At 44.0% G+C, this 57,671-nt stretch carries 51 protein-coding genes, 2 pseudogenes and 1 other annotated feature (1 of these 54 running past the window's edge); of the genes and pseudogenes, 38 read left to right on the plus strand and 15 right to left on the minus strand.

From position 1 onward, the window contains the following. Window positions 1–169: 169 nt before the first annotated feature. From CBF27_RS09855 to CBF27_RS14390, 4 genes are read right to left on the minus strand one after another with little or no spacing between them, the layout of a single operon-like run. Window positions 170–1,348 carry a hypothetical protein gene (locus CBF27_RS09855; RefSeq protein ID WP_126814135.1) on the minus strand — a complete coding sequence of 393 codons (1,179 nt, stop codon included), beginning with the start codon at window positions 1,346–1,348 and terminating at the stop codon, window positions 170–172. 1 nt (window position 1,349) lies between these two features. Beyond that, a complete protein-coding gene (locus CBF27_RS09860; RefSeq protein WP_126814136.1) occupies window positions 1,350–2,465 on the minus strand; it encodes a hypothetical protein in 1,116 nt (371 codons plus the stop codon). Further along, complete coding sequence (locus CBF27_RS09865; protein WP_245986039.1) at window positions 2,452–3,195, minus strand: ATP-binding cassette domain-containing protein; 744 nt, start codon at window positions 3,193–3,195, stop codon at window positions 2,452–2,454. The genes CBF27_RS09860 and CBF27_RS09865 overlap by 14 nt, the downstream gene beginning before the upstream one ends. 5 nt (window positions 3,196–3,200) lie before the next feature. Next, window positions 3,201–3,344: a hypothetical protein gene (locus CBF27_RS14390; protein ID WP_245986041.1), complete on the minus strand. Its 144-nt coding sequence runs from the start codon at window positions 3,342–3,344 to the stop codon at window positions 3,201–3,203. Window positions 3,345–3,879: 535 nt separating this feature from the next. Here CBF27_RS14390 and CBF27_RS09870 point away from each other — a divergent pair. After that, window positions 3,880–4,233: a hypothetical protein gene (locus tag CBF27_RS09870; protein ID WP_126814138.1), complete on the plus strand. Its 354-nt coding sequence runs from the start codon at window positions 3,880–3,882 to the stop codon at window positions 4,231–4,233. Window positions 4,234–4,422: 189 nt separating this feature from the next. On the opposite strand, the gene plsY is transcribed toward CBF27_RS09870, so the two are convergent. Then, window positions 4,423–5,055: a glycerol-3-phosphate 1-O-acyltransferase PlsY gene (gene plsY, locus CBF27_RS09875; RefSeq protein ID WP_126814224.1), complete on the minus strand. Its 633-nt coding sequence runs from the start codon at window positions 5,053–5,055 to the stop codon at window positions 4,423–4,425. A gap of 147 nt (window positions 5,056–5,202) precedes the next feature. Between plsY and CBF27_RS09880 the strand changes: the two genes are divergently transcribed. From CBF27_RS09880 to CBF27_RS09895, 4 genes are all read left to right on the plus strand, one after another. Beyond that, entirely contained in the window at window positions 5,203–5,646 is a 444-nt protein-coding gene (locus CBF27_RS09880; RefSeq protein WP_126814139.1) for a hypothetical protein, read from the plus strand. Between the two features lie 30 nt (window positions 5,647–5,676). Beyond that, window positions 5,677–5,921 (plus strand) — a binding site (T-box leader). 59 nt (window positions 5,922–5,980) lie between these two features. Then, on the plus strand, window positions 5,981–6,625 hold the full coding sequence (locus CBF27_RS09885; protein ID WP_126814140.1) for an amino acid ABC transporter permease: 645 nt from the start codon (window positions 5,981–5,983) through the stop codon (window positions 6,623–6,625). Between the two features lie 17 nt (window positions 6,626–6,642). Continuing rightward, a complete protein-coding gene (locus CBF27_RS09890; RefSeq protein ID WP_126814141.1) occupies window positions 6,643–7,278 on the plus strand; it encodes an amino acid ABC transporter ATP-binding protein in 636 nt (211 codons plus the stop codon). A 13-nt stretch (window positions 7,279–7,291) separates the two neighbouring features. Beyond that, window positions 7,292–8,119: an amino acid ABC transporter substrate-binding protein gene (locus CBF27_RS09895; RefSeq protein ID WP_126814142.1), complete on the plus strand. Its 828-nt coding sequence runs from the start codon at window positions 7,292–7,294 to the stop codon at window positions 8,117–8,119. A 66-nt stretch (window positions 8,120–8,185) separates the two neighbouring features. Here the strand turns inward: CBF27_RS09895 and CBF27_RS09900 are convergent, their stop codons facing one another. Next, window positions 8,186–10,522, minus strand: coding sequence for a helix-turn-helix domain-containing protein (locus CBF27_RS09900; RefSeq protein WP_126814143.1), 2,337 nt, complete (start codon window positions 10,520–10,522; stop codon window positions 8,186–8,188). Between the two features lie 198 nt (window positions 10,523–10,720). Here CBF27_RS09900 and CBF27_RS09905 point away from each other — a divergent pair, with 198 nt between their 5' ends. Genes CBF27_RS09905 through CBF27_RS09915 form a run of 3 tightly spaced genes read left to right on the plus strand, consistent with a single transcriptional unit; the run spans window position 10,721 to window position 14,424 of the window. After that, complete coding sequence (locus CBF27_RS09905) at window positions 10,721–11,869, plus strand: ArgE/DapE family deacylase (RefSeq protein WP_126814144.1); 1,149 nt, start codon at window positions 10,721–10,723, stop codon at window positions 11,867–11,869. Window positions 11,870–11,907: 38 nt separating this feature from the next. Continuing rightward, window positions 11,908–13,206 carry an MFS transporter gene (locus tag CBF27_RS09910; protein WP_126814145.1) on the plus strand — a complete coding sequence of 433 codons (1,299 nt, stop codon included), beginning with the start codon at window positions 11,908–11,910 and terminating at the stop codon, window positions 13,204–13,206. 18 nt (window positions 13,207–13,224) lie between these two features. Beyond that, window positions 13,225–14,424, plus strand: a complete 1,200-nt coding sequence (locus CBF27_RS09915) for a M20 family metallopeptidase (RefSeq protein WP_126814146.1) — start codon at window positions 13,225–13,227, stop codon at window positions 14,422–14,424. Window positions 14,425–14,649: 225 nt separating this feature from the next. On the opposite strand, the gene CBF27_RS09920 is transcribed toward CBF27_RS09915, so the two are convergent. Both CBF27_RS09920 and CBF27_RS09925 read right to left on the minus strand, forming a co-directional pair. After that, window positions 14,650–16,680, minus strand: a complete 2,031-nt coding sequence (locus CBF27_RS09920) for a CocE/NonD family hydrolase (protein WP_126814147.1) — start codon at window positions 16,678–16,680, stop codon at window positions 14,650–14,652. Window positions 16,681–16,695: 15 nt separating this feature from the next. After that, on the minus strand, window positions 16,696–17,970 hold the full coding sequence (locus CBF27_RS09925) for an MFS transporter (RefSeq protein WP_126814148.1): 1,275 nt from the start codon (window positions 17,968–17,970) through the stop codon (window positions 16,696–16,698). A gap of 952 nt (window positions 17,971–18,922) precedes the next feature. Here CBF27_RS09925 and parE point away from each other — a divergent pair. The 11 genes and pseudogenes from parE to CBF27_RS09975 all read left to right on the plus strand — a co-directional run bounded on the left by parE (window position 18,923) and on the right by CBF27_RS09975 (window position 30,647). Then, entirely contained in the window at window positions 18,923–20,962 is a 2,040-nt protein-coding gene (gene parE / locus CBF27_RS09930; RefSeq protein ID WP_126814149.1) for a DNA topoisomerase IV subunit B, read from the plus strand. A gap of 15 nt (window positions 20,963–20,977) precedes the next feature. Continuing rightward, complete coding sequence (gene parC, locus CBF27_RS09935) at window positions 20,978–23,443, plus strand: DNA topoisomerase IV subunit A (protein ID WP_126814150.1); 2,466 nt, start codon at window positions 20,978–20,980, stop codon at window positions 23,441–23,443. 474 nt (window positions 23,444–23,917) lie between these two features. Beyond that, window positions 23,918–26,164, plus strand: a complete 2,247-nt coding sequence (pflB, locus tag CBF27_RS09940; RefSeq protein ID WP_126814151.1) for a formate C-acetyltransferase — start codon at window positions 23,918–23,920, stop codon at window positions 26,162–26,164. Window positions 26,165–26,228: 64 nt separating this feature from the next. Continuing rightward, window positions 26,229–26,996, plus strand: coding sequence for a pyruvate formate-lyase-activating protein (gene pflA, locus CBF27_RS09945; RefSeq protein WP_126814152.1), 768 nt, complete (start codon window positions 26,229–26,231; stop codon window positions 26,994–26,996). An 8-nt stretch (window positions 26,997–27,004) separates the two neighbouring features. After that, complete coding sequence (locus CBF27_RS09950) at window positions 27,005–27,187, plus strand: hypothetical protein (RefSeq protein ID WP_126814153.1); 183 nt, start codon at window positions 27,005–27,007, stop codon at window positions 27,185–27,187. A 19-nt stretch (window positions 27,188–27,206) separates the two neighbouring features. Further along, window positions 27,207–27,842, plus strand: a pseudogene (locus CBF27_RS09955) (penicillin-binding transpeptidase domain-containing protein); the annotation flags it as partial. A gap of 140 nt (window positions 27,843–27,982) precedes the next feature. Further along, a complete protein-coding gene (locus CBF27_RS09960; RefSeq protein WP_126814155.1) occupies window positions 27,983–28,399 on the plus strand; it encodes a GNAT family N-acetyltransferase in 417 nt (138 codons plus the stop codon). A 36-nt stretch (window positions 28,400–28,435) separates the two neighbouring features. Beyond that, window positions 28,436–28,579: a hypothetical protein gene (locus CBF27_RS14155; RefSeq protein WP_170175078.1), complete on the plus strand. Its 144-nt coding sequence runs from the start codon at window positions 28,436–28,438 to the stop codon at window positions 28,577–28,579. Beyond that, window positions 28,569–29,405 (plus strand): Cof-type HAD-IIB family hydrolase, encoded by an 837-nt coding sequence (locus tag CBF27_RS09965; RefSeq protein ID WP_126814156.1) that lies wholly within the window; start codon window positions 28,569–28,571, stop codon window positions 29,403–29,405. Before CBF27_RS14155 ends, CBF27_RS09965 begins: the two co-directional genes overlap by 11 nt. 185 nt (window positions 29,406–29,590) lie before the next feature. Further along, window positions 29,591–30,232, plus strand: coding sequence for a TetR/AcrR family transcriptional regulator (locus CBF27_RS09970; protein ID WP_126814157.1), 642 nt, complete (start codon window positions 29,591–29,593; stop codon window positions 30,230–30,232). 34 nt (window positions 30,233–30,266) lie between these two features. Further along, window positions 30,267–30,647: a hypothetical protein gene (locus tag CBF27_RS09975; RefSeq protein WP_126814225.1), complete on the plus strand. Its 381-nt coding sequence runs from the start codon at window positions 30,267–30,269 to the stop codon at window positions 30,645–30,647. A gap of 91 nt (window positions 30,648–30,738) precedes the next feature. Here CBF27_RS09975 and CBF27_RS09980 read toward each other — a convergent pair whose 3' ends face one another. Together CBF27_RS09980 and CBF27_RS09985 are read right to left on the minus strand one after the other, a co-directional pair. Next, the gene (locus CBF27_RS09980) at window positions 30,739–31,380 is read right to left on the minus strand and encodes a GyrI-like domain-containing protein (protein ID WP_126814158.1); all 642 of its coding nucleotides are present in this window, start codon (window positions 31,378–31,380) and stop codon (window positions 30,739–30,741) included. Between the two features lies 1 nt (window position 31,381). Continuing rightward, window positions 31,382–32,191, minus strand: coding sequence for a MerR family transcriptional regulator (locus tag CBF27_RS09985; protein WP_126814159.1), 810 nt, complete (start codon window positions 32,189–32,191; stop codon window positions 31,382–31,384). A gap of 292 nt (window positions 32,192–32,483) precedes the next feature. Between CBF27_RS09985 and CBF27_RS09990 the strand changes: the two genes are divergently transcribed. From CBF27_RS09990 to CBF27_RS10070, 17 genes are all read left to right on the plus strand, one after another. Beyond that, the gene (locus CBF27_RS09990) at window positions 32,484–33,407 is read left to right on the plus strand and encodes a manganese-dependent inorganic pyrophosphatase (protein ID WP_126814160.1); all 924 of its coding nucleotides are present in this window, start codon (window positions 32,484–32,486) and stop codon (window positions 33,405–33,407) included. Window positions 33,408–33,462: 55 nt separating this feature from the next. Next, window positions 33,463–34,482, plus strand: a complete 1,020-nt coding sequence (locus CBF27_RS09995) for a DUF1803 domain-containing protein (RefSeq protein WP_126814161.1) — start codon at window positions 33,463–33,465, stop codon at window positions 34,480–34,482. 49 nt (window positions 34,483–34,531) lie between these two features. Then, window positions 34,532–34,894, plus strand: a complete 363-nt coding sequence (locus CBF27_RS10000) for a thioredoxin family protein (protein ID WP_126814162.1) — start codon at window positions 34,532–34,534, stop codon at window positions 34,892–34,894. Next, complete coding sequence (locus CBF27_RS10005) at window positions 34,891–35,250, plus strand: hypothetical protein (protein WP_126814163.1); 360 nt, start codon at window positions 34,891–34,893, stop codon at window positions 35,248–35,250. The genes CBF27_RS10000 and CBF27_RS10005 overlap by 4 nt, the downstream gene beginning before the upstream one ends. 42 nt (window positions 35,251–35,292) lie before the next feature. Continuing rightward, window positions 35,293–36,213 carry an RluA family pseudouridine synthase gene (locus CBF27_RS10010; RefSeq protein ID WP_126814164.1) on the plus strand — a complete coding sequence of 307 codons (921 nt, stop codon included), beginning with the start codon at window positions 35,293–35,295 and terminating at the stop codon, window positions 36,211–36,213. A gap of 239 nt (window positions 36,214–36,452) precedes the next feature. Further along, the gene (gene pyrR / locus CBF27_RS10015; RefSeq protein WP_126814165.1) at window positions 36,453–36,995 is read left to right on the plus strand and encodes a bifunctional pyr operon transcriptional regulator/uracil phosphoribosyltransferase PyrR; all 543 of its coding nucleotides are present in this window, start codon (window positions 36,453–36,455) and stop codon (window positions 36,993–36,995) included. 143 nt (window positions 36,996–37,138) lie between these two features. Then, window positions 37,139–38,416 (plus strand): solute carrier family 23 protein, encoded by a 1,278-nt coding sequence (locus tag CBF27_RS10020; protein ID WP_126814166.1) that lies wholly within the window; start codon window positions 37,139–37,141, stop codon window positions 38,414–38,416. 21 nt (window positions 38,417–38,437) lie between these two features. Then, a complete protein-coding gene (locus CBF27_RS10025; RefSeq protein ID WP_126814167.1) occupies window positions 38,438–39,364 on the plus strand; it encodes an aspartate carbamoyltransferase catalytic subunit in 927 nt (308 codons plus the stop codon). A gap of 10 nt (window positions 39,365–39,374) precedes the next feature. Next, complete coding sequence (locus CBF27_RS10030) at window positions 39,375–40,661, plus strand: dihydroorotase (RefSeq protein WP_126814168.1); 1,287 nt, start codon at window positions 39,375–39,377, stop codon at window positions 40,659–40,661. Continuing rightward, window positions 40,662–41,747 carry a carbamoyl phosphate synthase small subunit gene (locus tag CBF27_RS10035; protein WP_126814169.1) on the plus strand — a complete coding sequence of 362 codons (1,086 nt, stop codon included), beginning with the start codon at window positions 40,662–40,664 and terminating at the stop codon, window positions 41,745–41,747. Continuing rightward, window positions 41,740–44,919, plus strand: a complete 3,180-nt coding sequence (carB, locus tag CBF27_RS10040) for a carbamoyl-phosphate synthase large subunit (RefSeq protein WP_126814170.1) — start codon at window positions 41,740–41,742, stop codon at window positions 44,917–44,919. Before CBF27_RS10035 ends, carB begins: the two co-directional genes overlap by 8 nt. A 15-nt stretch (window positions 44,920–44,934) precedes the next feature. Further along, a complete protein-coding gene (locus tag CBF27_RS10045; protein WP_126814171.1) occupies window positions 44,935–45,720 on the plus strand; it encodes a dihydroorotate dehydrogenase electron transfer subunit in 786 nt (261 codons plus the stop codon). Continuing rightward, the gene (locus CBF27_RS10050; RefSeq protein WP_126814172.1) at window positions 45,717–46,637 is read left to right on the plus strand and encodes a dihydroorotate dehydrogenase; all 921 of its coding nucleotides are present in this window, start codon (window positions 45,717–45,719) and stop codon (window positions 46,635–46,637) included. Before CBF27_RS10045 ends, CBF27_RS10050 begins: the two co-directional genes overlap by 4 nt. After that, window positions 46,634–47,347, plus strand: coding sequence for an orotidine-5'-phosphate decarboxylase (gene pyrF / locus CBF27_RS10055; protein ID WP_126814173.1), 714 nt, complete (start codon window positions 46,634–46,636; stop codon window positions 47,345–47,347). Before CBF27_RS10050 ends, pyrF begins: the two co-directional genes overlap by 4 nt. 3 nt (window positions 47,348–47,350) lie before the next feature. After that, the gene (gene pyrE / locus CBF27_RS10060; RefSeq protein WP_126814174.1) at window positions 47,351–47,971 is read left to right on the plus strand and encodes an orotate phosphoribosyltransferase; all 621 of its coding nucleotides are present in this window, start codon (window positions 47,351–47,353) and stop codon (window positions 47,969–47,971) included. A 27-nt stretch (window positions 47,972–47,998) separates the two neighbouring features. Continuing rightward, a complete protein-coding gene (locus CBF27_RS10065; RefSeq protein WP_126814175.1) occupies window positions 47,999–48,682 on the plus strand; it encodes a carbonic anhydrase family protein in 684 nt (227 codons plus the stop codon). Window positions 48,683–48,714: 32 nt separating this feature from the next. Then, window positions 48,715–49,689: a diaminopimelate dehydrogenase gene (locus CBF27_RS10070; RefSeq protein ID WP_126814226.1), complete on the plus strand. Its 975-nt coding sequence runs from the start codon at window positions 48,715–48,717 to the stop codon at window positions 49,687–49,689. Between the two features lie 50 nt (window positions 49,690–49,739). On the opposite strand, the gene CBF27_RS10075 is transcribed toward CBF27_RS10070, so the two are convergent. The 5 genes from CBF27_RS10075 to CBF27_RS10095 form a co-directional block, all read right to left on the minus strand. Continuing rightward, window positions 49,740–50,819, minus strand: a complete 1,080-nt coding sequence (locus CBF27_RS10075) for a glycoside hydrolase family protein (RefSeq protein WP_170175079.1) — start codon at window positions 50,817–50,819, stop codon at window positions 49,740–49,742. A gap of 176 nt (window positions 50,820–50,995) precedes the next feature. Continuing rightward, window positions 50,996–52,687: an NFACT RNA binding domain-containing protein gene (locus CBF27_RS10080; RefSeq protein WP_126814177.1), complete on the minus strand. Its 1,692-nt coding sequence runs from the start codon at window positions 52,685–52,687 to the stop codon at window positions 50,996–50,998. 70 nt (window positions 52,688–52,757) lie between these two features. Continuing rightward, window positions 52,758–53,306 (minus strand): GNAT family N-acetyltransferase, encoded by a 549-nt coding sequence (locus tag CBF27_RS10085; protein ID WP_126814178.1) that lies wholly within the window; start codon window positions 53,304–53,306, stop codon window positions 52,758–52,760. Between the two features lie 79 nt (window positions 53,307–53,385). Next, complete coding sequence (locus CBF27_RS10090) at window positions 53,386–54,294, minus strand: cation efflux transmembrane domain-containing protein (RefSeq protein WP_126814179.1); 909 nt, start codon at window positions 54,292–54,294, stop codon at window positions 53,386–53,388. 209 nt (window positions 54,295–54,503) lie between these two features. After that, window positions 54,504–55,982: a cell division site-positioning protein MapZ family protein gene (locus CBF27_RS10095; RefSeq protein WP_126814180.1), complete on the minus strand. Its 1,479-nt coding sequence runs from the start codon at window positions 55,980–55,982 to the stop codon at window positions 54,504–54,506. 299 nt (window positions 55,983–56,281) lie between these two features. Here CBF27_RS10095 and CBF27_RS10100 point away from each other — a divergent pair, with 299 nt between their 5' ends. Together CBF27_RS10100 and trpX are read left to right on the plus strand one after the other, a co-directional pair. Continuing rightward, on the plus strand, window positions 56,282–56,938 hold the full coding sequence (locus tag CBF27_RS10100) for a hypothetical protein (protein ID WP_126814181.1): 657 nt from the start codon (window positions 56,282–56,284) through the stop codon (window positions 56,936–56,938). A 356-nt stretch (window positions 56,939–57,294) separates the two neighbouring features. After that, a pseudogene (gene trpX / locus CBF27_RS14395) lies at window positions 57,295–57,671 on the plus strand (tryptophan ABC transporter substrate-binding protein); its annotated part runs 604 nt beyond the window's last position; the annotation flags it as partial.

The following is a 57,671-nucleotide window of genomic DNA, read 5'->3' on the forward strand; positions in this document are numbered from 1 at the left end:
AGCTAGTTTAGGTTTGACAGACGTGGTAGGGGCTTTTGATGGTGAGTTGTCCTTAAGGACGACTGGCACGATACTAGATGATTGATTCAAAAAAACACCTCCGATAAACTTGTTAGATACAGTTTACTCGGAAGTGTTAGAGAAAAATAGACGGTCGATTATTACCCGCTTACTTTATTTTTGCCATTACCTTACCTGTTATGGTTTTCAAGATAAATACAATACTCAGTCCAGCAAAGAGGACCAGCATACTTTTAGTAAAGCTAAAAAAATCATTGTGTTGATTCAAGTTAATTTCACCTGAAATAATTTCATCGACCCGAATATAGGATAATGGATTAAAGCTACTCGGCGGTATCAGAACACCGATAATTAAAAATAAACCACCAGCTAGCCACACATAGATTTCATTTTTTACAAAGAAACTTACAAGCATGAGAAGCTCAATGAAAAAAAATGAAACGAATAGCATTAGGGTAATCGCTTCAAAAATGTATTGGGCAAGTGTAATCCATGTATATTCTTTAATTAAATCCGTTGTAAAATAATATAAAATGGGATAAGAAGCCTGTCCCAATCCGCTAAGAACAATGGATAGAAGCAACATTGGTAAAAACAGTGCAACAATAAAGAGACAGACATAACAAAAGATGATGGCACTTTTCGTAAACAATATCTTAGAGAGTGAAATTCCTTCGAGTTTCAACAAAGATAAATGATTATGTTTGGTGGTCTTTTCGCTGCAAAAAAAACTTCCAAATAAAAGAATACATAAAGCGATAAAATAGGTACTATATCCTTGTTTAAAAAAATTATAGATAAAGAGCAAACCGTTTGCATTTCTGCGTTCGCCATTTAAATAATTATATGAATCTAATTCTTCGTGTGTAAAATTCGTTTGGTAGTCCTTGGGGAGTAACAAAGTTAATGGTTTTTGAGGCTGTATGTTATTTTGTTTCATATAGTCAATCTCAGCTAAGTTCAAATCTAAAACACTTTGAGATATTGGCTGTTGATTTTCACCAATCATTTTGGCAGAATCAAAATAGGTCATATCTTCGATCATCTCTTTTTGAGATTTCAACAAAATTTCTCCTGACTCAGCTGTTAACCTCTCCAGTTTTTGCTTATTTCTTTCTAGAAAAATATTCTGCTCCATTGTCTCTTTCAATTGTCCTGAAAATGCTATATCTTCTTTGACAGACTGTTTCATTTGTTCTAATTCTGTTTTAGCTAGGAAATAATTGCATGTGTATAAGGTGCATACAATTAGAGGACCAATCAGTAGAAATAGTAAAATTTTATTTTTTTTCCATAGCTTTCTTGCTTCCCATTTAAAATAAGTCATTTTAATGCACCCTTTTTATAATCATTTTTCTCATCGCTAAGTGTGTTATGACACACAAGATAACGAGCATACCTACCGAAAAGATCAAGTCAACGATATTCGGTTCATTATATAAAAAATAAGATAAGCGTTGTAATCGAAAAGGATTTCCTACTACTTGGAACTTTGATAATAGCCCGCCTATTCCAGTAGCAATAACAATATAAAGGCATATAGACACGACCATATTTGAAATCAAGCCTTCACAAAGGTAAAAAATTTGTTGATAAAAAATGACTAATAAAGGGAATAGCAGCAGGTATGCAGCTAGTACATCTCTCATAGTTACAATAGTTTGTAGCTGACTATTTGTATCAACGATTCGATTTAACTGAAAAGGACTGCTAGCAAAAAAGGAAACATCAGAAATACGAGCTGTTAATAAACTATAACTTAGAAAAAGAAATAGACTAATTTGGGATAATGCAAAAGTAAGTAACATGTGAATCCGCAAATAACGATTTTTACTAGAACTAGATAAAAACATCAAACCAAGCGAACCGTAACGTTTTTCAAACGAAAACCAGCTGAAAAAAATCAACAGTATAATCGGTAACACGAAAGGAATTGCTATGCTTTTAAGTAGTTTATATAAAAAATTCGTTGAGAGCAACGAGTATTCGATATCCTCATATGATTGCTGAGCATTTTTCAATGTCTGTAAGTAATAATTTTTTTCTTTTTCTTTACCTGTGAAAAGATACTCACGTTTGTTCAACAAAGAATAAAATTCTTTTTTCTGATTGCTGTACCTCAGACTAGCATCCAAAAAAATCATATTTTCGCGCTTGTCTATTGAAGTTACTTGCGTATCTATTGTATCTAAAAGGGCCGTAATATAAAAAGTTAACTGTTCTTCTTCAGTTCTTGGTAAGTTGTAAGCTGATAATGAGTCTTTTAAGGTCGAGTACTGTTTGCCTTCTTGTATAATCATTTCTTTTGTTTCTTGCCGGATTGTTTTTGTCAGATTATAATTTACAAAAAAGTAAAGAATGGACATAAAGCATGGGAAAAGTAATAAGAAAAAAATCCATTTACTTTTAATAAGCTTTTTCCATTCAAACCTAAGTAGATCCATTGGACTTCACCCCAAATAATTCTTTATACCGTTGTTCACTACCGGCAATATATTTTTCAAAAGAAGTAATTTGTAAGTTATTCTGAATCAGTAAGTTAATAATATCAGCGCCATCTTCTTGGTGAGACAATATCTCAAAAGAAGTTCCATTCGCCTGATAGTCATAACGGTTGATTTCCAACATTTCTTTTGTTTTATTTATAATTTTTGTATCAACCCTAATTTTTAAAATATTTTTTTGGTAACCATAAATATTTTCCAACCACACTTTTTGATTTTTAATAAAAAGGATATCATGTGTCACTTTATCAATTTCATTTAAATTATGAGAGGAAATTAGAATCGTTTGGCCATTATTGGCCATTTTTTTTATTGCTTCACGAATTAAAATCATACTAGTAGGGTCTAGACCATTTAAAGGCTCATCTAAAAATAACAACTTTGAGTTTGAAATAAGTCCAATTGCCAAGAGTGTTCGTTGTTTCATACCCAATGAATAAAATTTAACATTTCTTTCCCAATAATCAGTCATATCAAGGTATTCAACCGAGTCAATCACTCTTTTCCTAGGTATTTTATGAATATCAGCAATAAAATATAAATGGTCTTTGGCTGAAAGATAAGGATAGAGTACACTCGAATCTTGTAAAAAACTTACATTATCAAAAATAGTTCGGTCAGAAATCGTTTGATTAAATAATTTTATTTCCCCGCTTTGGGGCAGATACAAATGACTTAAAACATTGAGTAACGTCGTTTTCCCAGCACCATTAGGGCGACTAATCCATATATTCCAGAAGATTTGATGCGAAAGGATGCATCATTAAAGATAATTTTATTTTTAAACTTAAACGTCAGGTTATTTACATCAATAATCATATGAAAACCTCCCTTTTGAGTCAGTATTGAAAAATTATATTTATTCGGTCCGGACTAAAAGTACCCATTTTAGAAAAATAACAATAAATTTTTGCTGAAAACTGTGATTTTCTCATTCAGGTGAGGATGCGAAAAGTTTAATTGTTTTTTAGAAAATGCCGCGTTGTGTCAGATTTAATTTGGTTATTCTGTGTGTCGTAGTTGAGGACGTTTGAGTGCAGATTGTTTTCGAGTAATTTTTCAAACCTTGCATTGGAGACTGTTTTCATTCTGATTATTTTTAAAATATTTGTTGTCAATGACATCAGGATACATGTTCTGAAATTTTGGTTATTTCAGAATATTTTACTATTTCAAAAATTTTATATTCTGTCCTATTATATAATATAACTGGATATGTAACTATTTTTATTATATCATAATTTAAAAGGTAGATTTAAGAAAAATTTGACTTTCTATCTGATGTATCGTATATAGAAAGGTGGGTCGTTAGGGGTGCGGTATATCAAACATTCAAAAAAAAGAGAAATTAAAAATGAAGAAAATTGTGCTTAGTTGCCTTACTTCTATTTTACTTTTGTCCGTAATTGGGTTAAAAACAACTGCATTTGCTGATGAACCAGAGACCAATCCAAGTTCAGTCACTCTTGTTAACGAACCAGAAACTGACTCAAACTCAATCACATTGTATGGCGCTCCGAGCTACGTATATGTAAGCAATTACACTTTAAGAACATCTGCTTATCCACCATCTACAACTTACGTAAACAACTATAATTATATGGGCGCATTGTATTATGGTACTTTAACTAGAACTAAGGTAGTCTATGAACCAGACGCTAAATTATATTTTGCTACCTATGCAGGGACCCTAAATAGGTACAGATAACAAATATTTAAAAAGCAGTCCTCTCAATATTGAGAGGACTGCTTTTTAATACTAAAATGAGATTCTGGATAATTTAGTGTGGTATCGTCATATGGAACGGGTTCGGAGTAATATGACAAAGAGGATTTTCAGATATCTATGAGATACGCAAAAAATAAGAATTCAACTAAACCAGCCTCTTTTTGATTGTTACGTTTTTTTCGACTTGTTTAATCCAAACGGCACGCGGTTTTCCGTACCTTGGCGGATACGCTGAATGTTTTCCCTGTGCCTGACGATGATAAAGAGGGTCACAAGGATAGCCAGTACCGTCAGCACCCAGTCGTGCTCAGGCAGAATCTGCGGCCAGATTACCGGAAGAAAAACAGTGGACAGCGTGATTAATACGGCACTCACCATACTTGCCAAACTGACCGTACTTGTCACAAATAAAATAATAGCAAAGATAGCCGCTGAGTAGACGAAAAACAGCGGATTATAAGCCAGCAGCATGCCCGCACTGGTGGCGACGGCTTTTCCGCCTTTGAAATTGGCGAAAATGGGAAAAGTATGCCCCAAAATAGCAGCGATACCGAAATACAGCGGATTGACAGATAAATGAAACAGCACCGGAAGCAGTGTTGCCAGCGTGCCTTTCAGAATATCCATACATAAAACAGTGACGCCGGCTTTGAATCCAAGCACGCGGAATGTGTTGGTGGTGCCGGAGTTGCCGCTGCCGAACTCCCGGATATCTTTTTGATAAAACACTTTTCCTATCCAAATCCCGGAAGGAACCGAACCAAGAAGATAAGCGAATAGAAATAATATAATGAGTGTCATCATTGATTTTCCTCCTTAGTAACAAAGTTATTTTACCATGAATAAGTAGTGACAACAACAAACATTCAAGAATTATCGCTACCCAGACGAAGAGAATTCAGGTATGATATGAGTATCAATTGTGACGATGAAAATGAGGTGTGCAAGATGTTTGGATTTAAAAAACGCAAAGACAAGAAGCTGGCAGAGGCAGAGCGGCAAAATGTGCTGAGGGAGTTCACTGAAGAACTGCGCCGATACGATATATCTGATGAGGCATTCGCAGTAATCAGCTATGGTTTTTTGATTGAGCTTTTAAAAGACAGTCGGTCGAAAGAAAAACAGCTGGCCGACCTCGACAGGGAATTTGCCAAGGATATTTTAGCCATTCCGGAAACCCAATGGGAAAAACTGAAAAAAACGATTGCCCGAAGTACTAGCAGTTTTCAGCCCGAATATCAAGAATGGCTTGTTTCAGGAATCGAGTTGTACCACAATTATGTTGCGGGCGGCCGGCAAACATCATCCTTTTCAGCGCTTGTCAGCGACTCGTTTTCAGATATTTTCAGTAACAATGATGAAATTGTTGTTGACAGAAATGACATAACATGATAATTTATTAACAATAGTATTAGAAACACATGAAAAACTTGGATAAGGACAAGTAGTTGGAATCAGCTTTTTTCAGAGAGCTCTTGGTTGGTGGAAAAGAGAAAAAGCCTTTTAACGAACACACCTTGGAGTTGTTTTTTCGAACGGCGGAAAGAGTGCCCAGTAGAAAAATCCGGAGCCGCCGTTACCGGTTCAGTCGTCAGACTGGCAGAGTTCTTTACTGTGAGGTAGAGAAAAATTGAGGTGGCACCACGTACACAGACAGCGTCCTCTTGGCACATTCGCCAAGAGGTTTTTTTATTTTACAAAGCAAGTCAGCAGGAGGAGAAGAAGAATGGAACTTGTCATGAAAGTACTACCAGCATTGCTGGAAGGGACCAAAACGACGATGCAGGTATTCTGCCTGACATTTATCATGTCATTGCCGTTAGGGATTATGTTAGGGTTGGGGGCTGTCAGCCGGTTCAAACCGCTGAGTGTACTCGTCAGCACGTTTAACTGGGTCATCCGCGGTACTCCGCTGCTGTTGCAGATGATTTTTGTGTTTTTCGGTCTGCCGTTTTTGGGCATCGTCATTCAAAACCGTTTGGCCGCAGTATTGATTGCCTTTGTGATAAACTACATGGCTTATTTTGCGGAAATTTTCAGAGGCGGGATTCAGGCAATCCCGCAGGGACAATATGAAGCAGCAAAAGTATTAGGATTGTCAAAAATTCAAACAATCCGGAAAATCGTGATACCTCAAGTTGTGAAAATCGTGTTTCCGTCCATCGGCAATGAGATTATCACACTGGTAAAAGATACATCGCTGGTTTATGCTGTCGGTTTAAGCGAAGTCATGAAGGCCGGGAGAATCGCCATGCAGCGCGAAGCAAGCATTGCCCCGCTACTGGTCGTTGCGGTGATTTATCTCGTCTTGACCGGATTAGTAACAATTGTCTTGAAACTGATAGAAAAGAAATTAAGCTATTACAATTAAAGGAAGGATGGACTGAAATGCTTGAAATAAAAAATGTTTCCAAATCTTTCGGTGACAAAAAGGTATTGGACAACTTCACCATTTCCATGAACTTGGGAGAGATACTGGCAGTGGTCGGACCTTCCGGAGGCGGGAAAACGACGTTGTTGAGATGTATCAGCGGACTGGAAGAAATGGACACAGGCGATATCCTGATTGAAGGTGAAAAAGTCGACCCCCAGCGTCCGCAGGAAGAAAAAAATCGTATTGGTGTCGTGTTTCAGGAGTTTAATCTGTTCCCGCATCTTTCCGTCATGGACAATTTAATTTTGGCGCCGGTACTTGTTTCTGAAAAAAGCAAAGCGGCAGCCAAAACAGAGGCTCAAACGATTCTCAATAACTTGGGTTTGGGCGACAAGGCAGGGAACTACCCGTTTCAGCTGTCCGGCGGGCAGAAACAGCGTGTTGCAATTGCCCGTGCGCTGTTAATGAAGCCGCGTGTGCTTTGCTATGATGAACCGACCAGTGCGCTTGATCCGGCACTGCGGGACAGTGTGGCTGAAAACATCCTACTATTAAAAGAGGAGAACGTGACGCAAATCATTGTGACACACGACCACGAGTTTGCCAAAAAAGTGGCAGACCAGATTATCGAAGTATCACCAATAAAATAAGGAGTGGAATTTCATGAAAAAGATTGTATTGGGTATCGTCGGGCTGGCATGTTCAGCACTGATACTGACGGGCTGCGGCAGCAGCGACAAGAAGGAAGCCGGAGATGACTGGCAAAAAATCAAAGATAAAGGCGAAATTTTGATTGGTGTGGACGATACGTTTGTGCCGATGGGATTCAGAGATGAAGATAATAATTTGGTCGGGTTTGATATCGAGCTGGCGCAAGCTGTAGGTGAGGAACTGGGTGTTGAAACCGAGTTTGTACCGATTGACTGGTCGATGAAAGAAGCAGAACTGGAAAACGGCACGATTGATTTGATTTGGAACGGTTATACGGTTACAGAAGAACGCAAGCAAAAAGTGCTGTTTACCAATTATTATCTAGTAAATGATCAAGTGCTGGTGTCATTGAAAGAATCCAACATTAATAGTTTCAAGGACATGAAAGATAAGGAAGTCGGGGCTCAGGAAGGCTCGAGCGGGCAAAATTCGTTTGAAAATTCACCGGAACTGATGAAAGATTTTGTCCAAAACAACGAGCCTGTCCTCTATCCAACCTTTACGGATGCGTTTATGGATTTGGAAAGCAAACGGATAGACGGTCTGATTATTGACAAAGTATTTGCTGAATATTACATTTCTCATCAGGCAGAGAAAGATATTTTTGCGATTGCACCGAGCGAATATGAACAGGAAAATTTTGCAATCGGCTGCCGCAAAGACGCCACAGCGACTGTTGCAAAAATCAATGAAGCACTGAAAGCTGTTTATGACAACGGCAAAGCAAAAGAAATCAGTGAAAAATGGTTTGGCGAAGATCGTCTGCTGCCTCAGGAATAGACAAAATAATGATGAACAGCCCCGCAAGCGGCCTCTCAACACTGCCGTTTGCGGGGCTGTTTTCATTTAATTGACGGCAGTCAGCTCCAGCAGCATCACTGCATTGGTGTCCAGCATACAGTAAAAATCAAAGCCGTCTCTGACTTCCAAATCAAACACCTGCATCTTGGGCCGGCTGATTTCAGACAGATAGATGTGCGATTCATAATCGAGCGGCTCGCTTGATTTAAACTCTTCATAAGCATAAAAAATCGCTCCATGCTGGCGGTTGAAATCCAGTTGTTTGACTTGGTACGTCCGGCTTTCAATTTCCGGTATTTCAATTCTGAATGTCATGGACTGGCTTTCAAGAAAGCTTTCTTCTTTGCTCAGATGCGGGGCAAAATAATTGGCATTCCAGAGCAGCAGCTGGTAGTTGTCATAATGCTTGGTCAGCATGAATTCTTCACCGATGGCAAGCACTTTTCCTTTCAGGCGATTGGCAATGGCAAGGACATGAAAAATCGGGCGCTTGCCGGCATAGTTGACGTAAAGTTCAAGCCCGTCATATTTGATGGGTTTGATTGGGTGATTGTTTTCAAATAAGTCGGTGTTCAGCCAGAAGCCGTAGCCGGCTACCTGCAAATCAAGCTTCAGCACCTCTTGCAGTACCAGCGCTCCTCTGAAAAACATGCCGTTAGTGGTGCGGCTTTTTCCGGTTAAAGTGTTCCATTCAGACAGGTAAAGAGGCAAGTCGATGTGCCAGTCGCTTAAACGGCCTTTCAGTGCTTTGACTTCCTTATAGACAAATTCATAAAATTTTTCCAGATCAGGCACAACCGTGTTGGCTGTTTCATACGTGTAGTTCGGTTCAGAACGGAAAGACAAAAACCGGCATTCAGGAATCACTTGGTTGAGATACAGACTGCACAGTTCGTCATTTTGAAAGGTGTAGTCAGGATAAGACACAGGCAGTTCAGCTCCCAATTGTATTTCCGGGTCAATCCCGTGCAAAGTGTGCTGAATTTCTTTAAACAGAGCGACGCTGCGGGGTAAATCGTTCTGGTTGAAGAGGCAGGCCACTTTCCACGTTTTAAAAAAATCACTGCCTTTTTTCATGGCGATGTGCCTCAGAAATTGCTGCCGTTCCCGTTTATAAAAACTGGAAATCGTTTCGTAATCGGTCAGCGATAATTGGTAAAACACGCCGAGTTGCAGTGATTCAAGAAAATCGAGCACAGCATCAAATTTACCATACGGTGAAAAGACTGTCAGCTTTTCCTGTTCATACACTCTGTACGCATCCGGAGTATCGTGAAACAGATTTTGGATGCCGATATACTTTAGATTGATGGCTTTTTTTGCCTGCCGGATTTCTTCGCGGATTCCTGTGTTCAACAGGTCTTCAAAAGTATCGACATGCACGATGATATCGGCATTGATTTGCTCGCGGACATTTTGGGTTTTGATCGAGAGTTTTTTGTGTGTCTCCACCACTTCAATATTTGCCACATGTCCTTCGGGCTGATGGGCGTAGTAGTAAAGAGCAGCCAGCAAATCTGTTTCTTGTTCTTTTAACAGTTCTTCATGCTGCGGCTTTCGCAATCGGCTGATGTCTTCATTATTATTGAAAAATGTTTGGCGGTATTTGACAGGCGACGTTCCGAATACCCGCTTGAAGTGCACCCGGTATGTTTTGCTGTTGCTGAATCCGTTGTTTTGTGCGATGTCATCAATGCCCAAACGGCTGTGCAGCAAATCCCTTAAACTTTGACGGACGCGCAGGTTATTAAGATAGTGGGAAAAATAATGCCCGGTTTCTGCTTTGAACAGTTTGGATAATGCGGAAGATGACATGAAAAAATGTCCGGCCACTTGTTCCAGTGTCAGCGGCAGATGATAGCTTTGTCCGATATAATCAATCACTTCCACGATTTTTTCATTGTAAAGATGGTATTGATAAAAGTTGGCTTCTTTTTGGAAAAATTGAATCAAAAGCAAAATGATTTGGTGCAAGTTCATGGACAGCCGCAGTTCTTTGGTCATGTCTGCACTGTAGTGGCTTATCAGCAGTTCAGCGACATGTTTTTTCATATTGGTGATGGCTTCACGTTTGCCGGTTTCCATCTGACTGGGAAAACACTCGAATTTTGTTGAAAAAAAACGCGGGTAAAGAGAGGAAAAAAACATGCTGTCGATTTGAATTTCAAAAAGGGCGGTTTCTTTGCGGAATTGTCGTGTGATTTTGATAGATTCATTCGGGTTGAAAACCAGCAGGTCGCCGTCAACCAAGGCGAACTCCTGATTCTCTACTTCTACCATCAAGTCGCCTTTGACAAGAAATAGAATGGTTGTTTCCTGGAAATAAAGTGTTTTATTAGCAGTCACCTGCAGTAGAGCCAGTTTGTATTTGTCGTTACTCATTGCAAATCCCCATTTCAAGAGTCGATATTACCAACATTATACAATACGGCAAGAAAATAAACGACCTGTTCTAGTAACTTTTTTTTCTCAAAAAATGCCGTTTAGAATGAATTGTTTTTTTTCAGAAAAGAAGAAGGAGGAAACATCAGTTGATTACGCTTACAATTTAGGGAGATATTAAAGAAGGGCGGGAAACCGATGAACAAAGAACACGCATTGGCACTCTTGAAAGAAGTCGTGCAAATGGAGACAGTTTTAGGAAAGGAAACAGAAGTCGTCAATCACTTAGCAGCACTTTTTGCGCAACATGAGATTCCGTTTGAGCGGGTGACTTACGCAGAAAACCGCGACCAGCTGGTTGTCACGCTGACAGGAAGCAAAGGAGCAGGGCCGGTACTCGGATTTTCCGGCCACATGGATGTTGTTCCGGTGGGGGAAGTAGCTTGGACACATCCGCCCTTTGCGGCAGTTGAAGAGGGGGAGCTGCTTTTCGGCCGCGGCACATGTGACATGAAAGCCGGGCTGATTGCACAAGTGGTCGCACTGATACAGCTGAAAGAAGCAGGTGCGCCTTTTGCCGGGACAGTTAAGTTGCTGATTACCGTCGGGGAAGAAACGGCAGCTGTTGGTGCTGGTCAGCTGACTGATTTAGGGTATGCGGATGACTTGGATGCACTGGTTATCGGCGAGCCGTCGCAACTGGATGTTGTGATTGCACACAAAGGCGCTCTCTGGCCGCAGTTCACCACATACGGAAAAACAGCACACGGCTCTATGCCGCAACTGGGCGTCAATGCTGTCGACCAGATGCTGGAGGTCATCCGGCAGTTCAAGGACACTTTTGATTTTTCCTGCGCCACAGATACTTTGCTGGGCACTTCGACTGCCAGCCTTAATATTTTGCAAGGCGGCAGCGGCAATAACGTCGTACCGGATAAATGTGTGGCAAATGTCGATATCCGCACAGTTCCGGGGCAGAATCATGAAAAACTGAAAGCAGACATTGAAGAGATGGTACGGGCGCTCGACGGCAGGCTGGAATATTTCAAGGGCGAAGTCGCTTTTGTCAATGACTTGCCGCCGATTCGCACGGAAAAGGATGACCCGTTCACTTTGCTGACCGCTGAAATCATCCGGAAAGTTGCCGGGAAAGAGCCGGTCATCAAAAGCTTGACAGGCTATACCGACGGGTCCCAGTTCAGCAGAGCGGCAAAAGATTTTCCGATAATCATTGTCGGGCCCGGGGACACGTCTTTGGCGCATCAGCCTAATGAATGTGTGCCGATTCCGCAATTTTACCAGATGATTGATGTCAATAAGGAAATTGCGTTGAACTATCTGCGCTAGTCCGGCTGCTGAGTTAGAAAATATGAGGGGATGAGTTAATGAAGAAACATAAAATTTTTTACGGTTGGTGGATTGTTCTTGGCGCGCTCTTGCTGACGAGCACATTGGTACCGAGTGTCGTTGCGATGGCGAATAAATTTTTGATTCCAGTCACTGCTGAAATGGGGATAAGCAGGAGTGCTTTTACGTTGAGTAATACGATATTGCAGTCGGTCGGCATCTTTTTATCGCCTTTCGTTGCAAAAAAAATAACCACAGGCAACTTGCGGACAATTCAAAGCGTCAGCATCATTGTCTTTACACTGGCCTACGCATCGTATGGGCTGGCACAGAGTCCCATCCATTTATATCTGTCATCATTCATCATTGGCATTTGCTATTTGTTTTCGACTATTATTCCAATCAGTATTGTCATCACAAACTGGTTCGTAAAAAAAAGAGGACTGGCCATGAGTATCGCCATGACCGGTATCGGTGTCGGCGGGTTCGTTTTTAGTCCGCTGATTACGATGTGGCTGGAACGCTTCGGCTGGCGCACGACTTATATGATTATGGCAGTCATCCTGTTAGTCGTTTCATTGCCGGTTGCTCTGTTCGTATTTAAAAAGAAGCCTTCGGATATGGGACTGGAACCCTATGGCGCCAGTGAGCCGCTCAGCCAGACTGCCAGTAAAGAAACTAATCAGGCCGAATCAGTCACAGTTGAACTGGCAACAAAAGACGTGCTGAGAAAACCGTTTTTTATCATTCTATTGATTGGTATGGCACTTAACGGCATCATCAACAGCGGAGCGCTGGGTCAATTCCCGCCGGCTCTTGAAGAAATGCAGTCGCCGGCTGTTGCAGCCACAGTCATTTCAGTGTATTCGATTGTCGGCGTGCTTGGGAAGCTGATTCTCGGCTGGGTGAATGACCGCTGGGGTGTTGTCGTCAGCTCGATTTTCGGCTGTGTGACGTTCGGTGCAGCATTTGTCTGTATGTTTTTCGGCAGCAGTATCGTCATGGTTTATCTGATGGCGGTCGTTTTCGGTTTAGGCATCGGGATAGGGTCTGTTTCGCCGCCGCTTGTGACAGCTTCGATTTTCGGGGCTGAACAGTACGGTGAAGTATACGGTTATGTCAGCAGTGCTCTGCAAGTAGGCATGTCTGTCGGCTCGCTTCTCGTTGCGTCCATGTATGATGCCAGCGGCTCGTATCAAACTGCATGGGGTGTCTTGCTTGTCTTGACAGCTCTGACGCTTTTCAGCTGGATAGCCTCGTATAGCCGCTCACGCAAGTACTGTTCAGACGCGCACTTGACAAAAATCAACAACAGCGAAAAAATAGTAGCAGAGTAAAAGAAAGGAAGTGTCTACATGGATGCTTTAAAGAAAGAGCTGATGAAGCGCTTGAAGGCAAAAGAACCTGAAATGATCAGGCTGCGCCGATACATGCACGAAAACCCTGAATTGTCATTTCATGAAGAAAAAACAGCACAATTGATTGCTGATTTTTATGAAGGGAAAGATTGTACCGTACATCGTAATTTTGGCGGCGGCTACGGGATACTCGTCGACATCGAAGGCGGAAAGCCGGGGCCTAGTCTGGCACTGCGCGCCGACTTTGATGCGCTGCCGATTCAGGAAGACACTGGTTTGCCGTTTGCGTCCAAAACTCCCGGTGTGATGCACGCCTGCGGTCATGACGGGCACACTGCTTATATGCTGATATTGGCGGACACACTAATCGAATTGAAAAATGACTTGCCCGGACGCATCCGCATCATTCACCAGCCGGCGGAAGAAACACCACCAGGCGGTGCATTGGGCATGGTCGAAGCCGGCTGTCTCAACGGCTATGACCATGTGTTCGGCGCACATGTGATGTCCAATCTGAGTCTCGGAAAAATCGCATACCGCGAAGGGCCTGTGCAAACCGGTCGGACGACTTTTTCAATCAAATTACAAGGCAAGGGCGGACACGGCTCCATGCCGCAAGATGCTAATGATACAATCGTTGCGGCAGCACAGTTTGTCACAGCCGTCCAGACAATCGTCAGCCGCAGAGTCAATCCCTTTGACACAGCTACAGTGACGATTGGTTCATTTGACGGAAAAGGCTCGGCCAACGTCATCAAAGACTCAGTTATTTTAAAAGGCGATGTCAGGATAATGACTGAAGAAACCCGCATACTCATCGAGAAAGAGTTTAAACAGTTGCTGAGCGGCATTGCGTCAGCCTTCGGAATCACCTATGAATTGGACTATGTCCATGATTATCCGGTACTCGTTAATGATGATGCATTGACCAAGATGTTTGCAAATACAACAAAAGAGGCAGCTATTGACGGTGTCACTGAGGTGGTTCGCTGCGAACCGCAAACACCTTCTGAAGATTTCGCTTATTATGCGCAAGAAAAGCCAAGCTGTTTCTTTTATGTCGGTGCGACCAAAGACGGTGATGAATGGTATCCGCACCATCACCCGAAATTTGTCATCAACGAAGATTGCCTGCTGATAGCAGCCAAAGTCATGGGAAATGCTGTCTTAAGCTACTTATATAATGGGGTAAAATAGAAAGAATCCGGCGTTCAGTATCATCACTGAACGCCGGATTCTTTCTATTGCATCGTGCATGAGTAATAAAGCAATGGTGAAAGTCCAATACAGTCTTGGCCAGTGAGACTTGTCAGTGAAAGGCAAGGTAGCAACAGTGAAAACAAACAGGCGGCAAGGCTCACTGTCAAGGGAAAGTGAGTAACTAATAAAAGGAATGCACCTAATAATTTTTGTCAAAAAAGATTAAAGTCCCTCCCTCTTAATTTTCTCATCCCATGTATGCTGGTAAACAGACTGTCCATTTTTATAAGATTCCATAGAACCTTTGATAAAGAAATAATCTTTATCAGACGTTTGCGTTACAACAATATCAGTATTCGTATTCCAACCTGCTCTACTCAGTGACATATTTTGAGTGATTGTATAACGAGCTGACAATGGATCTTTGTTCGATAATGAAAGTTCTCTTCTAAGATTGTGCTCTACAGTTACGTCGACTTCATCGAAACGATAAATACCTTCTCCAAAAACTCCACCAACGCCATTAGTTATATAAGTCCAAGTATCAGTCACTAAATCATAAGTTGCTTGCCTTTCAACAAAACCTTCTTTTAACAAGGAAGTGGGTGTAAGCGGTGCTGATTCAGGATATTCATCAGGTCCGTCACAATCATTTCCAGTAAATAATGGTAAAGTTAAAACGGCTTTTTTTAGATTTAACGTTAACGTTACATCTTCAGGCATTGTCCAAAACATTGGCCACGCACTAGAAGCCAAAGTCAATCTAATCCTATGTCCAGCTAAAAACCTATGACCGCAACAGTCTAAATTTATTTTTGCGGTAACATAAGTCTCTTCATGAAGAGGAACAACCTGGTCATGGCCTTGTAAATGTGTCAAATTCATAACTCCATATGAAACTCTCTCAACTTCACCTGTGGGTGCTACATCACAAATGGACGCATAAAGCATAGCGACTGGTTTATCACTTTTAAGCTCAATTGAAAATTCAGGGTATCCGAAAATATCAATTGCATCATCAAGTGGTTCAGAATCAAAAACTCTCGCTAATCCATTATCCAATCTCTGGTCACAAGGGGACTCCCCCAGAACACCTGCGGCCATCCATTCATTTGCAAGTAATGTATGATTAAGTGGTGTTTTTAACTTCATTATTTCATCTGTTGTTGATTTACTTTCAGTGATTTTTCCGTATTCTAAATAATACTCTGTCGGATTTACATCTGCGGCTGGCCAATTTTCAATCCCAACCCACCTTCCCTTACTATAAGGCTTGCAGGATGAGGGTGTCATGCTGTCTTGAATCCAAGCTTGTATCATTGGTCCATCTAAAACATCATTATCGATTCCTTTCAACCAATGATCCCACCATTTTTTGCTTTCTCCAAGAAAGTTTATAGCTGGTGTCGGAATACCATCATGAGGGTAAACATGGGCCCATGGTCCAATGATTCCTTTTTTAGGCACTTTCACACCCTTAAGGAGTGAGAGAACTGTATTGGTATAAGCATCTTCCCAGCCATCAATAGCTAAAATCGGAACGTCAATGTCTTCGTAGTTTTCACATACCGACCCATGTTTCCAATAATTATCACGGGTTTGATGGTTTAACCAGTTGGCCATCCATAATGGCATATTTTCCAAGCGATGTAACCACTTGTCTTCCCATACATCGCCTACGATATTAGGGTCTAAAGCTCGTGATTGATATCCCATCATAATAGCGCCCCACCAGAAATTATCATTTAGGATGAGCCCACCCTTATAATGAATATCATTATTGTAGCGATCATCTGTATAGCCCACTACGATTACAGCTTTTAATGCAGGTGGTCGGAGGGCAGCAATTTGTAAAGAATTAAATCCACCCCAAGATTTTCCCATCATTCCAACATTTCCGTCGCACCAAGGCTGTTTGCTGATCCAATCAATTATTTCCAATCCATCGTCCTGTTCTTGTTTCAGGTATTCATCCATTAATAAACCATCTGATTCACCAGTTCCCCGCATATCAACACGAATAACATTATACCCGTGTCCGGAAAAATATCCATGCATCGGATTGTCCCTCGCTCTAGTACCATCAGTTTTTCGATAGGGTAAATACTCAAGGATGGTCGGAAGGGGAATATCGGATTCTGGCAGCCATAATCTGTATGATAAGCGTGTACCATCTGAAAGATATAGCCATTCATTTTCAATTACATTTACTTTATAAGGAAAAGAAGTGATTATTTTTTTTTCAGTAGTCATTTAAATACCTCCTAATTATGATTCGATTTCATGATCATCCAAATATTTACAGCCATAAGTTTTCCACCAAACAATACATAATACAGCACCTATTATCGCCATAAGAATCATAAGTGAAAAATATAAAAAGTAACCTTTATTCCCATGAAACACATCTAAAATATTCCCGGCAACTAAAGGGACTACGACTTCCGGTAAATAACCTAGTGTACTAGTGAAGCCTATTGCCATTCCTGACAAGTTAATTGGGATACCTCCTTCAGAGTGAAAAGAAAAAAATAAACCAAAATTTGAGTACATTGCGATATAAACCATTGCACTACCAATGATTAGTAAAACTAATTGTGACTTTCCCATTAAGCTAGATGCTAAAATCATGATGAATGTCCCTATTGCCATCACTACGAACCCAATAAACATGACTTTCGATTTTGCTGTTTTGTCAGCTAAAAAACCTCCAATCGGCGAAGCGAACAAACGACAATATTGAGCCAGAACAGTTACAACTGCTGCGAAAACTGCCGATGTACCAATGACATTGGAAGCGTAGGGAGTAAAGTAGTAAATCGACATATTAAAAGTATAGCTAGTAAACATCATGCCGATAATCAGCCAAATAGCAGGTGTCTTTAAAACCTTTATAAAATTTTTTAGACTAAATTTTTCACCATTGTGTTCACCTGTAAGACTATTGCTATCCTTAATCAAGAAAATAAAAGCAATACCACATAGTATTGGAATAACTGAATAAAAGATAATTATATAATCCAAGCCTAATTGTGGAACTAATCGCGATTCAAATATACCAAAAATTGCTGTAGCTATTGCCATATGAAGAATATTACTAATTCCTCTCGTACCTTCAAAAAGTCCATAAGCTCTACTTTGTTCGTCATCTCCAGCTTGTATTCGGACAATTTTCATCAGAGCCGGCCAAAAAGTCAATAACGATGTCACTCCCCAAAGAGAGTATATCAATAATAATGAGAGGTAGCTTGTAAAATATAGATGCAGAAACCCACCAATACCTGTTGTTAACAAAGAAAAAATGATAAGTCGTTTAGCTGGAAAACGATCGGCTAATATTCCACCAATAAGATAAGAAAGAACTCCCATAAATCCGTAAGCGCTTCCTAATGAGCCCATCTGAGTATTAGTCAGATTATAAGCTTCTACATAAGCATCATAATAGTAGCTACGAAAATATGGCAAACCGTAAATAATTGAACCAGCTAATGCAAGTAAAACAATTGTGATAAAGTTTCTTTTCAAGCCTGATTTTTTTTTCATTGAACTCACTCCTGTATTAGGTAAAGTAAATAGATACAATAGCGGAATGTTAGAATAGAAGATGGGCAGAATGAAAGAAAACCAAATGAGCATTAGACAGATGAAAAAGAAGAATACAAGTGAAGTTTCTGTGACAAAAATAGTAAAAGAATCCTTATAAAAGGTAGAGGCTGTTACAATCAAACCGTTTTGTTTAAAGGTACTATAATCAAAAACACTTTTACTTGATTATATCACAAAATACCTATTTTTGTTTTAATTATCGGAGTTTTAAGACTTTAATTTACGTATAATATAAATATAGTGTTTATTTCCAAAGAGTATAGCATTTATGGCAAAATAAAAGCCCATCAATGAGGACGAGGGCATAATTCTTGACCAAAAAAGTATGCAGATGATGATTTTTTATCCGAACCGGAGTTCTGAAAGAAAATAAGAATAGCGCATATAGAATACTCGGGGACTATGATTACTCTCTTTAGTATATAGAAGACGCTGTTGATTGGCAGTGTAAGCTGTGAGCAAAGCATTATTTCTGTTACTGGAAATATCTGTTTGAGGACATTAAACTTAATCTCAGTCGCACTGAATGAAAAGAACAGACGCGGATCGGCATGATTAAGATGACTTTCTAAACTCAGCCAGTGAAGTATCAAGTTAATAAAAGCAGTTTGTAAGTAACTGAGACTTTCACATATTCCTAGAATCATTGAAACAGACGTCTTTGATATCAGAGAAACAGTCACTTATATGAAACTTTTTTTTGCCAAAAACGGAAATCTGTAATAAGATAGTAGAGGATTCTTAATCACTGTTATGAAAAGATTCAACGCAGTCAAGCAGTTGTTTCTTTTTTTATGAAAAGAAGTTTTCCTTCTTTTCCTTTTGACGGATTTAGCGTAAGATAAGTCTATTCATAAACAGGACAGACAAGTACAAGGGAGTTTTTTTCATGTCTAAAAAGATAAATAAAGCCTATGATGATACATCCATTCAAGTTTTAGAAGGATTGGAAGCTGTTAGAAAGCGTCCGGGCATGTACATCGGTTCCACCGACAGCCGCGGCCTGCACCACCTTGTCTACGAAATCGTCGATAATGCCGTTGACGAGGCTCTATCCGGCTACGGCAGCCAAATAGATGTCGTCATCCATGAAGACAACAGCATCAGCGTTCAGGACTACGGCAGAGGAATGCCGACAGGAATGCACGCTTCCGGCAGACCGACTATCGAAGTGATTTTCACTGTGCTTCATGCCGGCGGGAAGTTCGGCCAAGGCGGCTATAAAACATCCGGCGGTCTGCATGGCGTCGGCGCCAGTGTGGTCAACGCCTTGTCCAGCTATCTGACAGTGACGTCTGTCAGAAACGGCGAGGAAGTCGAAATCACTTTCAAAAACGGCGGAAAAACAAACGGCAAACCCAAACGGAAGAAAAAGGTTTCAAAGAAAAACGGCACACGGGTGACATTCCTGCCGGATACAAGTATTTTTTCGACTATCCAGTTTTCCTATGAGACACTCTCGGAAAGACTGAGAGAATCGGCTTTCTTGCTTAAAGGCGTCACAATCACGCTGACTGATGAACGGACAGGCCAGTCAGATGTTTTCCTCTATGAAGAGGGGATAAAGGAATTTGTCACCTATTTGAATGAGGGCAAAGATGATTTAACACCGGTCGTTTATTTTTCGGGTGAAAAAGAAGGCATCGAAGTCGAGTTTGCATATCAGTACAATGACGGCTACTCTGAAAATATGCTGTCGTTTGTCAACAACGTTCGCACCAAAGACGGCGGAACGCACGAAGTCGGTGCCAAAACGGCACTGACCAAATCCTTCAATGAATATGCCCGCAAAACCGGCCTGCTGAAAGAAAAGGATAAAAATCTTGAAGGCAGTGATTTTCGTGAAGGGCTGACTGCTATTATCTCAGTCAGAATACCTGAAAACCTGCTGCAGTTCGAAGGCCAGACCAAGGGAAAATTGGGCACACCGCTGGCGAGAACGATCGTGGAAGGTATCATCAGCGAACAGATGGGCTACTATTTGCAGGAAAACAGCGAGCTGTCGCAAATGCTGGTTCGCAAAGCCGTCAAAGCACGGGAAGCACGCGAGGCTGCCAGAAAAGCACGTGAAGAAAGCCGCAACGGCAAAAAACGGCGTAAAGGCGAGTCGCTGCTCTCCGGCAAGCTCACACCGGCGCAAAGCCGCAATCCAAAGAAAAATGAACTGTTTCTAGTTGAGGGGGATTCTGCCGGCGGTTCGGCCAAGCAGGGACGCGACCGGAAATTTCAGGCAATACTGCCGTTGCGGGGCAAGGTCATCAATACGGAGAAAGCCAAATTGCAGGACATTTTGAAAAATGAAGAAATCAACACGATGATATATACGATAGGTGCCGGTGTCGGTTCGGAATTTGCGATTGAGGACTGCAACTATGATAAAGTCATTATCATGACCGATGCGGATACTGACGGGGCACACATCCAAGTACTGCTGCTGACGTTTTTCTACCGTTATATGAAGCCGTTGATTGAGCAGGGCAAAATTTATATTGCGCTGCCGCCTCTGTACAAAGTATCCAAAGGAACCGGCAAAAAAGAAGTGGTCGAGTATGCCTGGACGGATGAAGAATTGGACGAGGCGACAAAAAAAGTCGGCAAAGGTTATATGCTTCAGCGCTACAAAGGTCTTGGCGAAATGAATGCCGATCAGCTCTGGGAGACTACAATGGACCCGGAACAGCGGACTTTGATCCGCGTGCGTATCGACGATGCGGCTCAGGCAGAGCGACGGGTGACGACGCTGATGGGCGATAAAGTCGAACCGAGAAGAAAGTGGATTGAGAAACACGTTCAGTTCACTTTGGAAGAAGAAGGCAGTATTCTCGATAAAGAACAGCATGACCGCCAAATAGCAACAGCCGGCAGTACTTCGAAGCCGGAAGATTTTACGGCGGTCGAAGAGATTAGTTTGTTTGATTCGGTTGAGTGAAGGGAAGATTAAGCGATGAGTGAAAGACACGACATCCAGGAGTTAACGCTTGAAGAAGTCATGGGAGACCGCTTCGGACGCTACTCCAAATATATTATTCAGGACCGTGCGCTGCCCGACATTCGCGACGGGCTCAAACCTGTACAGCGGCGGATTCTATTTTCAATGAACAAAGACGGCAACACGCATGATAAAGCATTTCGTAAATCTGCGAAATCGGTCGGGAATATCATGGGTAATTACCATCCGCACGGGGACTCCAGTATTTATGAAGCAATGGTCCGTCTCAGCCAGTATTGGAAACTGAGAGAACCGCTGATTGAAATGCACGGCAACAACGGCAGCATGGACGGCGACCCGCCGGCAGCGATGCGTTACACAGAGGCGCGGTTGTCCCAGTTAAGCGGCGAGCTGCTGCGTGATATTGACAAAGAAACGGTTGATTTTGTCTGGAACTTTGACGACACTGAAAAAGAACCGACAGTCTTGCCGGCGAAGTTCCCTAATTTATTGGTGAACGGTTCGACGGGGATCTCTGCCGGTTATGCGACTGAAATCCCCACGCATAATTTAGGTGAAGTCATCGACGGAACGATTTATTTAATCGACCATCCAAAAGCCAGTCTTGATAAAATCATGGACTTCATCCCCGGACCGGATTTTCCGACAGGAGCCATTTTGCAAGGGAAAAAAGAAATTAAAAAAGCTTATGAGACAGGGCGCGGCAAGGTCATCCTGCGCTCTCGGACCAAGATTGAAGCCATCAAAGGCAACCGTGAGCAGATTGTGATTTCGGAAATACCTTATGAAGTCAACAAAGCCACGCTGGTCAAAAAAATCGACGAGGTCCGCCTGTCCCGACGGATTGAAGGGATTGCCGAAGTGCGTGACGAGAGCGACAGGACAGGCTTGCAAATCGTGATTGAATTAAAAAAAGAGGCAGATGCACAAGGTATTTTGAATTATCTTCTCAAAAATACAGAACTGCAAATCAATTACAATTTCAACATGGTGGCAATCAACGAACTTCGTCCGCAGCAAGTGGGACTGCTGGATATTTTGCACGCCTATATCCATCACCGGCGCGATGTTCTGGTGCGCCGCAGCCGCTTTGATTTGAAAAAAGCCCGGGACCGACAGCATATTGTTTCCGGACTAATCAAAGCCTTGTCGATTTTAGACCAAGTCATCGCGACTATTCGCGCCAGCAAGGATAAAAAAGACGCAAAGCAAAATTTGGTCAAAGCTTTTGATTTTACAGAAGTGCAGGCTGAAGCCATCGTTTCCCTTCAGCTGTACCGATTGACTAATACGGATATTACCGCTCTGGAAAAGGAAAATGAAGAACTGACACAACAAATTGCCTATTTGCAGCGCGTGCTGGCTGACGAAAAAGAGCTGTTTAAATTGATGAAGCAGGAACTGCGCGACGTGAAGAAACAATACGCTACTCCGCGACTCACACAGATACAAAAAGAGATTGAAGAAATCACGATTGAAACGGCCGTTCTGGTGCCGCAGGAGGATGTCATGGTCAGCATCTCGCGGGAAGGCTATGTCAAACGCAGCAGTCTCCGCTCGTACAATGCCTCCAGAAATGATGCAATAGAAATGAAAGATTCAGACTACCTGGTCTTCATCAATCAGCTGAACACACATGACCATCTGCTGCTGGTGACCAGCAAAGGCAATATGATTTACCGGCCGGTCCACGAGTTGCCGGATACCCGCTGGAAAGACACCGGCGAGCACTTGGCGCAGTCGATTACGTCGTTGTCACCAGAAGAAAATATAGTGGCAGTATATAGCTATACAGAAATGTCGCCGACCAAACAATTTGTGTTCATGACAAAAGAAGGCATGATTAAACGGTCGCTGATGTCGGAATTTGATGTCTGGCGGACATATAAGAGCCGGCCGACGATGTGTATGAAGTTAAAAACCGACACAGATGAGCTGATCAGCTCTTTTCTCATCGACAGTGACGATAATTTAGATGTTTTTGTTGCAACTTACCGCGGTTTCGGACTTCGGTATCATTTATCGGAAGTGCCTGTCGTCGGAGCAAAAGCGTCCGGTGTCAAGTCGGTCAATTTGAAAAAAGCAGACGTGGTTGTCGGCGGACTGCTCGTATTGACCGAAGGCGACACCCCTATTACTGTGCTGACACAACGGGGATCAGTCAAGCGGATGTTAGCCCAAGAGCTTGATACGTTAAGCCGTGCAAAACGCGGCCTGATGATATTGCGGGAACTTAAAAAGAATCCGCACCGGGCATTCAGCGTGTTTGAAAACACCGAGGCCGAAGAAACACTGAGTGTAACGACGGAAAAGGGAGCAGTCTATACACTGAACCCGACAGATTTTCCAATCAGCGACCGCACATCCAACGGCTCATTTCTAATAGATGAAAAGAATGACGGCGCTGTGTTTGAAACACATCCAATCGTGTCGTTTGAAACAGAACAGAACGAAGCATAAGTAATCATACATTATAGAACAACCCAGACGAACAATTTTACCTGTTTGTCTGGGTTGTTCAATTTTAAACAGCTGATCACCCTCTAAAAAGTTGTGAAAAATATTCTTTCCGGCAGAAGTGTTGCGAATCAGCAGAAGCTGTCAGAAAAAATAGATGTTGCTTCTAAATATAATTGTATAGCCAGAGTAAAACGCTATCATTCTGTTCCATAAAAATGATACAGAACCCTCTCTGTTATAGTACAAATAACTGTGCTGTTTTCCTCGTTGTCTAAAACTTAACAAACGTATTTTTAAAACTAAAAAGCTTTATATATAGGCGTTCAAAGGTTATTTATAGTATAATAAGTGTTTTTTAATTGTATTATGTTAAAAATATAACTATAACACTTGCCAAATATATTTTTTGTGTTATACTGAGCATGTAAACAATATTACAAACGACTATTTAAATAATTAAGAGGAGGTCTCGTGATGGGACATTGGGATGGATTTAAAGGAACTAAATGGCGCGATCATGTAAATGTTAGAGATTTTATTCAAAACAACTACACAGAATATACTGGTGATGACAGCTTTTTAGAACCAGCTGCCCCTAGTACAGATAAATTATGGACTAAACTTCAAGAATTATTTGAAGTACAGCATGAAAATAATGGTGTCTATGACATGGATAACAATATCCCGTCAACGATTACTTCTCATGAACCAGGTTATCTGATTAAAGAAGAAGAAACAATTGTTGGTTTGCAAACTGATGTACCATTGAAACAAGCATTCATGCCTTTCGGCGGGATCAACATGGCAAACAACGCGCTGAAAACAAACGGTTATGACGTTGATGAAGACATGACTAAAATTTTCACTGAATGGCGCAAAACTCATAACCAAGGTGTATTTGATGCTTACACACCTGAAATGAGAGCTGCTCGAAGCAATAAAATCATTACTGGACTGCCAGATGCATACGGCCGTGGACGTATTATCGGTGACTACCGTCGTCTTGCTCTTTACGGTATTGACTTCTTAATTGCTGAGAAGAAAAAAGATTTGGCTAACGTCGGAAACAAAGTCATGACTGATGACGTGATTCGTCTGCGTGAAGAAGTGTCAGAACAAATCAAAGCATTGAACGACATCAAAGAAATGGCAACTTACTATGGTTTCGATGTTTCACAACCTGCCAAAAATGCGCAAGAAGCTATTCAATGGACTTACTTCGGTTACTTGGCTGCCATCAAATCACAAAACGGTGCTGCAATGTCTATCGGACGTATTTCAGCTTTCCTTGATATCTACATCCAACGTGATTTGGACAATGGTGTCATCACTGAATTTGAAGCACAAGAAATGATCGACCACCTGATCATGAAATTGCGTATGGTGAAATTTGCACGTACACCTGAATATAACGAACTGTTCTCAGGCTACCCAATCTGGGCAACGCTATCTATTGCCGGTATGGGAGTTGACGGACGCTCATTGGTAACGAAGAATGACTTCCGTATCTTGCATACATTAGTCAACATGGGACCTTCTCCAGAGCCGAACTTGACAGTATTGTACTCATCAAGACTGCCTGAAGGATTCAGAACATTTGCTGCCCGTATTGCAAAAGAAAGTTCTTCTATCCAGTTTGAAAACGACGACTTGCTGCGTGCCAACTGGGGTTCAGACGATTGCGCAATTGCTTGCTGTGTGTCTGCAACAGTTATGGGGAAAGACATGCAGTTCTTCGGAGCCCGTGCAAACTTGGCTAAGACAGTATTGTACGCAATCAACGGCGGTGTTGATGAAATTACTAAGAAACAAGTTGGACCTAAATTCCGTCCGATGACTGGTGATAAACTTGATTACGATGAGTTTATTGACCGCTATAAAGATATGATGGACTGGTTGGCTGAACTTTATGTCAACACATTGAACGTGATTCATTACATGCATGATAAATATGCTTATGAAGCACCACAGTTGGCATTCATGGATACTCACCTGAAACGCACATTCGCAACAGGTATTGCAGGGATTTCCCACGCAGCTGACAGCTTGATGGCAATCAAACATGGTGATGTCAAAGTTATCCGTGACGAAGACGGCTTGGCAATTGATTACGTGCCGACAAAAGAATTCCCGACTTACGGAAATGACAGTGAAGAAGCTGATGCAGCAGCAAACTGGATTCTTGAGTACTTCATGACTCAAATCAAACGTCAGCACACTTACCGCAACTCAACACCAACAACGTCATTGTTGACTATCACGTCAAACGTTGTGTACGGTAAAGCAACTGGTAACACACCAGACGGACGCCGCGCAGGCAAACCGCTTGCTCCAGGTGCCAACCCAAGCTACCAAGACGGCAAATATCTGGGTGAAAAGAACGGCTTGTTGGCTTCACTGAACTCAACAGCAAGACTAGAATACCAATGTGCGCTTGATGGTATCTCAAACACGCAAACAATCAATCCAAATGGATTAGGTAAAGATGATGACACTCGTATCGATAACTTGCGTAATGTTATGGACGGCTACTTCGACAAGGGCGGCTACCATTTGAACGTCAACGTCTTCACAACTGATTTGCTGTTGGATGCACAAGCACATCCTGAAAAATATCCGAACTTGACGATTCGTGTATCAGGCTACGCTGTTAAATTCCGCGACCTGACACCAGAACAGCAAGCAGACGTTATTTCAAGAACAGCACACGACAGAATGTAAGAAAAGATGAAGAGGTGGCCCTTAAAGACCACCTCTTTTTTGAAACAGGAAAAGGGAGATTACTATGGCAGAGTCAGTTACCGGCAGAATACATTCGACTGAAAATTTCGGCACAGTTGACGGACCGGGTATCCGTTTTATCGTATTTACACAAGGATGCCGGATGCGTTGCCAATTTTGTCATAATCCTGATACATGGAAAATCAACGGCGGCAGAGAAGTTACGACTGACGAATTGCTGGCTGAGGCAGTCCGTTATCAGGGTTACTGGGGAAAAGACGGCGGCATTACAGTAAGCGGTGGCGAACCGCTGTTGCAGCTGCCTTTTGTGACAGATTTATTTAAAAAAGCGAAAGCCCAGGGCATTCACACAACTCTTGATACGTGTGGCAAGCCGTTTACATTTGACGAACCGTTTTTCAGTGAATTCAATGAACTGCTGAAATATACAGATTTGATTTTGTTTGATATCAAACACATAGACAGTGAGCAGCATAAAGTATTAACAGGGCATTTTAATGAAAATATCGTTGAGATGGCAAAATACTTGTCGGATATCGGACAGCCGGTTTGGATTCGCCATGTCCTCGTTCCCGAACGGACAGATTACGACGAGTATTTGATTCGTCTGGATGCCTTTGTTAAGACATTAAAAAATGTTGATAAGTTTGAAGTGCTGCCGTATCATACGATGGGGATTTACAAGTGGCGTGACTTAGGCATCGACTATCCGCTGGAAGGCATTGACCCGCCGACCAAAGAACGTGTGCTGAATGCCCAAAATTTGCTGCATGTCAGAGATTATACTGGGTATCAGACACGGAAATTTTAATTGAGAATATGCTCAAACACAAAAAAGAGGCGAAAGCCTCTTTTTTTATCGGTTTGCTGCATGCTGTCAGCGACATTGCGGCGCGGATGATTTTCACTGAAATTGTGGCAAATACATTGCTTGAAAAACACAGCGGCTTAAAAGTTTTATTGACAATGCCGCCTAAATGTTGGGGACGTTTCTTTCGTTAGAAAAAAGGAGGGTTTTGCATGGTCAAGTAATGTCGGGATGGTCATATTAGAGGAGCGGATGGCGGATGAATTTCAGCAAATGATTCAATCATTCGGTTTTTTTAAGCCGACACACGCTGTTTTATCTAGTGAAGCCACAGGAGATATTCAAAATGGAACAAAAATCGACAGGGCGATGAATGCTTACGGACAAGCACTATCCGTGACACCAGTGCAAATGTTCCAAGCCTTGACCGCAATCGGAAATGATGGGAAAATGTCAGCACCCCATTTTATAAAAGCAATTGAAGATGGTGAAAAAAGCGAATTGATTGAACCTAAAATCATAGCCAACCCCGTCTCTAAAGCAACTGCCAATAAGGTATTAAACTATATGGAGGCGGTCGTTGAACATGAAAACGGCACGGGCACGATGTTTGCAGTAGACGGCATAAAGATAGCAGCGAAAACGGGAACAGCTGAATATATAGAGGATGGCAAATACGCAAAAAACAAGTATATCCACTCTGTCGTTGAAATATTTCCTTCTGATAATCCCGAATATGCACTGTACATGACGCTGAAAAACCCAAAACTTGAAGGGAAAAGCGGTTCGGAGATTCTTGCAGAAGTTACGAATCGCATAGTCAAGGACACGGTCGCTAATGATTTTTAGTGATGCGAATGGTTTACCTATTTAGAAAACTAATTAAAGGACTTTTGCGCTTCACTGCGTACAAGTCCTTTTTGCAACTTTTTTGTGTGAATGACTATGATATACTTGATGTATTCATTAAACAGGAAAGGGAGTTGACGATGGACATCAGATATGCAAAAGAAACTGATATGACTTTTTGGCTGAAGCTGGATAAGCATATAGCGGAAGCAGAGCTGCGGAAGAAAATACGTGACCGCCAAGGCTACGTATTGCTGGAACGCGACAATCCGGTTGGTATTTTGAGATACAATTTATTCTGGGATAACATTCCATTTTGTACGATGTTGTACATAACTGAGCCTTTTCAGCGTAAAGGATACGGCAAACTGCTGCTGAAGCACTGGGAAAAAGACATGAGTCAAGCAGGATACGACATGCTGATGACCTCAACACAAGCGGACGAACCCGCCCAGCATTTTTATAGAAAACTCGGTTATCAAGATGCCGGTGGCTTGATTATCAATGTCCCTAAATACCGGCAGCCAATGGAGATTATATTCATTAAAGAAATGTAAAGAGTATCACCAACAATAATCATGAGGAGGGCGCTTATGCCGCAAAGTAAAGACAGGACGCTGACGCTGATTGCCTGTGGTACCAGCTGTATGTTTTTGGTGTTCTGGATTGCTTCAGCTTTTCTTCAATGTTCATGCTATGATTATTATAGAAAGGACGGGTGGTTGCATGACGATTAAAACAATTGTGCTGGATTTAGACGGCACACTCTTAAATGATGACAAAGAAATTTCTGAAAAAACAAAAGATATATTGATTACCGCTCAAGAAAAAGGAATAAGAGTGGTTTTAGCTTCCGGCAGACCGGTCACTGGCATGCTGAAATATGCCAGCCAGTTAAAGATGGACCAATACCATGGTCTTCTCATTGCGTATAATGGCAGTAAAGTAGTGGATTGCCAGACCAGCGAGGTTTTATTTAATCAAGCGCTGACGGTGTCAGAGGGGAAAGCTGTCTTGCATCACATGAAAAAGTTTGACGTCAAGGTGATGATTGACAAGGATGATTATTTGTACGTCAATGATGTGTATGACTGTGACATTAATTACCGGGGCGAGAAATTCAACATCATTCAATACGAAGCAAGGGGAGGCAACTTCAAACTTTGCGAAAAAGATGATTTGGAAGAGTTTTTGGATTTCCGCTTGAATAAAATACTGACTGCCGGCGACCCTGAATACTTGCAGGCAAATTATAAGCAGATGATGGCGCCGTTTAAAGACTCCTTAAGCTGCATGTTTACTGCTGATTTTTATTTTGAATACACAGCACACGGAATTGATAAAGCCAATGCTTTAGATACTGTTTTTGATTTATTAGGAATCAGCGGGCAAAAGGTCATTGCTTTTGGCGATGCACCAAATGACATGTCGCTATTGATGTATGCTGATATCGGCGTGGCGATGGAAAATGCGGTCGCGGAAGTGAAAAAGGCGGCGGATGTGGTCACTTTGTCCAATAATGATGATGGTATTGTGCATGTTCTTGAGGATTTCATCGGATAATTGTTGTAAAGCTGGAAAGCCTTGGCATATAAGGCAGCCGGCTTTTTTTGTTAGTAATGAAATGTGTGCAATTAGAGAAAGAGACAGACGTTTGTTGAGGAATGATAAATCGAGAGCCGTTGACTTTTATTTAAAGTATGTTACGCTAATATAAAGACCGCTGGTCGGTTTGTTAGGAGGCACAAATGACTACTCAAGATAAAGGAAGAGAAACCAAAGAACTAATTGTTTCGACTGCCATGGAGTTATTTATGTCAAAAGGCTATGATTCAGCAACAATGCAGAACATCATGGACGAGACAGGTTTATCCAAAGGTGCTTTGTATCATCATTTCAAAAGCAAAAATGATATTCTTGACTACGCAATGACAGAGGAATTGAACCATGTAACACATTATCTAGGAAATGTAGTGGCACGTGATGACTTGCGACCTGTAGAAAAAATGGATGTATTGATTGATTATTTATTGAACAATGACAATATGCAGCGCCTGACAGAGTTCAATTGGACTGAAAAAATTCCGTTTGGTCTATTATTTACGCTTAGAAATACTCTCAATGTGCTGTCAAACTATGTTTCAGAAATAATAAAGCAAGGAAATGACAGCGGCGATTTTAAGTGCGCGTATCCAGATGAGGCGGCAAGTGTCCTGTTACTTCTTGTCGATATTTGGTTGGACCCGACGATTGTCGATAGTTCCTACAATGATGTTTTGAGAAAAATTGATTATCTGTCTGACTTTCTGGACTTCAATAATATTCCCATATTATCAGATGAAAAGAAACGTTTCTTAAAGGAAAAAATCAAATCGTTTTATGTGTCTTAGAGGAGAAATGAAAATGACTGTAGAGAAACAAAAAATGAACGTGCTTTTAAGAATATTGTTTATTATCACTATTTGTGCCATGTTCGGGGCGTCATTGCTGCAGCTGTTTGTTCCTAGTTTGATGGGAGCAAACTCCGAATATGGCACAGCTATCGGTTGGCAAAGGGAGATTGGCTTTTGGAATCTAACTGTTTTGCCAATTCTTATCGGTATCAATATTAAATATGATTATTTTTTCCTCAGACTCGTTATTATATCATTAATCATCGGAGGAATCGGTTTTGGGACTAATCACCTTATTGGATATTTAGAAGATACATCTAAAGTTATCAGTTTAATCGGCGCGGTTGAGAATTATTTTCTAGCAGTTATGTGGATGATTGGGTTGAAGATTGAATCGCAAAGATTACACTGACTTGAATAAAGAATGGCATCTGGGAATTAGAGCGTCAAATAAATGAAAAATACCGGATACCTTTTCGCTAGAGGAAGATATCCGGTATATTTTAGTCATCTGTATACGCAACTGGAAAACGCAGAACAGTTTTATTTTTCTCAGGCGCACTTTTTCTCGGATCGCTCAAATAAATTTCCTTATGTGTTGGCGAAAGCCGCTTGAGCTTATTTTCGTCACAATACGCCGCCATCTTTTGAAATGTCTCATGTTCAGTGTCGTATGGTCCGATATGCAGCATTTGCAGGCAGAGGCCTTCTTCAATGGATTCAAACTGAATCCGCTCATTATAAGGATTCGGTTTGCTTTCTGTCACCCGTTGAATCGTTTCTTCCGCGAATTGCTCAGTCACAAAGTCCGGCTGACGTATCATGACTTTAAATGTTAAGTCCTCTTTGTCAAATGTCTGACCAGTTTGATAAGCTGTGATGCCGCGCTCATTTAACGACCAAAAGCCTTCTAGTGGATAGACCGTGTAATCAAAGTAACCATCCGGCTGGAGCCCTTTTTTAGGAGACATTTTGACGCTGTAAGAGACGGCATAAAGCGCTCCGACCGCCTGACCAAAGGCAGCGCTGTTCGGGTTGCCTTCGCCGGAAATGCTAAAGTAGGTCAGTTTAGGGATGGTGATGAGTGTCGGTTTGGCTTTCGGCAGATAAAGGTCTTTCTCTTTTTTGCGCCATTCATGCTTCATGTTAGTCATTCCTTTTCAATTTCTCTTTTAGTAACAAGGTGATTTCAGTGACATAATGTTGTGCATTGCCTTTAAAAATTTTGCCGGGTCCTTTGACAAAGCGTGTGAAGAAGTAATCCGCAGTGTTGATGCCATGGGTATTGACATAATCAATCAAACATTTATAGGCTTCCCCGATTGTATGGTAAGAGCCAGTGTGAATCACTTGCAGTCCAGTTCGGGCAGGCAGTGTGTCTGTTTTAACATCATCAGATGCTATTTTCCGTGTCACAGGCAGACAAATGTTGAATGGCTCGTTGTTTGTTTGAAAGGCGTCAACTTGAAATACTTCCCCGGAAGCAACACCTCCCGCAGCTTCGTACAGTATCCTGATTTCTTCGCCGATATCATCATAAGGCCCCGCAAACCGTCTGTAGATGTATAATTGTTCTTGTATATCCACAGTGGACACAGCATAGTCCTGCACAGGCGGAGAAAGAGGCGCATGTGTCATCATTTTTTCCAGCTTGTTGACTTGTTTCTGAAGTATTTCGATGTCATCAAGAATCGCCTGTTTCTTTTCAGAAAGGTAATAAGTCAAGTCATCAAAAGATGATATCGTCGCTGTGATGTCCTTGATTTCAGCAATAGTGAACTGGTTGTCTCTGAGTACGGCTAATAACTTTGCTTTTTCATAATCTGTCTCAGAATAATACCGATAACCTGTGTCTTCATGTCTATACGAAGGAGGCAGGATATGTTCGCGGTCGTAGTACCGCAGTGTACTTGCGGGCAAGCCGGTAATTTTGGAAAATTCATTGATTTTGTACATTGGTCTACCCCCTGTATTGAGTATAAACGTTAACGTGCGGTATAAGGTCAAGTGTGGCCACAGGAAAAGTCTGAAAAACTATGTCTAAGTGCACTCTATCATGCCGTGCACATGAAGTCACTAAAAATAAAGCCGGCTTGTCATTGCCTGCTGCATTCCAATCCTCAACCGTTGGGAGTTTTCGCTAATTTAACCAAACTTAGTTCACAAATTAACAGTTTACTTATTTCATCACGACAGTTTTATGTTATAATACACTACGAATGAGTTTATACATGGAGGTAGAATGATTATGTCAAAAGTTTTAATATTCGGACACCAAAATCCAGACACTGATGCGATTACTTCGGCGATTTCGTTTGCCTATTTACAAAACAAGCTGGGAGTAGAGGCAGAGGCTGTTGCTCTGGGAGACGTCAATGAAGAAACAGCGTATGCGCTGAACCATTTCGGCGTAAAAGCGCCGCGTGTTGTAGAAACAATCGGCAATGAAACGAAGCAAGTCATGCTGGTCGACCATAACGAGGCACAGCAAAGTGTTGCTGACATCAAAGATTTGGAAGTACTGGCTGTTGTCGACCATCACCGGATTGCCAATTTTGAAACGGCTAATCCGCTTTATTATCGTGCGGAGCCGGTCGGTTGTACGAATACGATTATTTTGAAATTATTCAAGGAACATCAAATTGATATCCCGGCTGACATTGCGGGACTGATGCTGTCGGCGATCATTTCAGATTCCTTATTGTTTAAATCACCGACTTGCACACCGGAAGACGTGGCAGCGGCGGAAGAGCTGGCTGCAATTGCCAAGGTGGACATCCAGTCTTACGGCCTGGAAATGTTGAAAGCCGGAACGAATTTGACAGATAAGACAGCTGATGAACTGCTTGACGCGGATGCCAAAAGCTTCCCGATGGGAGATAAGAATGTCCGTATCGGTCAGGTGAATACGGTGGATATAAACGATGTGCTGAGCCGCCAAGCGGAACTGGAAGAAGCGATGGCTAAGCAAAACGCCGACAACGGTTATGATTTATTCCTGCTGATTATCACGAATATTTTAGACAGTGATTCAGTTGCATTAGTAGCCGGCGAACCGAAAGAAAAAGTTGAAGAGGCGTTTCAAGTGACGCTCGATAACAACACAGCACTGCTTAAAGGTGTGGTTTCCCGTAAGAAACAGGTTGTCCCGCCGTTGACAGAAGCTTTTTAAAAAATTGACTTCCAAGTCCGTCTTGGAAGTTTTTCATTTTAAGTGAGGAAGATAGATGGAACTACATTTATGCGAAACATCATTTGACCGCAAACGCGCACGCTATTTAACCCAACCAGCGTTTACTAAGCTGTTGACTTTTCTCGCAGAGAACCAAGAAAAGGACATCTTTTTAAGGGAAATCCGGCAGCTTGCAGACATGGACTACAAACAGGTGGATGCGTTTATCGACTTTTTCATCAAAATGGGTGTGATTCAGCGCGACAAGCGTCTGTACAAACTGACGTCCCCGGTGATATCCGCGCAAGCATTTTATGACCTGCTTTCAGTCGTCCGAGCCTCTGTCAGTGAGTTTTTGGAGACGTGTTCTGATGAGGTGCTCGGCTTGACTGATTGGACCGGTGATTTAGAGAAAAAATATGTGCTGCTGGCGTATTATGTTTTTCATTGTCTGCCGGATAAAGTCATTGGCAGTCAGGCGGCGGACTATCTGGCATTTTATGAGCAGACGGAAGGACTTTTTGCTTCGGCGTCAGTCAAACAGTTGTCGTCCGGCAAATACACGGTTGTTTCCTTTCAAGACAGCGGCCGGCTGTTTGAAAAAAATATGCCGTCTTATTTCAACTGTGTCCAGTTGGGCGACTGTCACGGCACTTGTATTGAACCGATTTATGAACTGATAGGTGATGTGAACCCGCATTTTTATTTGCCGTATGTGGCTAAAAAAATACGTAGAATGGCTAAAACCGGCAAAATGAACCGCCGCGACCAAGATATCTTTATTGATTCGCTTGAAGCGTTTGAAGTGATTGGTAAAGATGCCGCGGGACAGGACCGGCTGCAGCTGCCAGTTTTCGACAAAGCGCAGTTGGCCTGTGAGTTTCCGCCTGATTTATTGGACCGGCTGGGCAGGCAAGTACGGCTACTGGACGAACGTCTGTCTGTCCCTTATCTGCCTATGCGGGAAATCTTTCGCTTGTTTGGCGCAGTTATGATAGAATTTTACGTAGAACAAGGAGCGGTTCAGCGTCCTGCTGTAACGGGGATGCTGCTGGTCGACCAAGCAAAATCGTAGGCTTTTAAACAGAATTGGCATACAATATGTGCGATAGGGAGGTAGGGAAATGTTTAACTACTACACAACGATCGAAGATGTTCGCACAGTGATTCGAGACAATCCGCTTGTTTTTCTGTACATCGGCCAGCCGAACTGCAGTGTCTGCCACAGCCTGAAACCGCAGTTGGAGCGTCTGTTGGCAGAATTTCAAGATGATATCATGTTTGTCGAACTGGATGCCATGGCGACGCCTGAGGTTGCTTCGGAATATCAGGTGATGGCTGTGCCGGCACTGCTGCTCTTTTATGAAGGACATGAATATTTGAGGAAAGCACGCATCGTCAATACAGGGGAACTTTATGAGTCGGTGAAAAAAGTGGTGGCTGGTGTGCGCTCTCTTGATGAAACCAAAGGAGGAAAAACAGATTGAAAAAACTGTTTGCATTAATTGGGATTATAGCTGTCGTGGGAGCGGGCGGCTACTACTATTACACGTCAACCCGGCAGACCGCACCTGATTCGTCCAATGTGTCCACCGGCAGTACGGAGCTGGACGGTCAGATGCTCGGTGGTGACGCGCCGGTGAAAAAGGATATTAACGACAGTCCGTATCGGGCGACTTACAAGAGCTGGGACGAATTGGATGAGGCGCGGACGGAAGAAAAAGAGATATTTGATGTTGCGGAATTTCCCGGGAAAAGACTCCGCCTCATCAGCGCTGAAAAGCAGCAAGACGGGACATATTTAGCGATTTTTGAAGAGGCTCCTCAAAACGGGGCCGACTAAAGCAAAGCAGAATAGCAGCTTGCAGCAAATCACAGATGAAAGATGGAACACACGTTGGATAGATTGAATTTTACAGTAACAGATGAAACAGGACGCATTGACAAAGTGATTCCTGAAAAGTACTCTGATTTTTCACGGTCGCAAATTCAAACGTGGCTGAAAGAAGGTCATGTACGAGTAAACGGGCGAATTGAAAAGGCAAATTACAAAGTCAAGGCCGGCGATGTCGTCACAATCGAGCCGCCTGAGCCTGAGGTTTTGGACTTGATTCCAGAAAATATCCCGCTGGACATTGTATATGAAGACAAGGAACTGGTCGTAGTTAACAAGCCGCAGGGGATGGTCGTGCATCCTTCTGCCGGTCACAGTTCAGGCACACTGGTTAATGCACTTTTGTATCATATCAAAGATTTGTCGTCCATCAATGATGTCATCCGTCCGGGAATCGTGCACCGCATCGACAAAGACACATCAGGCCTGTTGGTGGTCGCCAAAACAAATCGCGCCCATGAATCGCTGGCAGCGCAATTGAAAGAGAAGACCACCCTGCGCAAATATGCGGCACTGGTTCACGGTGTCATTCCCCACGAAAGAGGCACGATTGATGCACCCATCGGCCGGTCAAAGGAGAACCGGCAGAAACAGGCGGTTGTTAAAGACGGCAAGGCGGCTGTCACGCATTTCAAGGTTTTAGAGCGGTTTGCGCGTTTCACGCTGATTGAATGTCAGCTGGAAACAGGACGCACTCATCAAATCAGAGTGCACATGCAGTATATCGGTCACCCGCTTGCAGGCGACCCTGTTTATGGCCCGCGGAAAACATTGGCCGGCAACGGGCAGTTTCTCCATGCGGCGGCGTTGGGCTTTAAGCATCCGGTTTCCGGCGAGTGGCTGGAGTTTGAGGCGCCGCTTCCGCCGGTTTTCCGTGATACGCTGGAACGGATCGCTTCATCAGAGAAATAAGCTGATAAAAAAGTAGTGATTTCAGAAAAAAAACATTGCATATTCACTGATAGTGATGTAGAATGTCAAGAGACAATAAATAATATAGTATCCTTTAAAAATAGTCCCGTGAGGCTGACAAGGAGAGAAAGCAACACTTCCTAGGTGAAGTGTATCTAATTGTGTACTTTTACCTCTCAGTCTGTACTAGACTGAGAGTTTTTTTATTGGCTACTAATTCAAAATGGGAGGAAAAAATAATGGTGGATAAGGAAATTATTGACGGCACGACAATGAAGCGGGCACTGACCCGGATAACGTACGAAATCATTGAACGTCACAACGGCATTGAAGATATCGTTTTAGTCGGTGTGAAAACGCGGGGGATTTTTATCGCAAACCGGATTGCCAATCGTCTGAAGCAGCTGGAGGGTGTTTCAGTGCCTGTCGGCGAGCTGGATATCACGTTGTACCGGGATGACCAGCATCAAGTGAGCAGTGACGAGCCTGAGCTGCACTCATCTAACGTACCGGTCGATATTACCGACAAAGAAGTGATTTTGGTGGATGATGTCATATTCACCGGCAGAACGATTCGGGCTGCGCTGGATGCCATCATGGACATCGGCCGACCAAAAAAGATTTCTCTGGCGGTACTGGTAGACAGAGGCCACCGGGAATTGCCGATTCGGGCAGACTATGTCGGCAAAAATATCCCAACATCAATGAAAGAACAGATTATTGTGGATATGGAAGAAGTGGACGGACAGGATAGAATATTGATCCGTCAACTGGCAGATTAATAGAGACGCTTTTTAAATTAAGTACAGAGAGACTGGGAAGAGCGAAAAATGACAGAGGGAAGGTTCAAAGGCCCCTCGGATTTTGTTTGTCCTTGTTTCTAAAATGTATGAAACAAGGCTTTTTTTTGGAGGAGACATAACTGATGGAAAATTTTAGAAATACTGATGCAGTACTGGATATTCATGACAAACCAACTGGGTTGAAATGGTTTGGTCTCAGTCTGCAGCATTTGTTCACCATGTTTGGCGCCACCGTGCTGGTGCCGATTCTTGTGGGAATCAACCCAAGCGTGGCACTGCTGAGTTCCGGACTGGGCACACTCGTGTACTTGTTTACGACGAAGGGCAAAATACCCGCCTACCTCGGCAGCAGCTTTGCTTTTATTACCGCAATGCAGATGCTGATGAAAAGCGACGGTTATCCGGCCATTGCTCAAGGGGCGATGACGGCAGGTCTGGTCTACGTCATTGTTTCTTTCATCATCAAGCGGAACGGTTCGGAGTGGCTGGACAACATACTGCCGCCGATTGTCGTCGGTCCGGTCGTCATGGTTATCGGTCTGGGACTGGCTGCTAATGCGGCGAACAATGCGATGTACGATAACGGCGAATACAGCCCTAAATTCATCGTAGTTGCACTGGTGACGATGCTGCTGACCATTATCTTCAATATGTTTCTCAAAGGTTTCATGGGGCTTATCCCGATTTTGCTGGGGATTGTTTGCGGGTATGGCGTGGCACTGGCGGCCGGTATCGTTGACACGGAGCTGATTGCTGATGCGGCTTGGTTTGCACTGCCGAACTTCGAAGTGCCGTTTGTGACATACGAACCGAAGCTGTACCTGAATGCCATCACGACGATGGCGCCGATTGCGTTTGTGACAATGACGGAGCACATCGGCCATCTTATGGTCCTGAACAAATTGACGAAGCGCAACTTTTTTGAAGACCCGGGTTTGTCAAAAACCTTGCTCGGCGACGGTCTGGCACAAATCACAGCCGGGTTAGTCGGCGGTCCGCCAGTGACCAGTTACGGAGAAAACATCGGTGTGCTGGCGATTACGCGTGTCCACAGTGTCTTTGTTATCGGAGGAGCAGCCGTACTGGCGATTTTGCTTGGATTTGTCGGTAAAATCAGTGCTGTTATTCTCAGCATACCAAATCCGGTCATTGCCGGAATCAGCTTTATTCTGTTCGGCGTCATCGCTTCCAGCGGTCTGAAAATCTTGATCGACAATAACATTGACTTCAATAAAAAACGCAATCTGCTGATTGCATCTGTTATTTTGGTCACTGGTATCGGCGGTTTGAGTTTTCGTTCCGGACCGGTTGAGGTTTCCGGTATGGCTCTGGCGACAGTGTTCGGTATCATTTTAAATCTTGTATTGCCGGAGAATGCAAAAAGCGAAACAACAGATTAAAACGAAGGGAAGTTTTAATAAATGATCATTACATCTGAACGAATCAGTTTAAAGCATTTGCTGACAGCTGAATCTTTAAGCGATCAAGAAGTCATGGGACTAATCAAACGGGCTCAGGAATTTAAAAATGGGGAAAAATGGCAGCCGCGTAAGGAACAATATTTTGTGGCAAACTTGTTTTTTGAGAACAGTACCAGGACGCACAAAAGCTTCGAAATGGCCGAGCGCAAAATGGGTATCAATGTGATTGAGTTCGACGCCAAAGCCAGCTCGGTGTCAAAAGGCGAATCTCTTTACGACACGGTGCTGACGATGGCAGCAATCGGCGTTGATGCGGTAGTTGTCCGCCACTCAGAGGAAAACTACTACAATCAGCTCATCCAGAGCAAAACGATTACCTGCTCAGTCATCAACGGCGGTGACGGCAGCGGCCAGCATCCGACTCAGTGCCTGCTGGATGTCCTGACGATTTATGAAGAGTTTGGCCGGTTTGAAGGATTGAAGATTGCGATTGTCGGCGACTTGACACATTCGCGTGTGGCTAATTCCAACATGAAGATGCTGAAACGGCTTGGAGCTGATTTGTATTTTGCGGGACCGGAAGAATGGTACAATAAAAAATATGAAGCATACGGTGAATACCAGCCGATTGATGCAGTCGTAGATAAAGTAGATGTAATGATGATGTTAAGAGTCCAGCATGAAAGACATGAAGGGGACGAAAATTTTTCGAAAGAGGCATACCATCGGGAATACGGGCTGACCGTCGATCGGGCCGCTCGCATGAAAGAGCAGGCGATTATCATGCACCCTGCGCCAGTCAACAGAGATGTGGAATTGGCGGACGAGCTGGTCGAGTCGTATCAGTCTCGGATTACTCAGCAAATGACAAATGGCGTGTTTATGAGGATGGCGATTCTGGAAGCTATCATGTCAGGAAAAGCATAGGAGGAAGACAATGAAAACTTTACTAAAAAACGGACGGATGATATCCCACAATAACGAAATGACTCCGGTTGATATCTGGATTGAGGATGGCATTATCAAAGCAATCGGCAAAGACTTTGAACAGTCAGGTGTCGGGTTTGATAAAATCATTGATGCCCAAAACGGGTTGGTCACGCCTGGTTTGGTTGATGTCCACGTGCATTTCAGAGAACCGGGATTTGAATATAAGGAAACCATTCAAACAGGCAGCCGCTCAGCGGCCAAAGGCGGATTTACCACAGTCTGTGCCATGCCTAACTTGAATCCAGTCCCTGATACTAAGGAAAAATTGTCAGACATCTATCGCCGGATTCAACAGGACGCAGTCGTCAAAGTGCTTCAATATGCACCGATAACGATGGATTTGCGCAGTGATGTCTTGACTGACCAGCAGGCATTGAAGGAGGCCGGTGCTTTTGCCTTCACCAATGACGGTGTCGGTGTTCAGACTGCCGGTGTCATGTATCAGGCAATGAAAGAAGCTGCGGCCAACAACATGGCGATTGTCGCGCATACAGAAGATGAATCGCTGCTGTTTGGCGGCGTGATGCACAAAGGCGCAGTGTCCGAGAAGCTGGGGCTTCCGGGTATCATGAGTGCGACTGAGTCCTCCCAAATCGCACGGGACGTCCTTCTGGCCAAGGAGACGGGAGTTCACTACCATGTGTGCCACGTGTCAACTAAAGAAAGTGTGGCAGTAATCAGAGAAGCGAAAAAAGCAGGCATCCGTGTGACGGCTGAAGTCTGCCCGCATCATCTGATTTTATCGGAGAACGATATACCGGGTGATATCGGCAACTACAAGATGAACCCGCCGATTCGGGCGAACGAGGACCGGCAGGCATTAATCGACGGACTGCTTGACGGCACGATCGATTGTATCGCCACAGACCATGCGCCTCACAGCCGCGAAGAAAAAAATCAAAGCATGCTTAAAGCACCCTTCGGCATCATCGGCAGTGAGATTGCCTTTGAGCTGATGTACACGGAATTTGTGGAAACGGGCATTTTCACATTGGAACAAGTGGTCAATTGGATGACAGTAGTACCGGCCCGCCTGTTCAATCTGGACTGCGGAACACTTGCCATCGGAAGCGCCGCAGACATAGCTGTGTTTGATTTGGATGAAACAGTCACTATCGCAGATGATTTTGCTTCAAAATCAAACAACACGCCTTTTATCGGTAAAGAGGTTAAAGGGCAGACACTTTACACGCTGGTGAATGGCAACGTGGTATGGCACAAGGGAGGAAATTAGATGAAACGCTTGTTAATTTTAGAGGACGGTTCAGTTTTTGAAGGCGAAGGATTTGGTTCTTCAGCTTCCACAACAGGTGAAGTGGTTTTTACCACCGGTATGTCAGGGTATCAGGAAGTTGTCACAGACCAAAGTTTTAACGGTCAAATCGTATTATTCACCTATCCGCTCATCGGCAACTACGGTGTCAACCGGGATGATTATGAAACGATTTCGCCAACGTGCAAAGGCGTCATCGTGAAAGAACATGCGCGCCGTCCGTCAAATTGGCGGTCCCAGCTGTCTTTCGATGAATTTTTAAAGGCAAACAATATTCCGGGGATTTCCGGTATCGATACCCGTAAATTGACGAAAAAAATTCGTGAAGCGGGGACAATAAAAGGCAGCATCATCGATGTAGTGTCAGATTTGAAACACGAGTTCGACCAGCTCAAAGCAACGGTGCTGCCAAAAAATCAAGTACAGCAAGTGTCGGTCGAAAAACCTTACGTCATTCCCGGCATGGGCAGAAGTGTGGCTGTGCTGGACTTTGGGTTGAAACACAGCATTCTTCGGGAACTGGTCAAACGGCAGTGCAGCGTGACTGTGTTGCCGTATAATACAACGGCTGAAACGATTTTGTCATTGTCGCCGGACGGTGTCATGCTCAGCAATGGTCCGGGAGACCCGAATAATGTACCTGAAGCAATTGAGATGATTCAAGGCATTCAAGGAAAAGTGCCGATTTTCGGTATTTGCCTGGGACATCAGCTCTTGGCAATGGCTAATGGGGCGGAATCGTATAAAATGACGTTCGGCCACCGCGGTTCCAATCACCCGGTCCGGGAAATCGCCACTGGCAGAATTGATTTCACGTCGCAGAATCACGGCTATGCGATTGATGAAAAATCGATTGACCCGGAACGAATGATGGTGACTCACGTGGAAATCAATGACGGCTCGGTCGAGGGAATCCGTCACAAACAGCACCCGTCTTTTTCAGTGCAGTTTCACCCAGATGCAGCACCGGGGCCTCATGATGCAGTGCATCTGTTTGACGAATTTATGGAATTAATGGATACATGGAAGGAGCAGGTTAATGGCTAAACGCACAGATATCAAAAAAATCATGGTAATCGGGTCGGGGCCGATTGTCATTGGACAGGCAGCTGAATTTGATTACGCTGGCACACAGGCTTGTCTTGCTCTGAAAGAAGAAGGTTATGAAGTTGTCCTGGTAAACTCTAATCCTGCGACAATCATGACTGATAAAGGCATTGCCGACAAAATCTATATTGAGCCGATTACGTTTGAATTCGTATCGAAGATTCTCAGGAAAGAATTGCCGGATGCTTTGCTTCCGACTTTGGGCGGACAAACAGGTCTGAACATGGCAATGGAATTGTCAAAATCTGGACTGCTTGATGAACTGAATATCGAACTGCTCGGCACCAAGCTGTCGGCAATCGACCAGGCAGAGGATAGGGACTTGTTTAAAAAACTGATGGAAGAACTGGAACAGCCGATTCCTGAAAGTACGATTGTCAATACTGTCGAAGCAGCGATTGAATTTGCAAATTCAATTGGCTATCCGCTTATTGTCAGACCGGCCTTTACACTAGGCGGTACAGGCGGCGGTATGTGTGACAATGAGGAAGAGCTGATTGAAATCACTACTAACGGGTTGAAACTGTCGCCGGCGACACAATGCCTGATTGAAAAAAGTATTGCAGGGTACAAAGAAATCGAATTTGAAGTGATGCGCGATTCGGCTGACAATGCTATCGTCGTCTGCAACATGGAAAACTTCGACCCTGTCGGTATCCATACCGGCGACTCTATCGTTTTTGCCCCTTCTCAAACATTATCGGATATCGAAATCCAGCTTTTGCGCGATGCGTCGCTGAAAATTATCCGCGCGCTGAAAATCGAAGGCGGCTGTAACGTCCAGCTTGCGCTTGACCCGGATAGTTTCAACTACTATGTCATTGAGGTCAATCCGCGGGTCAGCCGCTCATCAGCGCTGGCAAGCAAGGCCACAGGCTATCCGATTGCCAAATTGGCGGCCAAAATCGCTGTCGGCCTGACACTGGACGAGATGCGCAATCCGGTGACCGGCACAACGTATGCCCAGTTTGAGCCGACACTGGATTATGTCGTTGCGAAAATCCCGCGCTGGGCCTTTGACAAGTTTGAAAAAGGCGAGCGCCTGCTTGGGACACAGATGAAAGCAACCGGCGAAGTCATGGCTTTGGGGCGCAATATCGAAGAAGCGCTGCTGAAAGCTGTCCGTTCACTGGAAATCGGGACATACCATGTTTCCTTGCCGGATTTGGCGGAAGCGAGTGATGACTTGCTGACAAACCGGATGGTCAAAGCCCAAGATGACCGCCTGTTCTATCTGGCTGAAGCGATACGCCGCGGCTATGATATCGAAGAGATTTCCGATTTAACTAAAATTGATTTGTTTTATCTAGATAAACTGCTGCATATCATCGAAATCGAAGACCGGCTGAAAGCCGCGCCAAATGACCTTGATGCGCTGGCATATGCCAAGCGTTACGGGTTTGCCGACAGAACTATCGCAACATTGTGGGGCACGACAGAAGACGCTGTTTACGAACAGCGCAAGGCAGCCGGAATCACCCCGGTTTTCAAAATGGTGGATACGTGCGCAGGCGAGTTTGATTCGCAGACGCCATACTTTTACAGCTCCTATGAAGAGGAAAATGAAAGCCGGCGCAGTAACAAAGAGTCTATTCTGGTACTAGGTTCAGGACCTATCCGTATCGGCCAGGGAGTTGAATTTGACTATGCGACCGTTCAGTCGGTCATGGCGATTCAGGAAGAAGGCTACGAAGCTATCATCATGAACAGCAACCCGGAAACTGTGTCAACCGACTTCTCAGTGTCCGACAAATTATACTTTGAGCCGCTGACACTCGAAGATGTGATGAACGTTGTCGAACTGGAACAGCCAAAAGGCGTCATCGTTCAATTCGGTGGACAGACAGCCATCAACTTAGCGGAACCGCTGACTAAAAGAGGGGTCAAAATTATCGGCACCTCCATCGAAGATCTTGACCGGGCGGAAGACCGCGATTTATTTGAACAGGCATTGACGGCACTTGATATTCCGCGTCCGGACGGTGCCACAGCCACCAGTTCGGAAGAAGCCATCGCCATTGCAAGCCGGCTCGGCTATCCAGTACTGGTCCGCCCGAGCTACGTTCTTGGCGGCAGGGCAATGGAGATTGTCTGGAACCAGCATGACCTTGAGCGCTATATGAAAGAGGCGGTCAAAGCGTCGCCGGAACATCCGGTCCTAGTCGACCGCTATCTGGTCGGTACCGAGTGTGAAGTGGACGCCATCAGCGACGGCAAAGATGTGCTGATACCCGGCATTATGGAACATATCGAACGGGCCGGCGTCCATTCGGGCGATTCGATGGCAGTTTATCCGCCGCAGCAGATGTCGCAAGAAATACAGCAGACTATCGTTGATTACACGAAAAAACTGGCACTCGGTTTAAACTGTTTTGGGATGATGAATGTCCAGTTCGTCATTCATGACAATGCGGTTTATGTCATTGAAGTCAATCCGCGCGCCAGCCGGACGGTGCCATTTTTGAGCAAAGTGACCGGCATCCCGATGGCAAAAGTTGCAACACAGCTGATTTTAGGGAGAAAGCTGGCTGAATTGGGTTATCAGGACGGCTTATACGCTGAGTCCAAGATGGTCCATGTCAAGGCACCGGTCTTCTCGTTCGCCAAATTGCAGAAAGTCGACACGTACCTTGGTCCTGAAATGAAGTCGACCGGTGAAGTGATGGGGACGGATATCAATCTTGAGAAAGCTCTTTATAAAGCGTTTGAAGCAACAGGCATGCATCTGCCGGATTACGGCTCAGTTCTCTTTACCATTGCTGATGAAGCAAAAGAAGAGGCGCTGGTGCTTGCCAAACGGTTCTCCGAAATCGGCTATGGCTTGCTGGCGACCGAGGGGACCGGCAAGTACTTTAAAGCAAACGGCTTGAAAGTACAGACAGTCTCCAAGATTGCCCATGCTGACAACAGAACAGTGATAGATACTATCCGCCAGGGCCGCACGCAACTGGTCATCAACACGATGGACAATGACCATTCCGGAATTTCCGACGGTTTCCTGATTCGCCGGGAATCGGTCGAACACGGGGTGCCGCTTTTGACATCGCTGGATACTGCGGATGCTATTTTAAAAGTATTGGAGTCAAGAAGTTTTACCACAGCAGCCTTGTAAAAGGGGAAATGGAGGATGGCATTGAAACAAGAGTTAATGACAATCGTCTCACAAAAAAATATCGCACCAAGTATCTATGAACTGGTTTTGACAGGTGAGTTGGTCAACGAGATGCATACTCCCGGCCAATTTCTGCACATCCGCGTACCGCGGGAGGATTTGCTGCTCCGCCGGCCGATCAGCTTGGCGGAAATCAATCACGATGCCGGGACATGTACGATTATTTACCGTGTGGAAGGTGACGGCACAGCCTGTTTCAGCCAAATGGCATCAGGCGAACAGCTGGATGTGATGGGACCACTTGGCAACGGCTTTGATTTAGATGCGGTTTCCGCTGGTGATACAGTCTTTATCATCGGCGGAGGCATCGGTGTTCCTCCACTGTATGAGCTTGGCCGGCAGCTGAAAGAAAAACAGGCACAACTTGTCTTCATGCTCGGGTTTGCTTCTAAAGAAGTCAGTTTCTATGAAGATAAGTTCAAAGAGCTGGGAAATGTTTTTATTTCGACGGATGATGGCAGCTACGGCACGCACGGGCATGTCGGTGTATTGATGGCACAAGCGGCAGTTGATTACCAAGAGCCGACAGCCGTTTACGCTTGCGGCGCCACGGGATTGCTGCGGGCAGTCGAAGCACGCTACCTTGAACATCCGCATGCTTATCTGTCGCTGGAAGCGCGGATGGCTTGCGGCATGGGGGCTTGTTACGCCTGTATCTGTCAGTCGGCAACCGATGAGACAAAAAATAAAAAAGTGTGTGATGAAGGTCCGGTGTTTAAAACAGGGGAGGTCATTATATGAATCGTCTAGCAGTCTCTTTGCCAGGTCTAACATTGAAAAACCCGATCATGCCCGCCAGCGGCTGTTTCGGGTTCGGCCTGGAATATGCGCAATATTATGATATCAGTCAGCTGGGTGCCATTATGGTAAAAGCAGCAACAGCCGAACCGCGTTTCGGCAATCCGACGCCCAGAGTTGCCGAAACACCGTCAGGCATGCTAAATGCCATCGGCTTGCAAAATCCGGGTCTTGACGACATCATGGCGGTCAAATTGCCTGAACTGGAAAAATACGACGTGCCGATTATTGCCAATGTGGCCGGTTCGACCGAAGAAGATTACGTCAAAGTCTGCTCGGTTATCGGCGATGCGCCGAATGTCAAAGCCATTGAGCTGAATATTTCCTGTCCGAATGTCAAAGAAGGCGGCATTGCCTTCGGAACAGATGCGAACGTGGCAGCCCGGCTGACAGAAGCAGTCAAAAAAGTTGCCAGTGTGCCGGTTTATGTTAAACTATCTCCTAACGTGACAAATATCGTGCCGATCGCCAAGGCCATCGAGGCGGCGGGAGCGGACGGTCTGACCATGATCAATACATTGCTGGGGATGAGAATCGACTTGAAAACACGCAAACCGGTCCTCGCCAACGGGACTGGCGGGTTATCCGGTCCTGCAATCAAGCCGGTTGCCATCCGTCTGATACATCAAGTATCTGCCGAAGTTGAAATTCCGATTATCGGGATGGGCGGTGTCTTTACGGTGGATGATGTGCTGGAAATGTACATGGCCGGTGCCAGTGCTGTGGCAGTGGGAACAGCGAACTTTACTGACCCGTATGTTTGTCCGAAATTGATTGAAGCCTTGCCGAAACGGATGGATGAACTGGGAATTGATTCCTTGGAATCACTGATTACCGAAGTAAAGGAGAATAAAAAATGAAGCGTCCAATCATTGCATTAGATTTTCCCTCTAAAAATGAGATTGCCCTCTTTTTAGAAAAATTTCCGGTAGAGGAAAAGTTATTTGTTAAAGTCGGGATGGAGATTTTTTACCAGGAAGGACCTGACATCGTCAAGTGGCTGCGCAGTCTGGGGCATGATGTGTTTTTGGATTTAAAACTGCATGATATTCCAAATACGGTCAAGCAGGCAATGAAGGGGATTGCCCGGCTTGATGTAGCCATGACGAATGTCCATGCGGCCGGCGGCAGAAAAATGATGGCCGCGGCACTGGAGGGCTTGCGGGAAGGGAGCGGTAATTCGCAGCAAATCCCCAAGCTCATCGCAGTGACCCAGCTGACATCGACATCTGAAGAACAGATGAACCGCGAACAGCTCATCAAAGTTTCGTTGAAAGCCAGTGTGGTGCAATATGCTAAAATGACATATCAGGCGGGACTGGACGGAGTCGTTTGTTCTGCGCTGGAGGTGGAGCTGATTAAAGGCAACATCGCACCGGACTTTATTTGTCTTACACCAGGCATTCGACCCAGGAATTCCGCTGCGGGTGATCAGGAGCGCATTGTCACTCCGGAGAGAGCCAGGAAAATCGGTTCTGATTTTATTGTTGTTGGCAGACCGATAACGCAGTCGGAAAATCCTCTGATGGCTTACCAACAAATCAAAAATGAATGGAACGGGGTTCAATAATCAATGAAAAATATTGCAAAACATCTTTTGGAGATTGAAGCAGTCGCATTAAGTCCGGACAAACCATTTACTTGGGCGAGCGGCATTAAAAGTCCAATCTATTGCGACAACCGTATCACGATGAGCTTCCCGGAAGTCAGAACAGAAATTGCCCGGGCGCTTGCTGAAAAAGTCAAGGCTGCATTTCCTGAGGTCGAGGTGATTGCCGGCACTGCAACAGCCGGTATCCCGCATGCTGCATGGGTGGCGCAGATTTTAGATTTGCCGATGGTTTATATCCGCAGCAAACCGAAAGATCACGGTAAACAGAATCAAATCGAAGGTCGGATTACAGCCGGACAAAAAATGGTCGTTATCGAAGATTTGATATCGACTGGCGGCAGTGTCATTGACGCATCGCTTGCGGCTGAAAAAGAAGGAGCAGATGTGCTGGGTGTGGCTGCGATTTTTACTTATGAATTGCCAAAGGGTGTGGCTAATTTTGCCGAACACCAACTGCCGTTTGTCACGCTGACAAATTACACGGAGCTGCTGGATGTCGCTGTTGAGACAGGTAAAATCAAAGAAAGCGATGTCGCATTGCTCCAAGAATGGAAACAAGCTCCAGAAAAATGGCATATTTAGAGATTCTATGTAAGAAAGAGTGAGGTTATGAGCGAGTGCTGGTCATATCAAGGCGCAAACGGACCAGATAATTGGTGTCATCTCAATCAGGAATTTTGTGATGCGGCTGCTTTTCCATTTCAATCACCGATTAATATCGAACGTCAGGAAAAACAATTTAGCGCACCTTTTTCTGAATTGACCTTCAATTATCAGGAAACAACGTTTAATAAAAAACAATATGGATTTTCTGTCCACCACCATCCTGTGGACCGTCATAATTATATTATCAGTCAAACAACAGCATTTTATTTGACTGATGTGCATTTTCATATTCCCAGTGAGCACACATTTAATAACGAACGTGAAGAGCTTGAATGCCATCTTGTTCACAAGGATAATCATGGACGAATACTGGTGATTGGTGTATTATGTAGAAATGAGGTTGACGCAAATCTGGCTGACGACTACCGAATGATGCTGGAAGCAATTGTGTCGCAAGACGAGGTAATCACATTTAATCCTGCCTTGTTTTTGCCTGACAACTGCCATTTTTATCACTACACAGGTTCATTGACCACGCCTCCGACTGTGGGGCCGGTGGAATGGTATGTAGCGGATACGGTACAAGCTGCGACTGCACATTTGTGTCATCATTTAACCAAGATTGCGGGAGGAAAGAATTCACGTCCTGCTCAGCCTCTGAATAATCGGCACATCGATTATCAGTAACACAAATCTTATGACAGAATGGAATGATGAAAATGATCAATGTTGCAATTGTCGGTTATGGTAATTTGGGTCGTGGCGTCGAACGGGCACTTGAATATGCGGATGATATGAATCTGGTAGGAGTATTTACCCGGCGGGCACCTGAAACAGTGGCAGCTGAAAAAGCTGAAGTCTTTTCAATAGATGATCTTTTCACCAAACAGGACGACATTGATGTCTGCATTTTATGCGGCGGCTCAGCAACTGATTTGCCTGAGCAGACACCTTATTTCACCAAATATTTTAATACCGTCGACAGCTTTGACACGCACGCACGCATTCCAGAGCACTTTGAGAACGTGGACCGGGCAGCAAAAGAAAACAACAACGTATCGATTATTTCTATCGGATGGGACCCGGGGCTGTTTAGTTTAAACCGCTTGATGGGGGAAGCTATCTTACCAAAAGGCGAAACTATTACTTTTTGGGGGAAAGGCGTCAGTCAGGGGCACTCGGATGCACTGAGACGGATTGACGGCGTTCTGGACGCTGTCCAATATACCATTCCGAACGACGAGATTATTGAACGCATCAAGGCAGGGGAAAAGCTGGAACTGACGACACGGGACAAGCACACACGCGAATGTTTCGTTGTTCTGGCAGACGGAGCATCTGAAGAAAAAATCAGAGAAGAAATCGTCACAATGCCTAACTACTTTGATGAATATGATACGACCGTGCACTTTGTTTCGCAAGACGTCTTAAACGCGGAGCACAAACAAAAAATGCCTCACGGCGGAAAAGTGCTGAGAGTCGGACACACCAGTGAGCAGAACAAAGAAGTGATTGATTACTCGCTTGAATTGGACAGCAATCCGGAATTCACAGCAAGTGTCCTGGTGGCTTATGCGAGAGCCTGCGGAAGACTGGCAAAAGAAGGCCAGACGGGTGCTTACACTATTTTTGATATTGCACCGAAATATCTTTCCACGAAGTCTGACAATCAGTTGAGAAAAGAACTCTTATAATACAAATAAAAAACTCTGACGTTTGTTTTTTGCGTCAGAGTTTTTTTCATTTAATTGTACAGATCTTTGTAGTCAGAGTAATCTATTCCTTTCAACCGGCGGATGTCTTTACCGTAAGATAGACCAATCCCGCGAGTGTCATCAAAGCCGATACCGCTATAGAAGACATAGTAGGTGTCATGTTCTTTCATAAAACTGCTGCGGTATAAGCCTTTGCCGTCCCACTGGCCTTTAACCTGGGAAGGGTAAATAACAGGCTCAAGAGTGGACCATGATTTGCCGTCATCAGAAACAGAGTGATAGACATTCATTGTGTGACGCTCTTGCGGTGAATTGACATCGGGTAAATCTTTAAAACCGACCACAAGCATCTCATACTTGCCGTCAAACTTTTGCACGTCAATATGCCAGTGGCGCATATCCGTTTCATGATATGGAACGGTGATTTCCTGAGGTTCGCTCCAAGCTGTACCTTCTTTGCTGTCACGGTACCATATTTTATAGCCGTTTGCCACATACCAGACCTTGTAGCCCTGGTCATCCTTGATAAAAGCCGGGGAAACCATGTCAGCACCGCGTCTGTTTGCACGGTAGGCTATTTCGTTATCCGACCAAGATTTTCCATCGGTTGACGTTTTACGAAAAATAGTGACTTCGTTATTGACATCGTCCACGTAGCGCCAAAATAATTCCAACCTGTCTTTTTCATCATTATAAAGCAGATGGGTATCCGAATTATATTGAATGACTTTGCCGTCTTTTCCTCTTTGGGGATGACGGGGCTCATCCAGCGGGTTTTCAGCCGCCGGCTTCCAACTCAGTAAGTCGCTGCTGGCATAGATATGGGGGTTCTCTTTATAGGCATCTCCTTTTGGGTAAGCAGTAGTCGCCAGCCAATATTTGTATCCGTGCCACTTTTTGGGAAAGTTAACGACAGACGGATGCGTGTGTTCGATAGTGTTGTAAGGTGATACAAGCATTAACCGTTCTTTAGCATTTGCATAGGTTTCAATTGTTTTGCCATCAATTTTTACCAGCTGAGCTGGACGCTGTCCCCGCCATTTAATGCCGGCATACAGATAACCAGTATACCCGGTCATTGCCAGACTGCCAAGTAAGATAATGGTCATTCCGAAAAGAGCAGTTTTACTTGGCCATTTTCGCTTAAACAACCGATGGAACAATACCCATGAACATATAAATGTTATTCCGGCAATACCGGCTAATCCAATTACAACATATCTAAACCTCATCAAACGACCTCCGTTTTTTATATAAATTATACATTAATCAAAAAAGTCTGTCATTATTTTTTTAACTTCTCGACAATCTCTTTCTCCGGTGTGACGTACAGGGTTTGCTGGTTCTCGTAAATAACAAAGCCGGGACGGGCACCGTTTGGTTTGCGGACATGTTTGACCGCAACGTAATCGACAGGCACAGAGGAGGACAACCGGTATTTTGAAAAATAGGCAGCGAGCACGGCGGCTTCTTCTAATGTGTCATCTGACGGGTCACTGTCGCGGATGATGACATGGGACCCCGGGATATTTTTGGCATGGAGCCAGATATCGGTTTTTCTGGCGGTTTTTAGCGTCAATGTATCATTTTGCAAATTGTTTTTTCCAACTAGAATAGCAGTGCCATCGCTGGCTGTGTATTGTTCCGGTTTGCTGGGCTGTGTTTTCTTTTTCCGTCTGGCCTTTGCCGGGCGGATATAGCCTTCGCTGATCAGCTCTTCGCGGATGATGTCAATGTCCGCAGGGGTCGCCAGTTCCATTTGGGACAAGACCGAATCGAGGTAATGCAGTTCCTGCTCCGCTTTTTCAAGCTGTTCCAGCACAGTGCGTTTGCCGCCTTTCAGTTTTTGATAGCGCTGAAAATATTTTTGCGCATTTTGAGCAGGCGAGAGCGCAGGTGACAGCTGAATCGTGATCGGCTCGTTAGTATAATAATTATCCAGTGTAGTTTCTGATGCGCCGCGTTCGATCTGATGAATGAACGTCGTCAGCAGTTCGCCTTTTATACGGTATTCCTCGGCATTTTCCGTGTCAAGCAGTGTTTGGTTCAACTTGATTATTTTACCTTCCGTTTTCTTGCGGTCATTTTTTACTTTTTGAATAAGCTCGTTGCCTTGTTGCTTGACTCTGTCGCGTTCTGCCTTGCCTTCATAATAAGCGTCGAGAAGCTGACTCAACGTGTCAAAACCCTGCTGTTCGCCTGCCAATGTGCTGAAAGGGAAGGGAGTGACATATTCTTTGTTTTGAAAAATTGTCAAAGTCGGACGGACTGAGACATCAAATGATTGCCAAAAATCGGACCAGACAGCAAGCTTCTGCTGGGGCTGTTTGTTGAGCAGCGCTGCCAGTTCATTTGCTGTATCACGTCCCAACCCCTGAAATGTTTGCTGTAAAAAACGCCCGTCCAGCGGGTCGGCAGTCGACAGGAGATGGAAAACTTTTTCCGCATCTGCCTGAAACGGATTCAACTGTTCTTTTTGCGGCGGAATGATATATTCGGCTCCCGGCAGCAGCGTCCGGTAGCTGTTCTGGCTTGGGCCGATATGTTTGATTGTATCGAGTATCCGTCCGCTTTCTTTGTTAATTAAGATGATATTGCTGTGCCTGCCCATCAGTTCAGCGATTAACACCAAATCTTGCAAGTCGCCCAATTCATCACGCTTGCTGAATGTAAAATGCACGATGCGGTCATTTTCGACTTGCTCAATCTGTTGAAGAATGCTTCCTTCAAGGTGTTTGCGCAGCATCATACAAAAATTGGGCGGCACGTCAGGATTTTTGTAGGGGATAGTGGTGAGATGGATTCGCGCATAGCTGGCATGAGCCGACAGCAAAAGTGTCTGATTTTTTCCTTTATTGCGAACCACCAACATCAATTCGTGCTGATACGGTTGGTGGATTTTAGATATTCTGCCGTTCAGCAGCAGCTGTTTCAATTCAGCGACCATGGCATGTGTAAAGGCACCATCAAAAGACATACTATTTCCTCATTTCTATAACTTGACATTACGTTTCCGACCATTAAAAACTTTCCGGAGCAAAAACTGATTAGCGCTGCGCCTGCCATTCTTCCCTTAACAGACCGAATTTGATGGAATCGAAATAGCGGTTCTGCCAGTATCTGACTTTGCGGACACGGGCTTCCAGCGTCATGCCGAGTTTTTCACCAATTCGCATCATTCGTTTGTTGCCGGACCAGGTGGTAAAACCAAGATGCTGGAGGTTAGGCTGGGACAAGAAGATGTAATCAATCCAAAGTTTGCAGATTTGTGTGCCAAGTCCTTTGCACCACTCCTGCTGTGAATAAATGACTAAGCCGAATTCCAGCCACTTCTTCAAGCTGCCGTCCATCCAGTACCATGAAATTTCGCCGATGATACGGCCGTCCAGCAAAATCACCGCAGAATCATCCCGGTTCAGGCGACTGGCCATCTGTTCTCTGAAACCGTCCAATGTGTAGATGGGATCGTTAAAATAGGGGCCGTTCCAGTTTTTCCACTCCAAATCATTGCTCCCAAATGCGAGCTTCCAAAGCTCATCTATATCTTGTTCCTGAATACTTCGAATTTCCAGGTTGTTATCAGTTGTTATTTGCATCTATTGTGTCTCCTTATTTTATCTGATTATATCTGTTTTATTGTAACATAAAAAAAACAAACCTGATATATCGGTTTGTTTAATCCAGCAATGCTGCATCGCCTGTAAAATTCAGATTTAACCAGATGTTATGCGAGTGGCAGGCGGCTGTCAGATAGGTTTGCAGACGATGACGCAGTTTGTCTTGTTCTAAAACAGTATCCAGTACGGTGTCCGGCGCGATGACCACATCAATTTCCACGATTAAGCGGTCACCGACTTTCGCAGTGCGGATGACGCGCTGTTTGATACAATACCCGCTGAAACTGTGTGTGATGATACTGGTGATTTTTTCTTTGATTGCCAGTTTGGGTGTGCCGTTCAGCACTTCACGCAAACTTTGTTTGATTTCTTTGAATGCAATGACCATAAAAGACAAGGTAATGCCGATTGAAACAAGAGGGTCAATCAGCTGCGAAAGACGGTGATAACCGAGACCTTCCAGAAGCAAGGCAACAATAAAAGAAACTAAGACACCCAAGCTGAAAAACATGCCGAACCGCCACTGCTTGATTTCCACAGTTATCAGCTGATGGCTGCCGGCTCCGCGCGCCAATAATTTGACAACTACCAGGCAGGTGAACATGCTGATGACGGCGTACACAAGCCCGACCACATAATCTGTTTCAATCGTATGGTCCATAATCATACCGGCCAAGGCATCGTTGATACCTATGACTGAGACGATTAGAATGATGATGTAATTGATCATGACGATGAGGGGGGCCAGTACTTCTTTGCCAAAGGGGAAATTAACAAAATCTTCCTTCTGAATGTACTTGGCAATGTAGAGGCTGACCAGCGACATCACTGTGCTGATGATGGTAAAAAAACCATCCAGCATAATAATGGACGAATGAAACAGCCAGCCGCAGACAATTGACATAATGGAATAGATCAAGCCGCAACTCATAGAGCGGATTAAAGTGGTTGACACTGATTCTTTCATGAATGACCTCCGACAGTTGAATTTGTAGTGATTTATTTAACAAAACAGCTTTTTCATTATAGTGAAAGCTTGTTTAAAAGTAAAACAATTCCATGTGTCAATGAAAGAAATCTCATTTTACCGAAGGTGTGGCATGCACGCTGGAACACAAATACACCTCAGAAAACCCGTTGCGCGGTTTTCTGAGGTGTATATCAAATCATCGTCTATTAGTTTGGACCGTTGCCTTTGAACCAGCCGGTCTTGCAATTGATGGTCACGACGTAAATCGGAAACTCTTCCGGTCTGCTCTTAGGGAAAAGTTTTGAATTAGTCGTTGCATAGAGGTCATAGTAACCTTCTCCGTTTTCAACATATTTCTTCACTAGGGAATAGCCGCCGTCGACAATGTAGCCGCGCCGGATACATTCGCCGATAACATCTTGCTGAATTCCGTCTCCCCAAACCCATGCCGGATCGTAATCATTGATATAGGCATCTTGACGATTGCCCCAGCGGTAACTAGGGTCGGTCGGCTGATAGGACGAGTTGTTATTATTGGCAGCCTGGAGTTCCTGCTCGCGGGCAAGCTCTGCCTGGCGGGCTTCCTCGGCCTCTTTTTCGGCAGCTAGTTTTTTCTCTTTCTCGTTCAAGCTTTTGTCGACCTGCGCCAACGATTCGGAGAATGCTTTTTTGACATCCGGGTCTTTGACTGCATCAATTAGCTTTTTGCTGTCTTTGTACTGGTCGCGGGTAGCTGATGCGACGACTTTTTCATCTTTAAAGATTTTTTCCAGTGATGATTTTGCCTCTGACAGAGCTTTTTTCTGATTTGCAGCTTCGGTCAAGGCGGCATTGATCAGTTCGTCAAATTCATTTTCAGGATGGGCAATTTTATCCAGTGTCAACTCGCTGTCGTCCACGACATAGCTTTCGTCAGACAGTTTGCGGCCGTCGATGGCCGGCGTTTTAAATAAGTGGTTGACACCGTTCAGCAATTCAAACTGTGCCGTGATTGCTGTGAGCCGTTCATTTAGCTCAGCAAACGGTTTTTCGCCTTTCACTTTATTCACTGCTTTTTCAGCTGCTGCCACGTCTTCCTCGGCTATGCCTTCTTTCAAAAAGACATGGTCAGCATCTGTATACAGCCGGTCCATGGCATTAGTCGCCAGTTCGACTTTCTTTTCAAGCTCTTCAGCGGCTACTTTTTTCTGATAGCTGTTAATGCCGAAAATGCTGGCAGCAATCAGGATGATTGCCGCGGCAGCGACCAGATATTTTGTCGGCAGACGTTTGGCAGGACCGTTGTTCTTACCATGCTGCTGATTGGCCGGGGGAGGCGTCTGTTTAGCAGAAACAGGTTCGCTCTCTGGTTGTTTTGTACCCGCTCCGGCGTTCGTTTCCTGATTGTCGTCAGCCTCATTCAGCTGAGCGCTGTCTGCTGTTTCAGCATTATCTGTTTTGGAGACAGCCGGATCGGCTGGTTTTTCTTCCTCTTGCAAGGAGGGTTCCGGCTTGTTTTCCGGGTTTTTAGGAACAGGTTCAAAGAAAAACTTATCAGGTTCATCTTGCACTGTATCGGAATCTTGCGCGCCGGAACGTTTGACAAACGCCTCCTGTGTTGTAAACAAATCGCAGTTCGGGCAAAATTCTTCATCGTTATTAAAGACATGTCCGCAGTTCGGACATTTTTTTACATTCTCAGTCACTTTTTTCTCTCCTATTTTTTGTGAATTCATGGCATATTTTCTATATTATATACTAATCTTAAAAAAAAATACAGGTCGGCAGGCAACTTGTTACGAATGCAGGCAAGCAGCTGTCTGAATAGCGGCGATGACTGGCTGAATGGTGGCAGACGTTATAAAATATCCGCTTATTTCATGTATTTGACCGGAATTATCGGTGATTCATAAAACTTTTCTTAACCTTACCGTATTTTTATGATATGATTTTGATAGCAGAAGAGGCTGGTAACCAGATAACAGCGTATTTAGGAGTGACGAGGATGGAACGTTTAAAAGAATATTGGCAAAAAGTCATAATATTTTTTCAAGATAGCGCAAAAAAAATAAAAAACATGGTCGACAGTCTTTCGCGCCAGCAGAAAAAAATGGCTGCAGGTATCGGCGGGGGCGTAGTGCTCGTTATATTGCTGGCATTTATCATATCTCCGATCGTCCGGCCTATAATACGGGCGGAGCAGATCGATTCGATTGGACAGCGGGAATTCGGCAGCCCGAAGGTGTCGCAAATTTTCCGTGAAGAGATTGATAAAAAAATCACCGGAGACGGTGTATTTATCGCATTTATTGATGAAAAGGACAATCCGCTGGCTGAGCCGCTGCTGGAAATGTTTGATGATACGGACAAGTTGGCAGCACTTTCCGCTGAAATTTTTGTCTACCAGCCGATTTACGACGTGAAAGAACTGGCTAAACGGTTCAATTTGCAAGACCCGAACACGCTTGTCTATTTTTCAGAAGGCGCGGAACAAGAGAGGCTTATCCTTACCAAAGAAGATTTGAACGGCAATCAGCTGGTTGAAAAAATGAATCTGATTGTCAATCCGAAAATCGCACCAAAGCAGAAGATTCGCGTGGAAACGCCTGATGAATCGGCTGAGAGCGGGGAAGAAGCAACTGCTGATACAACTGAAGAATAGCATTTCTTTGTGATTGCTCTTGACAATTATTCAGATAAAGAGTAAAATCACATGTATTACATAGTGAAAGAGGGATCAACATGGCACAACTATCAATAAACACGCATTATTCTGTAAATCAGCGCACTTGGCAAAACTGGCGTAGATAGTTGTATGTATGATTCTGTTCATAGATACAACTTTTAGAGATGATTCTAAATGTGTATCTATGCTGGTATTTTTAACATGTCATCACACCACATAGATAACTCAATCTATGTGGTTTTTGTTTTGAACAGTGCTATCCGAGACAGCAACCACTTTTACAGTCGGTTGCTGTTTTTTTGCAGAATTTTTTAGAAGCGGAGGAGAAAAAAATGAAAAATAAACGATTAATTACAATCGTAGCCGTTGTGCTGCTTTTCTTGGTCGGCAACTTTATTGTTGAAAAAGTGAATCAGGCGGAAAGCAAAGGGGATGCAGAGAAAGAGGTGCCGACTGTCGGTGTCTTGCAATTTGTCAGCCACCCTGCACTGGACACGATTTATCAGGGAACAGTGGACGCACTGGAAGACAGAGGCTACAAGGACGGCGAAACAGTCACCATTGAATTTCAAAATGGCCAGGCGGACCAGAGCAAGCTGGCAACCATGAGCCAGCAGCTGATTGACAAAGGATCAGATGTACTGGTGGGTATCGCGACACCGGCAGCACAGGCGCTGGCCAATACAACGAAAGATATTCCGATTGTGCT

It is taken from the genome of Vagococcus acidifermentans (assembly GCF_003987655.1).
GTDB classification, from domain to species: domain Bacteria; phylum Bacillota; class Bacilli; order Lactobacillales; family Vagococcaceae; genus Vagococcus_B; species Vagococcus_B acidifermentans.

What these genes read in the sequence shown, in the direction of transcription:
- CBF27_RS09855 (WP_126814135.1), bottom strand. Translation starts at nt 1,348, where the DNA reads ATGACTTATTTTAAATGGGAAGCAAGAAAGCTATGGAAAAAAAATAAA.
- CBF27_RS09860 (WP_126814136.1), bottom strand. Translation starts at nt 2,465, where the DNA reads ATGGATCTACTTAGGTTTGAATGGAAAAAGCTTATTAAAAGTAAATGG.
- CBF27_RS14390 (WP_245986041.1), bottom strand. Translation starts at nt 3,344, where the DNA reads ATGATTATTGATGTAAATAACCTGACGTTTAAGTTTAAAAATAAAATT.
- CBF27_RS09870 (WP_126814138.1), top strand. Translation starts at nt 3,880, where the DNA reads ATGAAGAAAATTGTGCTTAGTTGCCTTACTTCTATTTTACTTTTGTCC.
- plsY (WP_126814224.1), bottom strand. Translation starts at nt 5,055, where the DNA reads ATGACACTCATTATATTATTTCTATTCGCTTATCTTCTTGGTTCGGTT.
- CBF27_RS09880 (WP_126814139.1), top strand. Translation starts at nt 5,203, where the DNA reads ATGTTTGGATTTAAAAAACGCAAAGACAAGAAGCTGGCAGAGGCAGAG.
- CBF27_RS09885 (WP_126814140.1), top strand. Translation starts at nt 5,981, where the DNA reads ATGGAACTTGTCATGAAAGTACTACCAGCATTGCTGGAAGGGACCAAA.
- CBF27_RS09890 (WP_126814141.1), top strand. Translation starts at nt 6,643, where the DNA reads ATGCTTGAAATAAAAAATGTTTCCAAATCTTTCGGTGACAAAAAGGTA.
- CBF27_RS09895 (WP_126814142.1), top strand. Translation starts at nt 7,292, where the DNA reads ATGAAAAAGATTGTATTGGGTATCGTCGGGCTGGCATGTTCAGCACTG.
- CBF27_RS09900 (WP_126814143.1), bottom strand. Translation starts at nt 10,522, where the DNA reads ATGAGTAACGACAAATACAAACTGGCTCTACTGCAGGTGACTGCTAAT.
- CBF27_RS09905 (WP_126814144.1), top strand. Translation starts at nt 10,721, where the DNA reads ATGAACAAAGAACACGCATTGGCACTCTTGAAAGAAGTCGTGCAAATG.
- CBF27_RS09910 (WP_126814145.1), top strand. Translation starts at nt 11,908, where the DNA reads ATGAAGAAACATAAAATTTTTTACGGTTGGTGGATTGTTCTTGGCGCG.
- CBF27_RS09915 (WP_126814146.1), top strand. Translation starts at nt 13,225, where the DNA reads ATGGATGCTTTAAAGAAAGAGCTGATGAAGCGCTTGAAGGCAAAAGAA.
- CBF27_RS09920 (WP_126814147.1), bottom strand. Translation starts at nt 16,680, where the DNA reads ATGACTACTGAAAAAAAAATAATCACTTCTTTTCCTTATAAAGTAAAT.
- CBF27_RS09925 (WP_126814148.1), bottom strand. Translation starts at nt 17,970, where the DNA reads ATGAAAAAAAAATCAGGCTTGAAAAGAAACTTTATCACAATTGTTTTA.
- parE (WP_126814149.1), top strand. Translation starts at nt 18,923, where the DNA reads ATGTCTAAAAAGATAAATAAAGCCTATGATGATACATCCATTCAAGTT.
- parC (WP_126814150.1), top strand. Translation starts at nt 20,978, where the DNA reads ATGAGTGAAAGACACGACATCCAGGAGTTAACGCTTGAAGAAGTCATG.
- pflB (WP_126814151.1), top strand. Translation starts at nt 23,918, where the DNA reads ATGGGACATTGGGATGGATTTAAAGGAACTAAATGGCGCGATCATGTA.
- pflA (WP_126814152.1), top strand. Translation starts at nt 26,229, where the DNA reads ATGGCAGAGTCAGTTACCGGCAGAATACATTCGACTGAAAATTTCGGC.
- CBF27_RS09950 (WP_126814153.1), top strand. Translation starts at nt 27,005, where the DNA reads ATGCTCAAACACAAAAAAGAGGCGAAAGCCTCTTTTTTTATCGGTTTG.
- CBF27_RS09960 (WP_126814155.1), top strand. Translation starts at nt 27,983, where the DNA reads ATGGACATCAGATATGCAAAAGAAACTGATATGACTTTTTGGCTGAAG.
- CBF27_RS14155 (WP_170175078.1), top strand. Translation starts at nt 28,436, where the DNA reads ATGCCGCAAAGTAAAGACAGGACGCTGACGCTGATTGCCTGTGGTACC.
- CBF27_RS09965 (WP_126814156.1), top strand. Translation starts at nt 28,569, where the DNA reads ATGACGATTAAAACAATTGTGCTGGATTTAGACGGCACACTCTTAAAT.
- CBF27_RS09970 (WP_126814157.1), top strand. Translation starts at nt 29,591, where the DNA reads ATGACTACTCAAGATAAAGGAAGAGAAACCAAAGAACTAATTGTTTCG.
- CBF27_RS09975 (WP_126814225.1), top strand. Translation starts at nt 30,267, where the DNA reads ATGAACGTGCTTTTAAGAATATTGTTTATTATCACTATTTGTGCCATG.
- CBF27_RS09980 (WP_126814158.1), bottom strand. Translation starts at nt 31,380, where the DNA reads ATGAAGCATGAATGGCGCAAAAAAGAGAAAGACCTTTATCTGCCGAAA.
- CBF27_RS09985 (WP_126814159.1), bottom strand. Translation starts at nt 32,191, where the DNA reads ATGTACAAAATCAATGAATTTTCCAAAATTACCGGCTTGCCCGCAAGT.
- CBF27_RS09990 (WP_126814160.1), top strand. Translation starts at nt 32,484, where the DNA reads ATGTCAAAAGTTTTAATATTCGGACACCAAAATCCAGACACTGATGCG.
- CBF27_RS09995 (WP_126814161.1), top strand. Translation starts at nt 33,463, where the DNA reads ATGGAACTACATTTATGCGAAACATCATTTGACCGCAAACGCGCACGC.
- CBF27_RS10000 (WP_126814162.1), top strand. Translation starts at nt 34,532, where the DNA reads ATGTTTAACTACTACACAACGATCGAAGATGTTCGCACAGTGATTCGA.
- CBF27_RS10010 (WP_126814164.1), top strand. Translation starts at nt 35,293, where the DNA reads ATGGAACACACGTTGGATAGATTGAATTTTACAGTAACAGATGAAACA.
- pyrR (WP_126814165.1), top strand. Translation starts at nt 36,453, where the DNA reads ATGGTGGATAAGGAAATTATTGACGGCACGACAATGAAGCGGGCACTG.
- CBF27_RS10020 (WP_126814166.1), top strand. Translation starts at nt 37,139, where the DNA reads ATGGAAAATTTTAGAAATACTGATGCAGTACTGGATATTCATGACAAA.
- CBF27_RS10025 (WP_126814167.1), top strand. Translation starts at nt 38,438, where the DNA reads ATGATCATTACATCTGAACGAATCAGTTTAAAGCATTTGCTGACAGCT.
- CBF27_RS10030 (WP_126814168.1), top strand. Translation starts at nt 39,375, where the DNA reads ATGAAAACTTTACTAAAAAACGGACGGATGATATCCCACAATAACGAA.
- CBF27_RS10035 (WP_126814169.1), top strand. Translation starts at nt 40,662, where the DNA reads ATGAAACGCTTGTTAATTTTAGAGGACGGTTCAGTTTTTGAAGGCGAA.
- carB (WP_126814170.1), top strand. Translation starts at nt 41,740, where the DNA reads ATGGCTAAACGCACAGATATCAAAAAAATCATGGTAATCGGGTCGGGG.
- CBF27_RS10045 (WP_126814171.1), top strand. Translation starts at nt 44,935, where the DNA reads ATGGCATTGAAACAAGAGTTAATGACAATCGTCTCACAAAAAAATATC.
- CBF27_RS10050 (WP_126814172.1), top strand. Translation starts at nt 45,717, where the DNA reads ATGAATCGTCTAGCAGTCTCTTTGCCAGGTCTAACATTGAAAAACCCG.
- pyrF (WP_126814173.1), top strand. Translation starts at nt 46,634, where the DNA reads ATGAAGCGTCCAATCATTGCATTAGATTTTCCCTCTAAAAATGAGATT.
- pyrE (WP_126814174.1), top strand. Translation starts at nt 47,351, where the DNA reads ATGAAAAATATTGCAAAACATCTTTTGGAGATTGAAGCAGTCGCATTA.
- CBF27_RS10065 (WP_126814175.1), top strand. Translation starts at nt 47,999, where the DNA reads ATGAGCGAGTGCTGGTCATATCAAGGCGCAAACGGACCAGATAATTGG.
- CBF27_RS10070 (WP_126814226.1), top strand. Translation starts at nt 48,715, where the DNA reads ATGATCAATGTTGCAATTGTCGGTTATGGTAATTTGGGTCGTGGCGTC.
- CBF27_RS10075 (WP_170175079.1), bottom strand. Translation starts at nt 50,819, where the DNA reads ATGACCATTATCTTACTTGGCAGTCTGGCAATGACCGGGTATACTGGT.
- CBF27_RS10080 (WP_126814177.1), bottom strand. Translation starts at nt 52,687, where the DNA reads ATGTCTTTTGATGGTGCCTTTACACATGCCATGGTCGCTGAATTGAAA.
- CBF27_RS10085 (WP_126814178.1), bottom strand. Translation starts at nt 53,306, where the DNA reads ATGCAAATAACAACTGATAACAACCTGGAAATTCGAAGTATTCAGGAA.
- CBF27_RS10090 (WP_126814179.1), bottom strand. Translation starts at nt 54,294, where the DNA reads ATGAAAGAATCAGTGTCAACCACTTTAATCCGCTCTATGAGTTGCGGC.
- CBF27_RS10100 (WP_126814181.1), top strand. Translation starts at nt 56,282, where the DNA reads ATGGAACGTTTAAAAGAATATTGGCAAAAAGTCATAATATTTTTTCAA.